We start from the raw sequence: 54777 nt of genomic DNA, 5'->3' as shown, positions 1-54777 counted from the left end.
TGGCGCAAGAGATTGTGCTGACCGAGCCCAAGCTTGTGCGCAAACTCATCCTGGCTGGCACGGGGCCGGCCGGTGGGCAAGGCATCGACAAGGTGACGCCGCTGACGATCGTGGACATGATCAAGGGCGCGCTGACTTTTCGGGATCCGAAGTACTATCTCTTCTTCACAAGAACGCCGAATGGGCGCCGCGCCGCAAACGCATTTCTGGAACGGCTGAAGGAGCGCCGGAACAACCGGGACAAGGCGATATCGCTGAGCGCGTTCGGCGCGCAACTCAAGGCGATCAAGGCCTACGGACTCCAGGCGCCACGAGACCTGAGCACCATCCGCATTCCCACTTTGGTTGCGAATGGCGACCAGGACAGGATGGTGCCGAGCAGCAATACCTACGATCTCGCCGGGCGTATCCCTGGGGCGCATCTGGTCATCTACCCGGATGCCGGGCATGGCGGGGTATTTCAGAACTACGCCGATTTTGTCCCGAAGGCGCTGTCCTTCCTCGAGGCTGAGGCCTTGCCGCAGGGCGGCCATGCAGCTGAAAACGTTCGGCTTGTTTCGTCCCGAACAGCAACAGACATTCTTAGAAAGTAACTGCCATGAAGGCATTCGTTGTCGATAAGTATAATAAAAAGGGCACCCTGCGGCTGGCCGAAATGCCGGAGCCGGAGCTCCAGGACAGCGATGTCTTGGTCGAGGTCCATGCCGCAGGGGTGAACCTGCTCGATTCCAAGGTCAAAACCGGAGAATTCAAGCTCATCCTGCCCTATCGCCGGCCCTTCATCCTGGGCCACGACGTGGCTGGGAAGGTTATCCGCGTGGGATCGAAAGTCAGCAAGTTCAAGGCCGGCGACGAGGTCTATGCGCGGCCGCGCGACGGCCGGATTGGACATTCGCCGAATTCATTGCCGTGAATGAGGCCGACGTAGCCTTGAAGCCCGAGAATCTCAGTATGGAAGAGGCGGCGTCGATTCCCCTGGTCGGTCTCACCGCCTGGCAGACGCTAATCGAACGGGCAAACCTGAAGAAGGGGCAGAAGGTCTTCATTCAGGCTGGTTCCGGCGGCGTCGGGACATTTGCTATTCAGTTGGCCAAGCACCTCGGCGCGACCGTTGCGACAACCGCGAGCGCGGCGAGTGCCGATCTGGTCAAAAGTCTCGGCCCCGATGTCGTCGTCGACTACAGGAAAGACGACTTCGAGAAAGTTCTGTCGGGCTACGATGTCGTCTTGAACAGCCAGGACGCCAAGACACTGGAAGAATCCCTGAGCGTGCTGAAACCGGGTGGCAAGCTCATCTCCATCTCCGGTCCACTGGATGCCGAATTTGCCAGGGAAAAGGGACTGAACTTGATGCTGAGGCTGGTGCTGCGCTTCCTGAGTCGCGGAATTCGGGCCAAAGCCAAGCGCCGTGGTGTGCAGTTTTCGTTCCTTTTCATGTGGGCGCAGGGCGATCAGCTGAGCAAAATCACCGCTCTCATCGAAGCCGGCGCGATCCGCCCGGTTGTGGATCGGGTCTTTCCATTCGAAGCGACCAATGACGCCTTGGCCTATGTCGAAACAGGACGCGCCAAGGGCAAGGTCGTCATCAAGGTCAGATAGCAGTTGCCTCGAACGCAGCCTTGAGCGTCTCGAACGGCGCCAGGGCGCCGCGCACCTGCACGACGGCGGCGGCGACGCGATGGGCGCGCAGCACCGCCTCTGCCGGGGCATGGCCGGCAAGGCGGGCTGCGAGGTAGGCGCCGTTGAAGGAGTCGCCGGCGCCGGTGGTGTCGACCGGCGCGGCGACATGCACCGCCGGAACCGATTGCAAGGTTCCGTTTTGCGCGATCAGCGCCGGTTCCTCACCGTTCTTGACGACGACTTCGCCGGCCAGCTTTCGCAGCCGTTCGGCTGTTTTCTGCGGTGTCGTATCACCAAACAGCATCTGCTCGTCGGGAAAGGTCGGGAGCGCGATGTCGGCGACGGCGAGTGCCTCGAGGATCGCGGCCTGCGCGTCCTCGCGCCGGCGCCACAGCCGCGGCCGGTAATTGGGATCGAAGGCAATCAGCGAGCCGGCCGCGCGCGCCGTGGCCACGGCCGTCAGCAGTACCTTGCGTGGAGCCTCGTCGAGGATTGCCAAAGTGATTCCGGAAAAATAGACAAGCGCCTGATTTTCAAGGCTTTTCTGCAAAGCGGCTGGGTCCGAAGCCAACTGCCTTGCGGCCGCATCGGCCCGCCAATAGGTGAAAGAACGTTCGGCGCCGGTCAGCGTGATCGCATAGAGGCCGGGGCGGGCGCCCGCTATCACCGGGCTGGCGCCGATGCCGATGCCGTTCTCGGCCAGGAACTTGATCTGGTCGCGTGAGAACGGGTCGTCGCCGAAGGCCGACACATAGGTCGCCGGCCGCTCGCCGCTCAAGGCATGCAGCGCCCACAAAGTGTTGAACGTATCGCCGGCAAAGCCCATGCGCCAGTTCGGCCCGGCCTGGCCCGAAAGCTCGAGCATGCACTCGCCGATCGAGGCGATGCCGTTTCCTGCCATGAAGCACTCCTCCGTCCTGCAATTGCGGTGCTGTAGCTTTTTGCAGCCGGCAGCGCCATGCTTGGCGACGGCGGATTCTTGCGCTGGGCGCGATTTCCCACAGGGGCGTGGGACGCGATCTGCCCAGCGAAACGTTATCCGCAGAACAGGAATGGGTTTAGCATCGTTATGGCGTTATCTTCTTGGGGGCCTCGGCCTGGCTGCCTTGCTCGCCGGCGTGCTGGCAATCGTCTATCTGACGGCGCCGCATGCGCCGCAACCAAGCTCGGATGTCGGCCGTTCCAAGACGACGGCGAACAAGCTGTTCGCGGCGACTTTCGAGCCCGAGAAAGGCGTCATCCGGCAGGGCGAACTGGAATCCTGGCTGCTGACGCTCAAAACCGTCGAGGGTGCGCCGGTGGAAGGTGCTGCGATAACGATTTCCGGCGGCATGCCGCAGCACAAGCACGGTCTGCCGACCAGCCCGCAGGCGACCGATTACCTCGGCGCGGGGCGCTATCGCATCGACGGCGTGAAATTCACGATGAGCGGGTGGTGGCAATTGCATTTTGCCATTTCCGCTGCGGCCGGTTCGGACACTGTCGTCTTCAATGTGGTGCTGTGAGCCACTGATGAGCCGGTTTCCCAGTCTTCTCGCGTTGGCGGTGGTGGCCGTACTTGCCGGCTGCGGCAGACCGGAGTTTTCCGATGCCGAAAAGCAGACCATCGCCTCGCTGGCGCTATCCAAGCTGCCGCCGCTGAAGCCCGATACCACCAATCGCTTCGCCGATGTGCCGGCCGCCGCGGCACTCGGCTCGACGCTGTTTTTCGACACCGGGATGAGCGGCGACGGCACGGTATCGTGCTCGACCTGCCACAAGATCGACCGGCAGTTCCAGGACGACCTGCCGCAAGCGGTCGGCGTCGGCCGCACCAACCGTCGTACCATGCCGCTGGCCGGCGTCGTGCATGATCCCTGGTTCTTCTGGGACGGGCGGCGCGACAGCCTGTGGGCGCAAGCGCTGACACCGCTCGAAAATCCGCTGGAGCAGGCCGGCAGCCGCGCCGCCTTCGCGCATTACATCAAGGCCCGCTTCGGCGAGCGCTACGAGCGCATCTTCGGGCCGCTGCCGGACCTTTCGGGCGTGCCGGCCAATGCCGGCCCGCTCGGCACCGATGCCGAGAAGGCGGCCTGGAACGCCATGCCCGCCAGCCAAGCCGAGGAGGTCAACCGCGTCTTTGCCAACATCGGCAAGGCGATCGCCGCCTTCGAGAGCTCGATCGCGCCGCCGCAGACACGCTTCGACCGCTTTGCCATCGACCTGGCTGCGGGCGCCGAGCCGAAAGGCGACGCCGCCTTTTCGCCGGAGGAAATCCTCGGCCTAAAGCTGTTCATCGGCAAGGCCAATTGCGTGACCTGCCACAATGGCCCGCGTTTTACCGACGGCAGCTTCCACAACACCGGCGTGCCGCCGGTCGCGGGCCTGCCGCCGGATCGCGGGCGCGTCGACGCGGTGGCGCAGGTCGAGGCCGATCCGTTCAACTGTTTCGGCGCCTTTCGCGACGGCGATGCCAGCGCCTGCCGCGAACTGCGCTTCATGGTCAAGACCGGGCCGGAACTCGTCCGCGCCTACAAGACGCCGTCGCTGCGCGGTGCCGCCACCCGTCCGCCCTACATGCATGCCGGGCAGTTTTCCTCGCTGGACGAGGTGGTGGCGCATTATTCGAAGGCGCCGGCAAGTGTCGAGGGTGTGTCAGAGGTCCACCCGCTGCAGCTTTCGGACCGCGAGCGCGCGGCGCTGGTGGCGTTTTTGAAGACACTGGCGGAGTGAGGGTGGCTCAGCCCGCTCTGTAGCGATCGGCTTTCTAAGTCCTTCACTCCGCCAACATTACCGCAACAGCGCTCTCCTACCGATCCTTCACTGTCTCCATCGCGACAAACGTCGAGGTCTGGGCAACGTGCGGCAGGGCGGAGATGCGCTCGCCGAGCACGCGGCGGTAGGCGGCGATGTCGGTGGTGCGGACCTTCAGCAGATAGTCGAAGCTCGACGCCATCATGTGGCACTGCTCGATCTCCGGCACCGCCTGCACGGCGCGGTTGAAGGCGTCGAGCGCGGCCGAGCGGGTGTCGGAAAGTTTCACCTGCACGAAGGCGACATGACCTTCGCCCATGCGCTCGCGATCGATGATCGCCTGGTAGCCCCTGATAAAGCCATCCTTTTCCAGCCGCTTGACCCGCGCCTGCACCGGCGTCTTCGACAGGCCGACTTTTGCCGCGAGTTCCGACATGGAAAGCCGGCCGTTGCTGCCCAGCGCCGACAGGATGTTCCTGTCAATGCGGTCCAATTGGTCTTCTGTCATTGAAATTCTGGTCAAAATGGCGGGCATCAGCCGCCATGATAGATCAATCGACCTGCGCTGTCGATTTCTTTGGACCGACTGCGATCGGGCTTTGTGCTAGCTTTGCGCCATTCGGTCCGGCGACCGCCGGCCCGCTCCCTGATGCTTGCTCTACAGGACCGTCATGCCAGCGCTCGATGCCATCCGCCAGCAGATCCGTGCCAATTACCTGCCTGACGAAGACGAGGCTGTGAAGCGGCTGGCCGAGGCGACGGGGCTTTCGGGGAAAGACCGAAAGGCGATCTCGGCCCGCGCCGCCGATCTGGTGCGGGCAGTGCGCGGCTCGTCCGATCCGCGGCTGATGGAAGTCTTCCTGTCCGCCTACGGCCTCTCGACCAAGGAGGGCGTGGCGCTGATGTGCCTGGCCGAGGCGCTGCTGCGGGTGCCCGACACCGAGACGATGGACGATCTCATCGCCGACAAGATCGCGCCGCACGACTGGTCGGCGCATGCGGGCGGCTCGAGCTCGATCTTCATCAACGCGTCTACCTGGGCGCTGATGCTGACCGGCCGCGTGCTCGACGAAGGCGAGGGCGGCATCGAAGGCACGCTGCGCGCCATGGTGCGCCGGTTGGGCGAGCCGGTCATCCGCAAGGCGGTGGCGGCGGCGATGCGCGAGATGGGCGAGCAGTTCGTGCTCGGCCGCACCATTGCCGAGGCGGTCAGGCGCGGCCGGCCGATGACGCAGAAGGGCTATCTCTATTCGTTCGACATGCTGGGCGAGGCGGCCCGCACCGAGGCCGATGCCTTGCGCTATCTCAAGGCCTATGCCGACGCCATCTCGTCGCTCGATGCCGGCGCCAACGGCCCCGACATCCGCCAGAACCACGGCATCTCGGTCAAACTGTCGGCGCTGCATCCGCGCTATGAAGTCACGCAGAAGGAAAAGATGCTGCCCGTCATGGCCGAGCGGCTGTTCTCGCTGGCGCTGGCGGCGCGCCACTCGCGCATGGGCCTCAACATCGACGCCGAGGAAGCCGACCGCCTCGATTTGTCGCTGGACGTCATCGAGCGGGTGCTGGCCGAGCCGGAGCTTGCCGGCTGGAACGGTTTTGGCGTCGTCGTGCAGGCCTATGGCCCACGCGCCGCGTTCGTTATCGACTGGCTCTACGAACTGGCGAGGAAATATGACCGCAGCATCATGGTGCGGCTGGTCAAGGGCGCCTATTGGGACACCGAAATAAAGCGGGCGCAGACGCTCGGGCTCGACGGCTATCCGGTCTTTACCCGCAAGGCTAACACCGACGTCTCCTACCTGGCTTGCGCGAAGAAGCTGTTGGCGATGACCGATCGCATCTATCCGCAATTCGCCACCCACAACGCCCACACCGTCGCCGCCATCCTGTCGATGACGACGGACCGCGATACATTCGAATTCCAGCGGCTGCACGGCATGGGCGAAGCTCTGCACGAGACGGTGCGCAAAGCCGAAGGCACGCGCTGCCGCATCTATGCGCCGGTCGGCGCCCATTCCGACCTGCTTGCCTATCTGGTCCGCCGGCTGCTGGAGAACGGCGCCAATTCCTCCTTTGTCCACCAGCTCACCGACGAGGAGGTCGAGCCCGAGGACATTGCCCGCGACCCACTCGAGACGGTGGAGAAACAAGGCCCCGCCGCCAATCCGGCGATCGTGCCGCCGTCGGCGATCTTCGGTCCCGGCCGGCGCAACTCCAAGGGTTTCGATATCACCGACACGCTGACGCTGGCTGCGATCGACAAGGCGAGGGCCGAGTTCGCCGGGCCGGAGCGCTGGCACGCCAAGCCGGTCAGCCGCGCTGCCGGCTACGGCAAGCAGCGTCCGGTCGTCAATCCGGCAAAACCTTCGGAAGTGGTCGGCACGGTCAGCGAGGCCGGCGCCAAGCAGGTCGAGACCGCCGTGCGCATCGCCGTCGAGGCACAACCGGCGTGGGCAAGACGCCCGGTTGCCGAGCGCGCCGCCATCCTCAACCGGGCGGCCGATCTCTACGAAGCGAACGCCGTCGAGTTCTTTGCACTCGCCGCCCGCGAGGCCGGCAAGTCGCTCGCCGACGGCGTTGCCGAGGTGCGCGAGGCGGTCGATTTCCTGCGCTATTATGCGGCCGAGGCCGGAAATGCCGAGGCGGGAACCGAGGCGCGCGGCGCCATCGCCTGCATCTCGCCGTGGAATTTTCCGCTCGCCATCTTCACCGGACAGATTGCGGCAGCACTCGTCACCGGTAATTCCGTTATCGCCAAGCCTGCCGAACAGACGCCGCTGATCGCTTTTCGCGCCGTCCAGCTGCTGCGCGAGGCCGGCGTGCCGGAAGGCGTCATCCAGCTTCTGCCCGGCGACGGCCCCTCGGTCGGCGGCCCGCTGACCGCTGACCCGCGCATTGCCGGCGTCTGCTTCACCGGCTCGACGGAGGTCGCCAAGCTGATCGAAAAGCAACTCGCCGAGACCGCTGCGCCCGATGCCATGCTGATCGCCGAGACCGGCGGCCTGAACGCCATGATCGTCGATTCCACTGCGCTGCCCGAACAGGCGGTGCGCGACATCCTGGCCTCCGCCTTCCAGAGTGCCGGCCAGCGCTGCTCGGCATTGCGCATTCTCTACGTGCAGAAGGACGTCGAGAAGAAGATGCTGGAGATGCTGAAAGGCGCGATGGAAGCGCTCAGCCTCGGCGACCCCTGGCGGGTATCGACCGATGTCGGCCCGGTCATCGACGACGAGGCGCAAGCGTCGATCCGCGACTACTGCACCAAAATGGGCCTGCAGGGCCGGCTGATCGCCAAACTCGAAGCACCGAAGGATGGCCGCTTCGTTGCGCCGCACGTCTTTCGGGTCAAGGGCATCGAGGAGCTGGAGCGCGAGGTGTTCGGGCCGGTGCTGCATGTCGCCACCTTCGATGCCGACGAGATCGATGCGGTGATCGCGGCGATCAACCGCAAGGGCTATGGCCTGACCTTCGGCCTGCACACCCGCATCGAAGGCCGCGCCCAGCATTTCGTCGACGGCATCAATGCCGGCAACATCTACGTCAACCGCAACCAGATCGGCGCCGTCGTCGGCGCGCAGCCGTTTGGCGGCGAGGGGCTTTCCGGCACCGGGCCGAAGGCTGGCGGCCCGCATTATCTCCGGCGCTTCCGCAAGGGGCCGGAGGCCGGCACCCATCTTGCCGAAGGCCGCAAGGTGACGGCGACCGAGCTCGCCGACAATCTGCCGGACCCGGCGTTTGGCGGCTGGTCGACGCGTCCGGATCGCGTTGCCATCCTGAGGAAACATCTACGCGGTAAGGGTGCCGCGGCCATCGGCGCTGCCGCCGCCATCGATTTCGGCCAGGTCGACCTGCCCGGGCCGACCGGCGAGGCCAACACGCTGTCGCTGTCGCCGCGCGGGCGCGTGCTGTGCCTCGGTCCCGACGCGGATACGCTGCTTGCTCAGACGATCCAGGCGCTGGCCGCCGGCAACGCGGTGCTCGCCGTCGCGCCCGGCGCGCCGGCGGCGCTATCAGCGCTGACCGGCAAGGGCCTGCCGCTGGCGGCGATCGACGGCCGGCCGGACCCGGTCGAAGCGCGCTCGCTGCGGGTCGATGTCGTGGCCTTTTCCGGCACGCCCGAGGCCGCGCGCATCGTGCGCAAGGTCATCGCCGAGCGCGCCGGCCCGATCGTGCCGCTGGTCAGCGAAGTCTATTATCCGGCCGCCTATGCGCACGAGCGCGCCGTCTGCGTCGACACCACGGCAGCGGGCGGCAATGCCAGCCTGCTGGCCGCTGCGTAGGGTTTCGCCAGGGTTCGCGTATCGCGGGCCGTGTAAATCGCTTCAGGTTTCCCCTCACCCTTACTCTCTCCCCTGAAGAACGGGGAGAGGGGTCGCCCAGCGTTGCGTCCACGCCCCTTCTTCCCGTTCTTTACGGGAGAAGGTCCCGGCAGCGGGTTGAGGGGCGGCGCCGGCTTTGGTGGCTGAGAGCGATAGTTACCTGATACCGAGCGGCACCTCGAACTGCCAAGCCGAGCGACCGGCTCCTTCCGGAATGGGAGGAAACGGAGAAGCCCGGCGGACTGCGTCGAGTGCGGCTTTGTCCAGCGCGGCAACACCCGAACTGCCCGTCAGCCTGGCCGACCGGACGCTGCCATTCGATGCGACGGTAAAGGCGACGGTAGCCGTGCCGGTGGCGCGCGTGCGTGTCGAATTGAACGCCCGCACCAGCTTAGACCTGATCTTGCCGGGATAGTTGGTGACGGTCGCATTGCCGACGCCTGATTTGCCGCCCCTGCTGGCGGTCAGGATCTTGCCGTCCTTCTTGCCGTCGGCCGCGCCGCGCGCGACATCCGTTTCGTCGCGGCCGCCGGAACCGGTCTTTCCCTTCTTGGTGTCGGCCTTGGCAAGTGCCTTGCTCGCCTTGTCGCGCGCGATCGGCTTTTCAGGCTCATCTGGTTCGGCTTTCCCGGCCGGCTTTTTCTGCGCGGTTGCCTTCTTCTTCGGCTCGGCCTGCCTGGGCTTCGGCCTGTCCGGCTTCGGTTCTTCCGCCGCGCCGACAGTCTCGGTCGTCTGAACTGTTTCGGCTGGCGCCGGGTCGGCTGGTGCCGGCGCGTTTGTCTCGGCCGGCTCGGCCGTTTCGGCTGCGCTGACTGGCGGCGGCACGGCATTGTCGTCGGCAGGCACCAGCCTGTGGGTCGTAAGAATGTCGGGCGATGGGTCCTGGCGGGCAGGGTGGACGGGTTGGGCAGGTGCGGGATCGGTGCGATCGGCAGGCGCAGCAGCTTCCGTGGCGGCCTCGCTGACCGGCTCGACCACTTCTGTTCCGGAAGCTTCGGCCGCGTCAGTGACCGGCTGGAGCGTCTCCTCCGCCGCGGTCGCCTGTGCCTCGACCGTTTCGACGGGCTTGGCGTCGAGCATGGTCACCATCGTTACGTTGGCCACTTCCGGGTCGTCTGCGGCATCGCCGGCTGCCTGCTGCGGGTCGGCGCCGAGCAGCATTTCGCCTTGCTGGTCGGCACCTTCGATCCTTGGCCGGTCGTCCGGCAGCGTGAGAAAAGCCAGCGCCACGGCTGCGTGGAGTGCGCAAGAGCAGGCGATCGCCACTGTCCAGTTGCGGCGCCGCTGCTTCTGTCGTGCCTGCCGCATTGGCTCCACAGGCACCGTAGGCAAGTTGCCGTCGGCATCGACGATATAACTGTCTTCCGGTCTGTCGCGCAGCGAAACACGCAGCGCCTCGCGCGGGATGGCGAAATCCGGATCGTCCGGCTCCGGCGCCAGGAAACCGGCTAGCGGCCACGCCACGGCGTTTCGTGCGAAGGCGGGTTCCAGTCCCAAAATTCAGACCCCGAAGGCGATGCCGGTCCTGGTCTGCGTGTTCAGCCCGCGCATGCAGGCATTCGGCTCGGCGCCGGCGCATTCCGTGGCGCTGTTGATCAACACGCGGCTGAGCTTGCCGCAATCGGTGCCGGCAAGGTCGAAACGCGTCACCTTGGTCTTGCCTGCCGGCAGCTCCTTGAAATCGAGCACGGTCAGCCGATCGACGACACCGACTTCGTTAAACAGCGCGATCTCGAATGCCGCCTTGGACAGATCGGCACCGAGATTGTTGGTGACCACGAAGGTCAGGCGGCAGCCCTTGTCGGATGGTTGCGCGCCGTTCAGTTCTAGGTTCAGCGCCGGCGCTGGCTGCTGTGTCCATGCCGGAGCCGCCGCAAGCGATATTGCCAGCACCGCGGCGAACAGACGAAGGGATGCCGTCATGCCTGTCATTGTCGTCAGCCTCCAAACCTCATGGTCGCCGCCAGCTTCAGGGTGACGCCGGGCTCGTAGACGACGCTCGTCGTCGATGCGTTCAGCGGGTTTACGTATTTGACGTCGAACAGATTGTCGGCGCGAAAATCGACCTTGAAATTGTCGGTCGCCTGGTAGCTGGCGAAGGCATTGACCAGCGTATAGTCCTTGGCCACCGCGTTGCCCTGCGGCTTGCCGTTGTATTGCACCTCGCCGCCGATGGTCAGCCTGTCCTCGAGGAAGCGAAACCCGAGTTGCCCGGTGACCTGGGAGGAGGGGACCGTGACAAGGTCCGCCCGTTCGCCTTCATAGGAGATGGTGTGGCCGTCGGTGACCGACGCCGACAGCCCGGCAAAACCCCAGGCTGCGTCATAGACGCCCTCCATCTCGAAGCCGTGAATCCTGGCCTTGGCGAAATTCTGGTACCGGAAGCAGATCGGGATGTCCGGACCGAATGGGCAGCCGCTGGTCGGGTCGAACGGCGACAACGTCACGCCGTCGATGTAGTCATCGACGTTGTTGTTGAAATAGGCCGCCTTCAGCCGCAGCGCGTCATCAGCCTCGATGACGCCATTGGTGCTGTAATTGACGCCAAACTCCACCGTCTTGCCGATTTCAGGCTTCAAATTCGGATTGGGGAGAAACGGGAAGCTGACGCCTGACGGATGATTGCCGCTGATCAGCGTCTCCGACAGCGACGGAGAACGGTAGCCTTCCGCATAGGTGCCGTAGAATTGCAGCCCGGAAAGGCCGGCGGTTTCGAAGGGCGAAACGCCCACTGTGATGCGTGGCGACAGCCGGTTGCCAGAGGTTTCGCCGACATCGCTGTCGAGCTTGTAGCTGTCGTAACGCAGCCCGGCGATGACCTCGAGCCAGTGCCAGGTGAGCTTGTCCTGAACGTAAGCGCCGGAGACGTTTCTATCGCCCGAAGGCGTGTAGAAACTGTCGCCGCCCGCCGCGCCGCCTGTCTCGACATCGTCGCCGACCCAGTCGCCGCCATAGGACAGCTCATGCGCGATTCCAACGGTCTCGAATCTCGACGTGTTCCAGATGTCGATGCCGGAAGTTCCGATATCGAATGTCGACATCGAACCCGCTGGCAGGATGATCGGAAGACCGGTGACCGGATCAAACCGGTTTTGCGCGACAAGGGTCGTCAGATCGAGCTTGGTCTTGTTGTAAGACGCGTTGATGTGGAGATCGAGCCAGCTCTTGTCTTCGTCGGTGATGTTGTAGCGGGCCGTGAAGGTATTCGCCTTCAGGTCGGCGTCGTTCACCGGCGCACTGCCGCTGGTTTCGGTCCATCGGTCGTTCGAGCCGATCCAGCCGAGCTTCAGCTCGCTGTTGTCGCTGGGGCGGATGGTCGTCTTGAGCAGCCCGCTCAAGACATCGAAGCCGGTGCCCGCTACAGTGTCGCCGCCGCCATGCCTGTAGTCGTCATAATCGCGGTAGACGATGTTGCCGAGCACGTCCCAATTCTCGTTGATCCGATAGGCACCGCTGGCGCTGGTGGTCCAGCCTTCGCCGTTGGTTTCGTAGCGCCCGGTCGCTGCTGCTGCCCAGGTCTCGTCCGACCTGAGGAAATCCTGCGCATCCTTGGTGTCAAAAAAAACGACGCCGCCGATCGCCCCGGAGCCATAGGTGTTGGCGACCGGGCCGCGGATCACGTCAACGGATTTGATTAATTCGGGATCGATGTAGAAGGTCGATTGCGTGCCATGATCCGAGCGCTGGAAATTCTGACGGGCGCCGTCGACGATGACGGAGACGCGGCCGAAATCCTGCAGGCCGCGGATGTTGATGCTGGAGCTGACACGCCTTGCGTCGGCCTGGACGGCGACACCCGGCACACCGAACAGCATTTCGTTGGGCGTCGTCGCCATGCGGCGCTCGAGCTGTTCCTCGTCGACATGGCTGGCTGACGCAAGCGATTCGATCGCCGTCTCGCCGGTGCGGCTGAGGATCAGGATCTTGTCGAGCAGCGTGGTACCCGTCGGAGCCGGCTTTGCCTGTTCGGGCTGTTGTGACGGGTCAGTCCGTTGCTGGCCGGTTGCCGGTTGGGCGGCCTGCTGGGCGCCGGCCGGTGTGGCGAGCAGCGGGATCGCCGCCGCGCCGGCCAGCAACGCGGCCATTTTGCTTGCCATAGAACCCATTTTTCTTGCCGTCGACCAGTGTGCCAGGCCGCTGCCCGCCGGCCGTCCCCAATTCGCCAACCCCATGCTGCAACTCCAAGAATCCATGTTCGATGCTGGCTGGCTTGGGGCTCGCTGGCATTTTTCATCGCGTCCGGCGCCTTAAATGTTGACTAATTTACTCCGGTATTGCACTGCTAGATAACATGACCATTCAAGTCAAGAATTGAATCGGCATTCACGCAGGCGCCGAGCCAGATGCCCGGCACAGGAAAGGGATCGAACCAATGAACACGCACAATCCCAGCGACTTTCGCTATCGCGTCCGCCGTTCCGACGAAAATTCCATCCGTTTCGACCGGGTCCAATCGGCCGTGAGAACGCTGTCCAGCAACACGCTGTTCCAGGGTGAGCACGAGATCGGCATCGAGCATCATGGTGCGCTGTATCGGCTGAAGATCACCCGGCAGGGCAAGCTCATCCTCAACAAGTAGGTGGTAGAAATGGACCAGCGCGTAAAACCCGCCCCGCACGAGATCCGGCGGGCACGGGCAGACAATCCGAAGATGCGCGAGCGTGAGCTCGCCGCCCAGCTGAGGATTTCGGAGGCCGAACTGGTCGCCGCGCATTGCGGCGACGGGGTCGTGCGCGTCGAGCCGCGTGTCAACGACCTCTTGACTGGCCTCGAAGCTGTCGGTGAGGTGATGGCGCTGACCCGCAACGAAAGCGCGGTGCACGAGAAGATTGGCGTCTACGACAAGGTCGTCACCGGCAATCACAATGCCATGGTGCTCGGCGAAAACATCGACCTGCGCATCTTCCCGAAAGTCTGGGCGCACGGCTTTGCCGTGGAAAAGCGCGATGGCGCCGACATCCGCCGCAGCCTGCAGTTCTTCGACACCGCAGGCGAGGCGGTACACAAGGTGCATCTCAGGCCAGCCTCCAACCTCTACGCCTATCAGAAACTGGTGGCCGGGCTGGAATCGCCGAACCAGGAGCCGACGGTGGCGATTTCAGCGGGCACGGCTGACGAGACCGAGACTGCGGACAATTCGGCGAGCGTCGACGATCTGCGCAACCGCTGGAGCCAGTTGACCGACGTGCACCAGTTCTTCGGCATGCTGAAGACACTGAAGATCAACCGCCGACAGGCGGTGCGCATGGTCGGCCAGGACTACGCCTGGCTGGTGGACAAGGATGTAGTGAACGCCATGTTCAACCACGCCGCTGCCGGCGCCATTCCGATCATGTGCTTTGTCGGCAATCGCGGCTGCATCCAGATCCATTCCGGCCCCGTCGCCTCGATCAAGCCGATGGGACCATGGCTCAACGTGCTCGACGAGACCTTCCATCTGCACCTGCGGACCGACCACATCGATGAGGTCTGGGCCGTGCGCAAGCCGACCAAGGACGGCCATGTCACGTCGCTGGAAGTCTATGGCGCCGACGGCAAGATGATCATCCAGTTCTTCGGGAAGCGGCACGAAGGCGAAAGCGAGCGCGAAGACTGGCGCTTTCTGGCCGAAAACCTGCCGCGTATCCCAAGCCCGACCGCAGCCTGAGGAAAAACGACGATGGTTCTTGTCTCCAGGCTGGCATCGGTCTCCAGGCCGGCGCTTGGTCCTGCGGCCGCCGTTTTCTTGGCATTCGCCACGCTGATGACGGCTCAAGCCGCCGAGGGCATCGCGACTTTCGCCGGTCGCTCGAGGATCGTGGCTATTGGTGGCTCGATCACCGAGATCGTCTACGCGCTCGGCGAGCAGGATCGGCTGGTTGCCCGCGATTCGACCAGCCGTTACCCCGAGGCGGCGCTCAAGCTGCCTGATGTCGGCTACATGCGCCAGCTTTCGCCGGAGGGTGTGCTGTCGGTCAATCCGTCGGGCATATTGGCCCTGCACGGCAGCGGACCGAAGGAAGCCGTCGACGTCTTGAAGAAATCAAGCATACCGTTCATCGAGGTGCCCGAGCGCTATGATAATCAAGGCATTCTCGAAAAGATCCACATCGTCGGCAAGGCGCTCGGCACCGAGGCCAAGGCCGATGCGCTGGCGGCCCAGACAGACGCCAAGCTGAAGGCAGCTGAAAAGCAGACCGCCTCGATCAAGGAGCGCAAGCGCATCCTGTTCGTGCTGTCGATCCAGGGCGGCAGGCTGCTTGCCGCCGGCAGCGACACCGCCGCCGACGGCATCATCAAGCTGTCGGGCGGCATCAACGCCATCGATGGCTTTGCCGGCTACAAGCAATTGTCGGACGAGGCAGTCATCACCGCCAGGCCCGACGTGATCCTGATGATGAACAATGCCGGGCCGGCCACCGCGGATGACGAATTGTTTTCGAACCCTGCCGTGGCTTCGACGCCGGCGGGTGCCGCCCGCAAGCTGATCCGCATGGACGGCGGCTATCTGCTCGGCTTCGGCCCGCGCACGGCCGACGCCATCCATGATCTCGCCGTCTCGCTCTATGGCAGCCAGGTCGCGGATTGAGCGCGATGGCCGATCATTCGATCGCCGGTGCGACGGGCATCATGGCGACGGCAGGTGACCGTTCGCGGCGTGCCTGCCTCGTCATCGTGCTACTCTGCGTCGGGCTGGTTATCGCCGTGCTGTTGTCGCTGACCTCCGGCGCGTCCGATGCCTCGGCCATCGGTGTCATGCACAACTGGCTGTTCGGCGCGTTGCCCGGCGACGCGGCGTTGAGCGCCCGCGACCGCCTGATCATCCATGACATCCGTCTGCCGCGCATCATTCTGGGCGTGCTGATCGGTGCATCGCTTGCCGTCTCCGGTGCCGTCATGCAGGGGTTGTTCCGCAATCCGCTGGCCGACCCCGGCCTGATCGGCGTTTCGGCTGGATCGAGCCTCGGTGCGGTCGCCGTCATCGTGCTTGGTTCGACCATGCTGGCGCCGCTAACTTCGGCGCTCGGCACGCTGGCTCTGCCGCTGGCTGCGTTCTGCGGCGGGCTGGCGACGACATTGCTGCTCTATCGGGTCGCGACACGACAAGGCCGGACCTCGGTCGCCACCATGCTGCTCGCCGGCATCGCGCTGGCGGCGCTTGCCATGGCGCTGACCGGCATCCTGATCTTCATGGCCGACGACCGGCAATTGCGCGACCTGACCTTCTGGCAGCTCGGTTCGCTGGGCGGCGCAACCTGGCAGAAGATCGGCTCGGTCGGGCCGGTCATCGTGCTGGCGCTGGCGGCAATGCCGTTCCTGGCGCGCGGCCTCAACGCGCTGGCGCTTGGCGAGGCCACCGCCGGCCATCTCGGCATCCCGGTGCAGCGGCTGAAATACACCGCCATCATCGGCGTCTCGGCAGCGGTCGGCGCCTCCGTCGCGGTCAGCGGCGGCATCGGCTTCGTCGGTATCGTCGTACCGCATTTGCTGCGTTTGCTGATTGGCCCGGACAACCGCTATCTGCTGCCTGCATCGGCACTGCTTGGTGCGGCGCTGCTGCTTTTGGCCGACGCCGTCGCCCGCACCATCGTCGCCCCGGCCGAATTGCCGATCGGCATCGTCACCGCGGTCGCCGGCGCACCGTTCTTCCTGTGGATACTGCTGCGTAAGCGCGGCGTCATCGACCTGTGAGAGACTGTTTGGAAACTCTACTCTGGCGGCCATCTGATGGCGTTTTTCTGCGCTTCCGGTGCTCACGGACCCAAATGTCCGCTCCGCTCCGGTTCTCGAAACCACCACCATATGACTCGCCAGAGCGAATTTCGAAACAGTCTCTAAGAGGGTTTTTATGATCGAAGCGCGCGATGTCTCGGTGGCGATCGGCGGCAAGCGCATTGTCGCCAATGTCGATTTCGAGGCGCGGCCGGGCGAAATCGCGGCCATTGTCGGCCCCAACGGTGGTTCGGGCAAGACGACCTTCCTCAGAGCAATGTCCGGCGATCTTGGCTATTCGGGAGAGGTCACCGTCAACGGCCGCAATCTATCGGCGATGAAGCCGGTCGAGGCGGCGACGGTCCGTGCAGTGCTGCCGCAGGCGACGACGCTGTCCTTCCCGTTCACCGTGCGCGAGATCGTCAGGCTAGGCCTGGTCGGCGGGCGCTCCGGCGCCTTGCCCGGCGAGGACCAGCGCCTGCCCGAACGGGCGCTGGCTCGCGTCGACCTCGAGGGTTTTGCCGGCCGCTTCTACCAGGAGCTATCCGGCGGCGAACAGCAGCGCGTGCAGCTTGCCCGCGTTCTGTGCCAGGTCTGGGCGCCGGTGCTCGACGGCAAGCCGCGCTATCTGTTCCTCGACGAGCCGGTGTCCAGCCTCGACATCAAGCACCAGCTAATCATCATGGACATCGCTCGCGATTTCGCCAGACGCGGCGGCGGCGTGGTCGCCATCCTGCACGACCTCAATTTGACGGCGATGTATGCCGACCGGATTTTGGTCATGCATCACGGCAGGCTTGCCGCTAAAGGTTCGCCGCAACAGGTGCTCAGCGACGAGCTGATCGAAAAGGTCTTCGATTGCCGGCTGAAGGTCGGCGTGTTGCCGGCGGCAAACATGCCGTTCGTACTGCCGCAATCGGCGGCTTAGGCAATCAGAGAACTCAAGCGGCCGGCGCCCTTTGCACCAGCATGTCGATGCCGAGCAGGTGCCGCACATTGGGGCGCGCCGCCACCAGATCGGCGATCGTGTAGCGCGACAGTACCGCGAAGAAGGCGTTGAGCGCTTCGCGCAATGCCGAATTCAAGGCGCAGCTGTCGACCAGCGGGCATTCGGCGGCATCGTTCTCGAAGCACTCGGCCATGGCAAAGCTTTCCTCAGTCACCCGCACGACATCGAACAGGCTGATTGATTCGGCCGCACGGCCGAGCCTGACGCCGCCATTCCTGCCGCGCACCGTTTCGATCAGCCCGTGCTCGACCAGCGGCTGCAGGATCTTGAACAGGAAAAGTTCCGATACCGAATAGGCGGCGGCGATCTCGGGGATGCGGCTCAACCGTTCGGTGTTGGCGGCGCAATACATCAGAATGCGCATGGCGTAGTTTGTCTGACGGGTAAGCCGCATCGTGTCCTCACATAGCAGTGGTTGGCGTCAATATGGCCTATAGTTTGGAACAATTCCAGACTGGCGCTGCATAATAGATGAATTTCGGCCTCAAGTTTGCGTGCACGATTGCGCGCGCTGAAACCAGCGGCGCGCTTTCCGGGGCAGGCGGCACTAGATAAGTTCGCATACACGATCAGGAGCGGCCCATCATGTCTCGACCAGCCCCGGCATTTGCATCTGTCGCGTCCGCCCGGTTCGATGCCGATGCCAAGCTTTCGGCGCTCAGGCGCACCAAGTTCGTTGCCGCCGCAGCACTTGCGTTTTGCGTGCTGGTCTTTGCGGTGGCGAAATCGCTCGAGAGCCGGCATGCGTGGCTGGGCTTCGTCGCCGCTTTCGCCGAGGCGGCGACGATCGGCGGGCTGGCCGACTGGTATGCGGTGGTGGCGCTGTTTCGGCGGCCGCTTGGCCTGCCAATCCCGCATACGGCCATCATCCCGGAAAACCAGAACCGCATCGCCGACAATCTCGGCCGCTTCATCGAGGTCAATTTCCTGGCGCCGGAACCGGTGCGCGAAAAGCTCGCCGAGGTGGACTTTTCGGCGCTGGTCGCGGACTGGCTGGCCGACCCGAACCGCGCCGCCGATTTGTCGCGTTTCGTTGGCCGGCTGGTGCCGCAGACGCTGGCAGCGGTCGAGCAATCCGGGCTGCGCGGATTCGTCACCAGCCGCATGCTGGAGCAGATCGAGAAGGTACCGCTGGCGCCGCTTGCCGCCGAGCTGCTGTCGGCGCTGACCGACGATCGCCGCCACCAGAAATTATTCGACGAGTTCACCAAGGTGGTCGGCCGCTTCCTGAGCGACGAGCAGGCGCTGGCGACGATGCGCGAGAAGATCCGCGAGGAACTGCCGTCGCTGTTCAACCTGTTTCGCGCCGACGCCTATCTGTTGAAGAAGATCGTTGCGTCGGCCGGCTCGCTGCTCGATGAGGTGCGGGCCGATCCGCACCACCCGATGCGAGCCGAATTCGACCTTTTCGTCGAAACCTTCGTCGAGCGGTTGAGGACATCCAAACAATATGCCAGGCGCGCCGAAAAGCTGAAGCGCGATTTCCTTGCCCGGCCGGAGCTCAGCGCGTTGGCCGGCGATATGTGGGACAGCCTGCGGCTGTTCATCGAACAGGACGCCAAGGCGCCGAATTCGATGATCCGCGACCATCTCGCCACCATGTTCGTCGAGGTCGGCCGCCATCTTGCCGACGACGCGCAGATCAGGGCCGACATGAACCAGGGCTTCATCGTGGCGCTGGCCTCCTTCGTCGAAAGCCAGAAAAGCGGCGTGTCGAAGTTCATCGCCGACCAGGTCAAGCGCTGGGACCTCGCGCAACTGACAAGGCTTATAGAAATGAACATCGGCAAGGACCTGCAATATATCCGCTTCAACGGCATGATCATCGGTGGCCTCGCCGGGCTCGTGCTCTACATCGCCGAACGGCTGTTTCTCGTCGGCTGACTCGTCCGAATGGACCGCTGAGCTTCGCTGCACTATCTTCGGTGCAGTGGCGGCGTTCACGGCAACAGGGGGAGAGAACCAGCATGGCAAAACGACCGGAGTCTGAGTCCTTCATCGACATGTTCGGCAAGTTCGGCCGCGACCTGAAGCTGCCGAATGTCGACGTCGAGGCGATCCTCGCCCACCACGCCAGGAATCTGGAAGCGCTGGAGAAGTCGGCCCGGGCGAGTGCCGCCGGAGCGTCGGCGCTGTTGTCAAGGCAACGCGAGATGCTGCAGGACACACTGCGCGAAATCACCGACATGGCACAAAACTACCGAGCGCCCGGCACTCCGCAGGAAATGATGCAGAAGCAGGCGGCGTTCGCCAGGAAATCCTTCGAGACCGTGCTGAAGAATGCCGGCGAGATGGCCGAACTGGCGAGGGCGTCCGGCACCGAATCGATCGAAATCCTGCGCAGCCGCATCAAGGAGGCGATGGAGGAGATCCGCGCCGGCCATCATAAGGGGTAAGCTGTTCCCCGGCAGCACGCTTGCCGGCAGCGAAGACCGGCGGTTCGCGGCCGAAGATTACGGGCTGGAATCGCACTGGCGAATTGACACGGGGGGCCGGTCGTGGTCCGGAACAGGCAAGCGATCGGGAAAGCAGGAATGACGCAGATACGGCCGAGGACGCCGCCGACCTTCGAGCAACTCAGGGCGATGGCCGGGCAGGAGTTGGGCGTTTCGGACTGGACGTTGGTCGATCAGCACCGCATCGACCAGTTTGCCCAATGCACTGGCGATCATCAATGGATCCATGTCGATCCCGAACGGGCGAAGCGGCAAAGCCCGTTCCGAACGACGATCGCGCATGGCTATCTGACCCTGTCGATCATCGGCGCGCTGGCGCTCGAGATGGGCATCGTGCCCGAAAACACGCAGGCCGCGTTCAATTACGGTTTCGACAAAGTGCGTTTCGTGGCGCCGGTCAGGGTCGGCTCGCGAATCAGGCTGCGCACCACGCTGTTGTCGATGGAAGACAAAGGTCCGGGGCAGTATTTGATGAAGGCCGCCAATACAGTCGAGATCGAAGGCGAGCAAAAGCCGGCGCTGACCGCCGAGACGCTCGTCATGCTTTATGCACGCCGCAAGCGGGCAGGGGCCTGAGGGCACAGCCTCAGGCCAGCAGGCTTCCGGCAGCGCAATCAACGCGACATCGCCTCTTCAAGCGCCCTGAAAATCCGGTCGTCGCCCGATTGGGCGACGTTGAAGCGCATGTAACGGCTGGCCGAAAGGGACAGGCTGAACGCATTGCCGGGCGCAAGCACGACGTTGGCCGACAAAGCGTGACGGGCGACGTCCGCGGCATCTATTTCCTCCGGCAGCCTGCACCATAAAAACATGCCGGCCGGCTGATCTATCCACGGCACGATGCCGATTGCTCTGAGCCGAGTGCCGGTTTCTTCCATGGCGCGCGAGAGCCGCGCGCGCAGCAGATCGACGTGCTTGCGATAGAGGCCGTCCTTCAGCAGCGTCAGCACCAGTTCGGATGCAAGTCGCCCGCTGCCAAAGGATGTGGCAATCTTGAGATCGGTCAAACCTTCCATCCAGTCGCGAGGAGCGGCGATGAAGCCGCAGCGCACCGATGCCGACAGCGTCTTGGAAAAGCTTCCGATATGGATGACCCGGCTGAGGCCGTCGAAGGCCGCCAGCCTGGGGGCGGGCGTGTGTTCGAAATCGGCGAAGATATCGTCCTCGATGATCGTCAGCCCCGACTGATCGGCGAGCTTCAGCACCCGATGGGCAACGACCGGGGACAATATCGCGCCGGTCGGATTATGGAGCGCCGAATTGGTGATGTAGAGGCGCGGCCGGTGCTCGTTCAGCGCCTGCGCGAACAGTTCGATGTCCGGCCCCGAGCGCGTGTAGGGGACGCTGATCACCTTGGCCTGATGGGCGCGCAACAGGGCATGGAAGTTGAAATAGCAGGGATCGTCAACCAACACCGTGTCACCCGGTTCGAGCAGGAACCGGCACAGCAGGTCGATCGCCTGAGTGCCCGATGCCGTCAGCATGATCTGTTCCGGGGACGCTTCGATGCCGTGCTCGGCCATGCGCCGCGCCAGCAGGTGTCGCAACGCCGGCAACCCGAGCGGCGTGCCGTAATCGGTCAGCGCTGCGTCGTCGGCGCGGGCCATCGTCCGCAGCGCGCGACGCAATCCGGCCTCGGGCATCCATGACGCCGGCAACCAGCCGCAACCCGGTTTCAGGACGCCGTCGCCGGCTTCCAGCGATTGGCGCGAGACCCAGAGCGGGTCGACAGCACGGTCAAGCCTGGGGCCGATCTCGGCCAGCGACAGCGGAGCCAGCGGTCCGGCGGCATAGAAGCCCGAGCCTGGCCGCGAGCGGATCATGCCTTCCGCCGCAAGACGTTCATAGGCTTCGACCACGGTGGATTTGGAAACCTGCATGGCCTTGGCGAAAGCCCGGATCGAAGGCAGCCGCATTCCCGGTGTCAGGCCGCGCGAGGCGATCCTGTGCCTGATCGTCGCCATGACGCTTTCGACAAGCGTCCGGCTGCCTTCATCTGTTGTCGTCTGCTCGTCCATCCGTACTGCTCGCCCCACCATGACAGTTTTGTCAAACTGTACCTGATTGTCTCTGGCGGAGCCATACGCACGGCCCGATAGAGGGCGAAATCAGCGGGGCATCTATGGACAAGGCGGCGAGTAGCTGGGCGGCGAGCAGTTGGGCGGCAAGTGGCTGGGTCAACGGGTTCATCGGCGTGCTGATCTTCAGCGGTTCGCTGCCGGCGACGCGCGTGGCGGTGATGGATTTCGATCCGGTGTTCGTAACGGTCGCCCGTGCGGCTTCGGCGGGCATCCTCGGCCTGGGGCTGCTGCTTCTCTTTCGCCAGAAGCGCCCGGAGCGGCGAGATCTGTTCCCGCTGGCGATCGTGGCGCTTGGCGTCGTGGTCGGCTTTCCCCTGCTGACGGCGCTGGCGCTCAAGCACATCACGTCGGCTCACTCCATCATTTTCGTCGGCCTGTTGCCGTTGGCGACCGCGATCTTCGGCGTGGTTCGAGGCGGCGATCGCCCGAAGCCGGCGTTCTGGCTGTTCTCCTGCCTCGGCAGCGCCCTTGTTGCCGGTTTTGCAGTCACGCAAGGCCTGTCGGTCTCGCCGCTCGGCGACATCCTGATGCTGGCCGCCATCATCGTGTGCGGATTGGGCTATGCGGAGGGAGCGGCGCTGTCGCGCAAACTCGGCGGTTGGCAGGTGATTTCGTGGGCGCTGGTGCTGTCGCTGCCGGTCATGCTGGCGCTGACGTTCATCACCATGCCGCCGTCGCTCGAAAGTGCCGGCAGGGGCGCATGGACAGGCTTGGCCTATGTTTCGCTGTTCAGCATGCTGATCGGTTTCGTGTTCTGGTATCGCGGCCTGGCGCAAGGCGGCATCGCCGCGGTCGGGCAGTTGCAACTGCTGCAGCCTTTCTTCGGCCTTGGGCTGGCGGCAGCGCTGCTGCATGAGCAGGTCAGTCCCGCCATGATCGCCGTCACCGCCGCCGTCGTGCTTTGCGTCGTCGGTGCCAAGAGATATGCAAAATAGGTGCGCCAGCACACTCTTGACTCGATACAATCGCGTCCAATTGATACCAAGAGCTGCCGACCTGGCGGAATGACGTCTCGAGGTGCCGAGTCGGCCAGAGTGGCACAAGGCGCGAGGTGGCCTCACGTCGGCGTGGCGGAAAAAGGGATGATTTTGGTGCCTGGGGTCCAGAAGATAGTTTTGTCCTCCGGCGGCGAGGTGGCCGTCCGGACGGCTGGTGACGCTTCCAAGCCCGCGCTCGTGCTGCTGCACGGCTTTCCTAGCTCTTCGCGGACGTTTCGCGACGTGATCGCGCCGCTCTCCGGCAGCGCCTATGTCGTGGCGCCTGACCTGCCGGGCTTCGGCGCGTCCGATCTGCCGCCCGAGCCATCGTTCGACATGCTGGCCGGCGCGATTGAAGAGCTGCTCTCGCGTCTCAACGTTGGCCGCAGGTTTCTTTATCTGCATGATTTCGGAACCCCGGTAGCGCTTCATCTCGCCATGCGCGCGCCGGAACTCGTCGAAGGCCTCGTTATCCAGAATGCCAATGCCCACCGCTCCGGTTTTGGTCCGCAATGGGCAGACACATTGGACTTCTGGGCTGCGCCGAATGCGGCGAATGAGCAGGCCGCCACCGCCCATCTGACCCTCGAGGGAACCCGCGACCAGTATGTCGCCGGCCTGCCCGGCGAGATCGCGGCGCAGATCGATCCAGGTGGTTGGATTGAAGACTGGCGGGTCATGTGCCTGCCGGGACGACTTGATCTGCAGAAGGCGCTCATTGCCGACTACGGCCGATATGTCGACCGGTTCGGGGAGGTGGCTGATTATCTGGCGAAGCATCAGCCCCGAGCGATGCTTCTTTGGGGTCGCCACGATGCCTTCTTCGACATTGCAGAGGTTCAATCCTGGCTTGTGGATCTTCCCCGGATGGAGGCTCACGTCTTCGACGCAGGACATTTCCTCCTGGAGACGCATGCGCTCAAGGCTGCTGAACTGATGCTGGAGTTCGTCGCCGGCGGCTCAGCTAAGCGCGCTGGCCGCGGCGACCAGAAATAGTCGAAAGGATCAGCGCCGCCACTACCAGGGCCGTCGCCACCTGGAAAGTGACCTGCATCCCTCGTGCGGCTGCCGCAGGTGCTAATATGGCCAAGCCAGTTCCTTCGCTTCCGGCAGCCGATGCGAAGGCAAACACCGCGCCCATCACCGACGCACCGGTGATCAGGCCGAGATTGCGCGACAGATTGAGAAGGCCGGAGACGACGCCGCGCTGGTCGGGTGCCACGCCGGTCATCACGGCTGAATTGTTGGAGGTCTGAAACAGGCTGTAGCCGGTGCAGACGATGATGATCGGCACGATATAGCCGGCAATACCGAATTCCGCCCGCGACAGAGCAAAAGTACCAATAGCGAGATCGAACAGGCCGACGATCGTGATCCGGTGCGCCCCCAAACGATCGACCAGGCGTCCGGCCGGCAGCGCCGCCAGTGCGGTAACCAGAGGGCCGGTCGACAGAACCAGCCCGACCATGGCTGCGTCCAGTCCGAGCGCACGCGACAGATAGAACGGCGCGACCACCAGCGTCGCCATCATGACGGTGGCGACGATCAGGTTCATGGCGAGGCTTGCGTTCAACGCCTGATCGCGGAACCTCGCAGGTTGAATCAAAGGGTTCTCGGTCCTTGTCTGCGCAATGACGAACAGCAGGCCAGCCACGGCGGCGGCAATCAGCAAACCGGCATTGAGGAAACCAAAACTGCCGCGCCCAAGCGTCATGGCGAGCGCATAGGCGGCCAGCGTCAGAGCAAGTAAGGCCGTGCCGATCCCGTCGAAACCGCGCCGATCTGGCGTCTTTTTTCCGGCCGGCAGGACGCGCCAGGCGAGCGCGAAGGCCAGCGCCCCCAACGGCAGATTGATGAGGAAGATCGCGCGCCAGCCGAGGCCGGCGATCAGCAATCCGCCAAGCGAGGGGCCAAGCGTGGTGCCGATCGCCGACATGGCGCCGAGCAGGCCCATGGCGCTGCCGGTTTTTCCCCGGGGGACCGTGTCCGCGACAAAGGCCAGCGTCAGAGCCATCATGACAGCCGCGCCGAGCCCCTGTGCCGCCCGTGCGGCGATCAGCAGCCAGAGCGTCGGGGCAAGCCCGCAGAGCACGGATGCGAAGGTGAACAGGGCAATGCCGCCGAGCAATAGCGGGCGGCGGCCGAATATATCGGCGAGCCGCCCGGCGCTGACGATCAAGGTGGTGATGGCGAGCAGATAGGCAAGGACGACCCATTGCACGAGCTGGAACGATGCGCCGAACGCTTGCATCAGCGATGGCAGCCCGACGCTGGCGATGCTGGTGGCGAGCGACGACAGCAGCGTTGAAAGCGACAGGCTTGCCAATGCCCATCGGGTCGAGCGTGCGCTCACCGGGGCAACTTTGTCCCAGGTCTTTTCAGCGGTCGATGCCAAGGTGAACTCCTTTGCCGTCAGCCCCAAATCGGAGCTGTCGGAGACTATTCCCTCGCATGATGTGGCGGAAGGCGCAGTATTTGCATCTTATTCATGCATAAAACGCCACATCACGCCGAGCTGTGCTATGGTCGTTCCATGTCGTCGCCAGATCTCAATCTGCTTGTCGCCCTCGATGTGCTGCTGACCGAGGGCAGTGTGGCGCGCGCGGCCGGGCGGCTGCGCCTCAGTCCCTCGGCGATGAGCCGGACGTTGGCGCGGTTGCGCCAGGCGACAGGCGACCCATTGCTGGTTCGGGCTGGCCGTGGCCTGGTTGCGACACCGCGCGCCCTCGAATTGCAGCAGCAAGTGGGCCGCGTCGTGCAGGATGCGGAAGCGCTGCTGCGTCCGGCCAGGCCCCTCGACCTCTCCGCTCTCGACAAGGTCTTCACGCTGCGCGCCAACGAAAGTTTTGTCGAGGAGTTCGCACCGCGTCTTGTGACCCGTGTCGAAGCGGATGCGCCCGGCGTGCGGCTGCGTTTTGCGCCGAAATCCGACAAGAGCGACATGTCGTTGCGCGACGCGGCGATTGATCTCGAAATCGGGGTTGCCAGTGAGACGAGCCCTGAAATGCGCATTCAGGCGCTGTTTCGCGACCGCTTCATCGGTGTGGTGCGAACGGGACATAAACTGAGCGAGGGCCCGGTGAGCCCGGAACGTTATGCGGCCGGTCGCCACATCAGCGTGTCGCGGCGTGGCCGCGAAAAGGGCCCGATCGACGAGGCCTTGAAACTGCTGGGTCTCCAGCGGACGGTTGCGTGCATGGTTTCCAGCTTCTCGGCCACGCTCGCCATGGCGCGCGCCTCCGATCTGATCGCCAGCGTCCCCGAACGGCACACGCTGGGCGCGCGCGCAGGCATGTACAGCTTCCCGTTGCCGGTCGATATCGAGGAGGTCACCATTTCGATGCTCTGGCATCCGCGGCTCGATGGCGATCCGGCGCAGCGCTGGCTGCGAGCCTGCGTGCGGGAGGTCTGCGCGTCGTTTCGTTGATCCAGAGTCGGGGCGTGATCTAGAATCTGGTCACCACGCCGATGCCGATGCCTTCGAAGCCGCCCATCGCCATCAAAGCGGCCGGCGCTTCCTCGAGGCTGATCTTCTTGCCGACCAGGAGTTCGGGTTTGAGCTTGCCGGTGCGGATCATCTCCATCATCGCCTGGTAGCGAAACGCCTGCATGCCGTGGCTGCCGCGGATTTCGAGCTCGAATGCGATCACCTTGTCCATCGGAATCTGCGGCCTGGCATGGTCGCCGAGCATCAGGCCGACCTGCACGTGGCGCCCGCGGCGGCGCAGGTTCGCGATCGAATTGAACGAAGTACTGGGGTGGCCGAGCGCGTCCATCGACATATGCGCGCCGCCATTGGTGATCTGCTTGACCGCCTTGACCACGTTGGGCGTCTTTGCCGCGTTGATCGTCGCCACCGCGCCGATCTTTTTGGCAAAGTCCAGCTTCTCGTCGGTGAGGTCGATGGCGACGACATTGGCGCCCATGGCGCTGGCGATCATGATCGCCGACAGGCCGACGCCGCCGCAGCCATGTACGGCCACCCATTCGCCGGGAGCCACGCGGCCCTGATCGACGATGGCGCGGAACGAGGTGACGAAGCGGCAGCCGAGGCTGGCGGCGGTGGCGAATTCCATCTCGTCGGGCAAGCGTACGAGATTGGTATCGGCATGGTCGATGGCGACATATTCGGCGAACGACCCCCAGGCGGTGAAGCCGGGCTGGAACTGGTGCTCGCAGACCTGGTGGTTGCCCGACGTGCATTCGAAGCAGCGGCCGCAGCCGACGGCAAACGGCACGGTGACGCGCTCGCCGCCCTTCCAGCGGGTCACCTGGTTGCCTGCGGAGACCACGACGCCGGCCAGTTCGTGGCCCGGCACATGCGGCAGCCGGATGCCGTCGTCGTGGCCCATCCAGCCATGCCAATCGCTGCGGCAGAGGCCAGTCGCCTCCACCTTGATGACGACGCCTTCCGGCGAAGGCGTCGGATCCGGCACGGTCTGAATCGTCGGCGCCTCGCCGAATTTTTCGAAGACGACGGCTTTCATGACAAGGCTTTCATAAGTTTCAATTCACCAAGGGCGCATTCGTCAGGCGGTTGTTCGGAGTTAGCTTGATGCCGGCGGCGTGTCGAGAAGCGGTTGCCGCTTTCGAAACCACTCGCTCGCTTCAGTATCCCACGGCCAGATGCCTTCGGTCGTAGGATAGATAAGCTGCATAACCCTGAAGCCCAGGCCGTCGTAGAACCAGATGTCCCAACCGAAATGTTCAGGGTAGTGCTCAACATGGACCGAGCCGAACTGACAGTCGAAGCCGCCTATGAAACCAGACGATCGCTGCCCGATGCGGAAAATCTCGCCGTTGCACACCCGTCTGCAGTATTGGTTGATGACAGACTGGGAAAGCTCTGGCTTCAGCCCGACAACGACCAGTTCAGGAGCATTGAAATTGTGCTCTATCCCAACCGAGTAGCTGAAAGGCGGATGCTCGCCTTCTTCCAGCACATACAGAATGTGGCAGCCATATTCTTCGATGTCGGCGAGCGTTTTCGCTTCATCTGGATCTTTGGCTTCTCTATTCGGCATCGATCTGGTTCTCCGGCGCGGCCTTCTGGAACCCCGGCAGCGCCATGCAGGCGGCATTGATGCGCGAGATCGTCGGGTAGGGCGTCATGTCGACGCCGAAGCGGGCATTGCTGGTGACCTGTGCGACCAGGCAGATATCGGCCAGCCCCGGCGTGTCGCCATGGCAGAATGTCTTGGTCTCGGGCGAGGAAGCCAGAATCTTTTCAAGCGGCTGGAAGCCTTCGTTGACCCAGTGCCGGAACCAGTTGACGACATCCTGGTCGCCGGCGCCGAACAGCGTGCGCAACGAGGTCAGCACGCGCAGATTGTTCACCGGATGGATGTCGCATGCGATCATCTGCGCCAGCATCCTGACGCGGGCGCGGCCAGACGCATCCTTGGGCAGCAGCGGTGGCTCAGGGGTGGTCTCGTCAAGATATTCGATGATCGCCAGCGATTGCGTCAGCAGCGTGCCATCGCTGAGGACCAGCGCCGGCACCAGCCCTTGCGGATTGACCGCGAGGTAGGCGGGATCCAGATGCTCGCCGTGGCGCAAATGATGCGGCACGTACTCGTAGGCCAAGCCCTTCATCTCCAGCGCGATCCGCACCCGGTAAGAGGTCGAGGAACGGTAGTAGTTGTGAAGGACGATATCGCTCATTGTGTCACGGGCTCGGTTGGCCGATGGTCAGTTCGATTTCGCCGATGCCGTCGACGCCGCCGGTGATCTTTTCGCCCGGCCCAACGGCGCCGACGCCGGCCGGCGTGCCGGTGAAGATCAGGTCGCCGGGCCTAAGTTCTACCGCCTCGCTGCAAATCGAGACGATGTCGGGAACCGGCCAGATCAGTTCGGCAAGGTCGCCGTCCTGCCTGATCTCGCCGTCGACCGCGAGCCAGATGCGGCCCTTCTCGGGATGACCGGATTGTTGCGCCGGGACCAGCGGGCCGCAGGGCGCTGAACGGTCGAAGGCTTTCGACCAGTCCCACGGTCGTGCCGCCTTTTTCGCCTCGTCCTGAAGGTCGCGGCGGGTCAGGTCGACGCCGACGCCGTAACCCCAGACATGGTTCAGCGCCCGCTGGCGCGGGATGCGAAAGCCGGTCTTGCCGATCGCGACGACCAGCTCGATTTCGTGATGCAGGTTTTGGGTCAGCGGCGGGTAGGGGATCGTGGCGCCCGAACGGACTACCGCGTCGACCACTGCGTCGCCCGGTTTGGTGAAGAAGAAGGGCGGGTCGCGCTCGTCATTGCCGAACTCGCGGGCATGGGTGGCATAGTTGCGGCCGACGCAGAATATGCGGCGCACCGCAAAACGCTCCGGCGAGCCGGCGACGGCCACCGACGGGGTTGCGGGCAGGGGAAGGACGAAGCCGGTCATGCACTGTCTCTGTTCAGTGGATCTGTCGCCGGCACATTCGGCCGATTTGGGCAAACGGGCAAGGCATTGGATGGCGGAGGAGCAGGCCTGCCGCACGGTGCCGCGGAAATCGTCGGTCCATTCTGCTTTAGCCAGCCAAGATGGCAATGTACTATTTGGCAATAAGCTGGCCATGGTTGCCGGACTATTCTAGACCAGACCAGACCGAACCGAAGTGAAGCTAATGACCGCAGTCAACGATCGCGCCCGGTTCCTCATCATCGACGACCATCCGCTGTTTCGCGAGGCCCTGCACAGCGCAGTGCAGATGGCCTATCCGGAGGTCGACACGGTGGAAGCGCGCTCGATTGCCGAGGCGCTCGAGCTTCTGACGGATGCCAAGCCGTTCGACCTCGCATTGCTCGATCTCAGTATGCCCGACGTGCATGGCTTTGACGGGCTGCTGCAGCTCAGGACGCGTTATCCGCGCCTGCCGGTCGTCATCGTCTCCGGCTATGAGGAGCCGAAGATCATTTCCGAGGCGCTGTCCTACGGCGCGGCCGGCTTCATCCCGAAATCGGCACGCAAGAGCGATCTTGCCGCGGCCATCCGCTCGGTGATGGAAGGTGCGATCTATGTTCCCCAGACCTATGAGGGCCGGCCGCCCGACGCCGACAGCACCGACCGCGCCGAGATGGTACAGCGCCTGGCCACGCTGACGCCGCAGCAGCTCAAGGTGCTGCAGATGCTGCGCCAGGGCCTGCTCAACAAACAGATCGCCTACGAGCTGCAGGTCGGCGAGACCACGGTCAAGGCGCATGTCTCGGAAATCCTGCGCAAGCTCAACGTCTACAGCCGCACCCAGGCGGTGATCGAGGTCTCGAAGCTGGACAATGCCGAGCTGTTTCGCGATCCGGCGGGGTTTTGATCGCACGGAGGTGGCGCGTCTTCTGGTTGGCCGATCGGACGATGACATTGATGACAAATACGGCTGTAATTATTGTCGATCCTCGCTCGAGAGTGACGGCAGCCAACCAGAGCCTTCTGAGCATTGATTTCGGACGTCGACAAAAACGCCGCCGCCACAATTTTCCAAAGAGGAAACTGCTGGCCGCTGCCTCCAATTAGCGATCGAGCGATGATATTGGACGCTCGCTCAAACGGTTCGTCTAAGAGGATGAAAAAGCGGAAAAAATCTCTCACCTCGCTGAGAGGGTAGGAGCCCTTGCTCGTCTCCAAGAGCCACAGACCATGATCGTATCGCAACTGGAATTCTTGCACTGCCTACAAACCCTCAAAGTGAACAAGGACCAATATGCGAAAATCCAATAACGAGCGTTCGTCGTGTCCATTGTATACATGGAACACCTGATCCCTTGCGCAAAGCTACCGCCTCTGAGACGTCAAGCCAGCACATGCGCCAGCACGCCGCGCAGTCGCGCCGGCTTCAGCGGCTCATGTCGCAGAAAACCGCAGCCCCGTCATTCCATGCGACTCATACATGTACTTGAATTTATCAGAAACAATTATATGGAATCTCGTCCCGAAGTTGTCATTCAGGCGAAAAATATCAAACTCGGTCGAGAAACCATCAACGAGCCTTAGCTGATCAATGCGGTATATGTCTCCGTCTTCAAATGTTTCGAAAATAGACTCGGAAAAGTCGAACCCTTTTATCTCCTCCATGGGTACATATATTTTCAAGTCGCCCCTATCCGTCTTGGACGTATAAAAGAGGTGCTTGCTTCTCGAAACAATCGGACCAAACGCCTCGAATATCTCGCGCTTTGCAAACAAGACGCCTGGATGAGAGCTTGGTACGAAATCCGAGATAGGCAGCGGCCGCTCGTCATCAAAGCGAAAAAGCAACTTACTTTTGTCGACAGGCCCAGCCTCCTCCATCTCGAGGAAAGCCTGGGATCCATTTGTATTTCCGTCGTCGACGAGAATACAGTAGTCTCGGGCGTTTTCTTCTATTCTCCAATGCATCCTTGGCCTTTTCAAAATTTGGTACTGCCTGAAGCAGTTCGCCCATGCCCTCAGATGGGATCAAGCCAGCAGATGCGCCAGCAGCGCCCGGAGCTGCGCGGGCTTCAGCGGCTTGCGCATCAGCTCGATGCCAGCGGCGCGGGCGGCGTTGGCGACGGTCTCCGAACCGTCGGCGGTGACGATCAGCGCCGGCACGGCGCGGCCGAGATAATCACGGACCTCGGCGATTGTGGTGGTGCCGAGGTCGCCGCCGTCGAGATGCTGGTCGGCTATGACAATATCTGGCAACCAGTCGGTATCGCCAAGCAGGTCGAGCGCGTCACCGGTCGAGGTGGCGGGACGTACCAGGCATTGCCAGCGCTCGAGCAGGGAGGTCATCGCCTGCAGCACCTCGATGTCGTTCTCGACCAGCAGCACCCTTGTGCCGAACAGACCGTACCCGCGCGGCCGCTCCATGTCGACGGTGCCGGCGATTGGATCGGCCGTGTCGCCGATCCCGACCGGAACGTCGATATGGAAAATCGTGCCATGTCCGACCTTCGACGAAAACGTGACGGGATGGCCGAGTGCCGCGGCGATGCGGCGCACGATGGCCAGCCCCAACCCCAGCCCGCCGGCGGCAAGCCCGGCATCCGTGGGGATCACGCCCCGATGGAATTCCTCGAACACCGCCTCGCGCTGGTCGTCGGGGATGCCGCAGCCGGTATCGGCGACGTCGATGCGGATCGTGTCGCCGCGATGCCTGGTGCCGACCAACACGCCGCCCGAGCGGGTATAGCGCAGTGCATTGGACAGGATGTTCTGCAGGATGCGGCGCAGCAAGGTTCGGTCTGAACGAACGAGCGCATCGACCGGCCGGAACTTCAGCGTCAGCCCCTTCATCTCCGCGACCGGCTGAAAATCCGAGCGCAGAGACGAAAACAGCGTCTCCAGGCTGACATCGGTGATGTCGGGCTGCACGACGCCGGCATCGAGCTTGGAAATGTCGAGCAAGGTGCGGAGCAGGTCCTCCATCGTCTCCAGCGATCGCTCGACCTGGCGGACCAGGTTTCTGCCTTCCTCGGTGGTCTGTACTTCGGCAAGCGCCGAGACCGACAGATGCGCGGCGTTCAGCGGCTGCAGCACGTCATGGCTGGCGGCCGCAAGGAACCTGGTCTTGGACAGGTTCGCCAGCTCGGCGTTTTCCTTGGCTGCATTCAAGTCGATGTTCGACTGCTCCAGCCGGCGCAAGGTCGAATGCAGCTCTTCGGTGCGGCTGCGCACCCGGCTCTCAAGCGAAATGGCGGTCTGGAACAGCGAAAAGGCATTGCCTTGCTGGTCCATGGAGCGCTCGACGCGGCTGATCAGCGCGGCGTTGATCTTCTTCAGCCTTTCCAGGTCGTCGATGTTCCTGAGCGGCATGCCGGATTTCCTACTCCGCCGCTTCGGCCGCATTGCGTTCACCGAAGGCGATGCCGGTGAAGGTCTGGTTCAGATGCATCGAACGGTACTGTTCGCCATAGGTGCCGAAGCCGAGGACGTTGTTGACCTTGTAGAGTTCCGAAATCTCGCGATAGACCTGCCGATTGCGCGCGTCGAGCCGGCGCAGCACGCAGTCGAAACCGAGGATCAGGTCGATGCCGCCAAGCCTTTCACTGACGTCGCTGAGAGCGGCGCGGGTCGCCTCGACCATGTCCTTAGGCTGGGCGACGGCAAGCACGACACCATCGTCGATGGCGCAGAAGAACGACAGCGAGCCGTCCGCGTGCATCTTCTGGATTGAACGGCAGTAAAATTCGCCGCCGACTTTCACCACCACCGGGTGCGAGGCAAAACTCAGTGGCGTCAGCATCTGCGCGACGACGCCGACCGAGGCGGCATATTCCTCGGCGGCAATGGTGGCGTTGAATTCGCGCACGATGCGGTGGTCGGGATCGGATGCCGTCACCACCAGCTTCTCGTCGGTGGGAACGAAATTGTCGGTCTTGAACACGTGGAAAGGAATTTCCGTGGTGATCAGCACGATGATGGCGCTGTCGGAGGTCACTTTGCCGTTCGAGATCAGCCGCGTTGTCTCGAATTTCAAATCATCGCCAGCCGAACCGCCGATTAATGGAATATCGTCGAGCCCCCAATGGATGGCGGAGGTCACCGCTTCTTCGGCATAAGACAGGCCGTCGATCAAGCAGAGCGCGAAAGTGGTGTCGGCTCGCTCGTGCCCGAAGCGCTCGCGTAATGACCGCCTCAGCGCCTCGACTTCGCCGGTAATCCCGTCCATGCCCGATGAGGACAGATTTTCGACCATGGTGCTGGCTGCCGAAAACGATGCGGAGGGAAGCAGCATAGCCAGGATCTGGCCTTCCTCCAGCCCTTTGGGCGTTATCTCACCGGCCGTCGAGCAACCGGCATAGTGGAGCGCCGGCGCGTGGGTCTTCAGCGCTTCCGACAGGGCGACGGCCTCTATGAGTCTCTGCGAGAAAAACAGGAGGGCAAACCCGGCGTCAATGGCCACTGCTTCCGCTGCCACCGCCCGGGCGAACGCATCCGCGTCGGATTCGTCGGTGGTGAGCACCGAGAGGCCGCATGCATAGCGCGTCCGTGACTTGGCCAGCGGCTTCCTCCTCCATTTCCTCCGACGCTTTTTTTTGTGCGCGTCTGGCGCGCCGGCGTCGAGGTCATTGTTGTCTTGAAGCGGCGCTTTGGCAATGAGCCAACATGATGGATTTGAAGTTTCTACCGTTTGACGGCGTCAGCGCAGCCGCTGACGGACGGAAGGTGTGCGTCCCGTCGGGCGTGTCGTTATCTCGCACTTGCACAAAGTTGTAGTGCACTGCAATATAGCTGAGAATGCGGCCTTGAGCCCGCCTTTTGCAGAGGGGACCGGCATGACGGACATCTCCGCGACGCGTCTTGTCGTGGCCAGGCCTGTCGCCGACACATCGTCAAGGGCGAGGCTTGCCTATCTCGACGGCTGGCGCGGCCTGTCGATCGCGCTGGTGCTGATCGGCCATTTCTTCCCCGTCCCCGGCATCAATCTCGGCGTCCTGGGCGTCGAATTCTTCTTCGTGCTCAGCGGCCGGCTGATGGCCGAGATCCTGTTCGTCGAATACTATCCGCTGAAGAAATTCTTCAAGCGCCGGTTCTCCCGCATCTATCCGGCACTGCTGGTTTTCGTCGTCGTCGCGATGATCGCCTTGTCCGGCACGTTCATCGCCTTCAAGTGGAAGGCGGCGCTGACGGCGCTGACGTTCACCTACAATTACGCCGGAGTTCTCGTTACCCGCGCCGGCGCGCTCGACCATATCTGGTCGCTCTGCGTCGAAGAGCATGCGTATATCATTCTGGCTCTGATCAGCGTCGTCGTCCGGGGACGGTCCCGCGTCATCATGCTGCTCGGCGCTTTGTCGCTGCTGGCCATGGCGAACGGCGCCATCTCCTACTGGGTGCTCGCAATAGGCTACGAGGGCACCTATTGGCGCACTGACGTGCACATCGCCTCGATCCTGCTGTCGACGGTGTTATGCCTGCTCAAGGCCGACGACAGGCTGCCGGCGCTGCTCAAGGGGCCGCATGTTGCCCTGGCGGCCACAGTCGTGGCTGTGCTCCTTTTCATGGCTGCCGTGCCAACCCCCATTCACTATCTGGTCGCGGTGCCGCTGCTGGCGCTCGCCGTCAATTTGCTCGACTTCAGCAGCCGCTACCTGACCAGGTTTCTGTCGTCCCTGCCAATGACGATGCTGGGGCTGTGGTCGTATTCGCTCTATCTGTGGCAGCAGCCCTTTTATCAATTCGTCGACATACAAGGCAGTTCGCCGTGGCTGATGCTGGCGGCGGCGTTCGCTTGCGCGCTGTGCAGCTACTACATCATCGAAAGGCCGGCCCGCTCCTGGCTGAACCGCAATTGGTAGGGCGAACGGCGCCCGCCGTTTTAGCCGGCGATCCGCCTTGCATAATACCGCACGGCTTTCCTGCCACCGTGGATTACCGCGTCGCCCACTTCCGCAAAGCCGAGTGCGGCATGGAAGGCGTCCGAAGCCGGATTGGGCGGCTCGGCATTGACTTCGCAGGTGACGATCGCCTGGCTGGCGCGTGACGCCTGCTCGAACAGATCCTCATACAGCCGGCGGGCATGGCCGCGCCCGCGCGCTGCAGCGGCGACCACGACGCGATCGACATAGACGAACCGCGGGTAACGATCGCGAAACCACAGGAAGTTCGGGCTATCGTAGCTGGCGTCCTGGTCGAAGGTCATGATGAAGGCTTCGAGCGAACCGATACGGCGCGCGTAAAACGCTTCGCCGAGCAGGAAGGAAAGGCGCTCGGGTTCGAGCCACGACAATTCGGCGGCGTGCTCGTTGTTGAGCGCGAGGACGGCCGGCTCATCACGCGGCGAAACCCGCTCGATCGGCAAACGCGTTTCGATCATGTTTTTTCTGTCTTCCGGGATCATGTCCGGACGGCGGCGATGGTCGCCGCCACCATCGCCTCGTCGGTCCCGGTGTTGCGGTATTCGCGGTCGAGATCGGTGCCGCCCATGCCGACCCTTGGGTTGCGGTAACGCATAGCACTCGGCACCTCCTTGAGCGCGGCGAAATGCATTTCGCTCAACCCGGTTTTCCTCCGCACCTTGCCGATGTTCTCTGGGTCAAGCCCGCCGCAGCCGAGGATGATGATGCGGTCGCCGGCCTGCCTGACAAGATCGGCGAGCAGGTCAGCGCCCTCGAGCGCCGTGTCGCGCTGGCCGCTGGTCAGCACGCGGCCGACCTTGCAGCGGATCAGTGTCTCCAGCGCCTCTGTCGGGTCGCGCGTCATGTCGAAGGCGCGGTGGCAGGTGACGTTCAATCGCCCCGCCGCCTGCACCAGTTCGCTCATGCGCTGTTCATCGATCGTGCCGTCGGCATTAAGGCAGCCGATAACGACACCGGCGACGTCGGTGTCGGCAAGCGCGTGGACATCGGCGAGCATCGAACGATATTCGGCTTCGCTATAGAGAAAATCACCGCCGCGCGGCCGCACGATGACGTGGAACGGGATCGTCGCCAGCTCGAGCGCCGTGCGCACCGTGCCGAAGCTCGGTGTGATGCCGCCTTCGATCAGGCTGGCACAGAGCTCGACACGGTCGGCGCCAGCGGCTTGCGCGGCCAGCAGGCCGTCTATGCCTTCGACGCAGATCTCGATCAGCGGCAGGCGAGGGCGTTCGGTCTCGGGCATGGGGGATCCATTCATGATTTCAGCTGGCCAGCGGTAGCATCGGGCCTAGTGCGATGAAAGCCGGAACTGTTGGCTCAATGTGCTTGCGCCTGCCATTCCGCCGCTTGACACATTCATAACTTCAGAGTTATGCGTAAACGATAGCTGCTGGGTTATTGGTTCTCGTGGAGAGCGCGTTGGTGAACAGACCAGCCAAACCCCAAACAACGGGTCCGAAGTTATGACTGGAGCAACTACAGTCGAAACCAAATCCATTGTCGTCGAGCGTCTCATACCGCACGCGGCTGAAAAGATATGGCGCGCACTGACCGTGCCGCATCTGGTTGCCGAATGGCTGATGAAGAACGACTTTGCGCCTGTGCAAGGCCATCGCTTCACCTTTCGCGCGACGCCTGTACCGGGCTGGTCCGGCGTGACGAACTGCGAGGTGCTGAAGATCGAGCCGCCGCGCCTACTCGCCTACAGCTGGGGCGACGGCACCGAATCCGACAGCGGTCTGAAGACCGTCGTGACATGGTCATTGACGCCCGAAGGTACGGCGACCCGGGTGCGCATGGAGCATTCCGGGTTCCGGGCCGAGGACGAGCGCGGGTACGTCGGAATGGGAAGCGGCTGGCCGCGCATTCTCGAGCGGCTTGAGCAGGTGACTGCCTCGCAAAGCTGAAGATCCCTGCGCTCGCCGCAACGCGGCGGCCGGCGAACTGACAGAGCCAAGGATGTCGAGACCCCGGATGTGATGCTCATTCCCCGGGCCCGGCAGGCGCTGCTCGCGCTGGACAAGTCGACGGAAACGGCCGATCTGTCCTATGTGACGCGCAAGCTCGTCCATTTGCGCGCCAGCCAGATCAACGGATGCAGCGTCTGTATCGATATGCATGCGCCAGAATTGAAGAAGGCCGGTGAAAAGGACGAGCGCGTCTTCACCGTGTCCGCCTGGCGGGAAACACCTTACTTCACCGACGCCGAGCGCGCCGCACTGGCGCTGACCGAGGCGGCAACCCGGTTGGCTGACCGGCCGGATCCGGTGCCGAAAAGGCCCTTGCCGCCCTGGTCATCCAGATTGCCCTGATCAACGCATTCAACCGGCTCAACGCAACTACCAGGCAGATGATCGGCGCCTGGGGCTGAACGGGGCCGGGTTCTCGAAAGGTCACATCAGATACGCAGCTTGTGAGCGTTCGCGCGCACGAAGTCGATGAAGGCCCGCAGCTTCGGCGGTACGAGGCGGCGGCTGGGATAATAGAGGTGGAGCGGCTCGTAAGCGGGACAGAAAGGCTCCAGCACCTTGACCAGCGCGCCTGAGGCAAGAAGCGGCGCGGCGAGGCCCTCGACCGCGAAGGCGAGGCCAAGCCCTTGCGCGGCGGCGGTAATGCACAGCGGAAGCGTGTTCGCGACCAGATATGCGTCCGGCGTGAATGCGACTTCGCGTCCCTCCACGATGAACTCCCATGGCGAAATCGCGCGGGTGAGGGCGAATGCGATGCAGCGATGGGCGGCGAGGTCGGCCGGCCGCTTCGGCGTACCATTGCGCGCCAGATAGTCCGGGCTGCCCACCACGACCATCTGCAAGGGCCCGCCCAGACGCGCGCCGATCATGTCTTTGTCGAGAAGCTCGCCGATGCGCAGACCGGCGTCGAAGCCCTCGGCGGCGATGTCTACGAAGCTGTCGTCGAAAATCAGACTAAGCCGCACTTCGGGATAAGCATCCATGAACGGCCGCATCAGTGGCTCGATCAGCAGCGGGGCGGCGATCCAGGGCAGGCTGAGGCGCAGCGTGCCGGCGGGACGGTCGCGAGCTTCGCGCAGTGCCGCACCAGCCGCCTGGATATCTTCGGCTGCCGGGCGCACGTGGTCGAGGTATTGAGCGCCAGCTTCGGTCAAGCCAACGCTGCGAGTCGTCCGATTGAGCAGCCGCACCCCCAGACGCTCCTCGAGCCCCTTGACCGCCTCGCTCAACGAGGCCGGAGCGACGCCGAGCTCGGCGGCGGCGCGGGTGAAGCTTTTGGCCTCCGAAACTTTTACGAAAGCGACGATGCCGCTGAACTGGTCGAGGCGCATTGTAAGGATTTTCCAAATAGCCCTGTCGAATTCTACTGGTTTTTCCGGTGAACAAAAGGCGTCATGTTGAATCCGACGAACGGGCCTCGGTGTTGGGAACGGCTCGAACAGGGAAGGAAACAGGACCGATGACCAGGCTTGCTTCGCTCGCCGCCGCCGCTCTTCTGGCGGTGTCTGCCGCCCCGGCGAATGGCGGCCCGCTGGAAGACAGCAACATCCAACTCGTCAAGGACTACTACGCCGCTTATGCGACCGGGAATCCCGAGGCCGTCCGGCCCTTCCTCGCACCCGACATCGTGTGGCGCATTCCTGGCCATCATCCGCTTGCCGGCGACAAGCGCGGGCCGGACGAGGTGGTCGCCTTCTTCCGCGGCTTGGCCGACGGCAAATTCAAGGCCGAGCCGATCTTCTTCCAGGCGCAAGGCGACCTTGTCGTCGATGTCCATCGCGGCTGGTCGAATGTCGGCTCGGGTCCCGAGATCGACCAGCTCTACGCCCTGATGTTCCGCATCAAGGACGGCAAGATCACCGAGGCACAGAATTTTTTGACCGACATGTACCAGTCGGACGCCTTCTACTGGGCGCATTACCTGCTGAAGCCATTGCCCGGCCGACTTGCTGGCGAGCGCTGAGACGGCGGTCTTTTTCGCAACGCCGCGGTTCTCACTCCAAGCTAAAGGAGACTTGCAATGTTTAAAGCCCTGACATTTGCTGCAGCAACCGCCGTAGCGCTCGCCGCGTCCAATGCCGCCGCCGCACCGCGCGTCGAGCGCGTCACATTCTCCTCGCACGGTGAGCAGATCGTCGGCGAACTCTATCTGCCGGAGGATCTGGACGCGGCAAAACCTCGGCCCGCGCTGGTCGTGACCGGCGCCTGGATGACGGTGAAGGAACAGATGCCGGCCCGCTACGCCCGCGAGATGGCGGATCGCGGGTTCGTCGCCCTGACCTTCGATTTTCGCGGTTGGGGCGAAAGCGGCGGCATACGCCGCCAGTACGAGGATCCTAAGGCCAAGATCGCCGACATAGAAGCGGCGGTCGCCTATCTCGCGACCCGGCCCGAGACCGATCAGGACCGCATCGGCGGCCTCGGCATTTGCGCCAGCTCCGGCTACATGGTCACTGCCGCCGCCGAAGATACCGCGATCAAGTCGGTCGCTCTCGTCGCGCCCTGGTTGCAGGATGCCGAAGTGGTCGAGCAGACCTATGGCGGCAAGGAAGGCGTCGCCAGGCTTGAGGCCGCGAGCGATGCGGCAGAGGCCGCGTATCGCCGCACCGGCAGACAGGCGTTGCTGCCGGCCGCCAGCTTGAGCGACGATCGCGCGATCATGTTCAAGGTGCCTTATTACACCGAACCCGATCGCGGCATGATCCCGGCCTGGCGTAACGAGGCCGATCCGGCCTTCTGGCGCGGCTGGCTGAGGTTCGACGCCATCCAGGCTGCCCCGCGCCTGCACCAGCCCTTTCTGATGGTGCATAGCGAGGCGGCTGCCATTCCGCAGGGTGCGCACAAGTTCTACGCGCGGCTGACCAGTTCCAGGCAGGAGCTGTGGCTCGACAACGTCACCCAATTCGATTTCTACGATCGCGCCGCGCCGGTGAAGGCGGCGAGCGACGCCGTCGCCGCGCACTTCCGCGCGACACTGGGCAGTGCGGGGGAGGCGGGACAATGAGCGTCGTCACCCGCCGGCATATCCTGGCCGCGGCGGTTTCCGCCGCGATGATTTCCGCCGTCTCGGCGTCCGTTTCGAGCGCCTCGGGAGCTGCGCTGATGGTTGAAGACAGGATGGCCATCGCCGAGGCAGTGGCGGGGATCGGGCTGTATGCCGATCTGCGTGATTGGAACCGGGTCAAATCCTATTTCGCGGCCCGCGTCACGACCGACTATACCAGCCTCTTCGGCGGCGCAGCCGCGACCAGCGGCCGAGACGCGCTGATCGCGCAGTGGCAAGGACTGCTTCCAGGCTTCGACGCCACCCAGCACCTCATCACCAACATCATTGTCGAAGGCGCAGGCAATGACGCGGTTGCGCGCAGCCATGTCCGCGCAACCCACTGGATCGGCGGGCGTTTCTGGACGGTCGGCGGCCGCTATCTCCACCGGCTGGTGCGGGGGCCGGAAGGCTGGCGCGTCAAGGCAATCTCCATCCGCCGCTTGTACGAAGAGGGGGATCGCGCCGTTCTGGCCGCTGCGGCCGACCGGGTAAAGGCGGAGGCCAAATGAGTGTTCGGGTTTGCGCATGCCCAGCCACGCGGCGAGGTTGCTCGGAGCATCGGCAACGTGAATATTGATCGAAAATGTCGGGGCAGGCTTGGCGCATGCGGCATTAGTGGCGCCACCGCGGACACGAGACATGACCCTTTCACTGCAAGACGTTTCGGATCGGCTTGAGACTGTAGCGGGTTCTGAAGTTGATCCGCCGACGCGAGCCGTCGGCAGATCACGGTTGTTCCAGACCGCTCAGGCGGTCTTGCTCTTCCTCTGGCTCAAAGCGCCTAGCAGCGCCTCAGCTGCCTCGCTCGATGATGCTGGGTTCTGACCCGTGATAAGCTGGCCATCGACGACTGTGTGGACGCCCCAGTCCTTGACCTTGGAGAAAACCGCGCCGAGGCTGATCAGCTCGTCCTCGACCAAGAACGGCACGACATTCGTGAGACCTACGGTCTCCTCCTCGCTATTGGTGAAGCCGGTGACGTAGCGTCCCTGCACAAACGGCGTGCCGTCGGGACTGGTCACGCGATGCAGAACGCCCGGTGCGTGGCAAACGAGGGCGATCGGCTTGCCGGCCGCGATGAAGGATCCGATCAGCTTGATCGAATTCGGATCTTCGGCCAAATCCCACAACGGGCCGTGGCCGCCGGGGTAGAAGACCGTGTCGAAGTCCTTCTGGTCGACACTGTCCAGGCGCACGGTTTCTGCGAGCTGCGCCTTGGCAACATCGTCAGCACTGAAGCGCCGTGTAAGGTCGGTCTGGAACATAGGCTCGTCGCTTTTCGGATCGAGAGGCGGCTGGCCGCCCTTCGGCGAGGCGAGGGTGATCTCGGCGCCAGCGTCCTTGAAGACGTAGTAGGGGGCTGCCAGTTCCTCGAGCCAGAAGCCGGTCTTCTTGCCGGTGTTACCGAGAGTGTCGTGGGAGGTGAGTACCATCAGGACTTTCATTGTCGGATCCTTTTCTCAGGTGATGCCGCGCCAATGAGGCGTCGTAGTTGGTTGATTTGGAGCTCGATCGGCCGCGTCGGCCTGTCGATGCACGGATAATGGCACCTGCCCATGTATTTCAGAAATTTATTTCATTTATTTTATATATTCATGTCAGATTATATCTCGATGAGATACGATCTGAACCTGCTCCCGGTTTTCCTCGCCCTGATGGAAGAGCGGAGCGTGACACGGGCAGCAGCGCGACTGGGCATCACCCAGCCGGCGCTGTCCAATTCGTTGAACCGCCTGCGCGACACCCTCCGGGATCCGCTATTCATCCGGGAAAGGTATGGCATAAAGCCGACGCAATTGGCTGAGGAGATCGCTCCGACGATCGAAGCAGCGCTGGCGCAACTGGACGATCTCATTTGAACCAGCAGGAATTTCAGCCAGCAAAGGCCGAACGGCTGTTCACGCTTGCCCCCAACAGTTACGTGGAGCTTGTGTTGATGCCGGCCCTCGTCGCGAGGACGCGTGAGCTGGCGCCTGGTATCAAGCTCCGCATGACAGCATTTGGCAACGATCTCGCCGAGACCGGCGTCATTTCCGGTACCACGGCCATGGTGATTGGCCGGATCGTCGATCCGCCGGGCAATCTTGTCGTCCAGCATCTTATGGACGATGGGCTCGCCTGCGCGGTGCGCAAGGATCATCCCGACGTTCGAGACCATATTTCCCGAGAACAGTATGAAAGGCTCAAGCACGTGAACGTGCTCCCGCCGGGCCGGCTGCGGGCGGGCCTCTTCCAGGCATTGGAGCAACAAAACCTCAAGCGAGAGATTGCCCTTTCTGTCACGCACTTCCTGGCCGTGCCAGAGATGCTTGCCGTCACGGATTACTGCGCAACGCTGCCGAGACTGATCTGCCGCAGCCTTGAGAGGGATCCGCGCCTGAAGATACTACCGCCGCCCGTCGACCTCGGCACTTTTCCAGTGCAGATGGCTTGGCACATTCGCTACCGCCACGACCCAGCCCACAGGTGGTTGCGTTCGATGATCGGCGAATTGGCAAAAGAAATGGCGTCGGAGACCTAAGACGGCTTTCTTGTATCCGCGTTGATGTCCGCAAAGGCCAAACCGGGCCATTCATCGTGCCGTATGCCGAGCACCAGATCCGGACTTGCCCGAGCTATCAGCAAGCGGCAGCTAGGGTCGCACCATGCCGCCAACTAAGTGCTGTCCGTCACGACCGACTATACCAGCCTCTTCGGCGGCGAAGCCGCGACCAGCGGCCGCGACGCGCTGATCGCCCAGTGGCAAGGACTGCTGCCGCGTTTCGACGCCACCCAGCACCTCATCACCAACATCATTGTCGAAGGCGCGGGCAATGACGCGGTTGCACGCAGCCATGTCCGCGCAGCCCACTGGATCACGGGCGGTTCTGGACGGTCGGTGGCAGCTATCTCCACTGGCTGGTGCGGACGCCGGAAGGCTGGCGCGTCAAGGCAATCTCCATCCGCCGCTTGTACGAAGAGGGGGATCGCGCCGTTCTGGCCGCTGCGGCCGACCGGGTAAAGGCGGAGGCCAAATGAGTGTTCGGGTTTGCGCATGCCCAGTCGCGCGGCGAGGTTGCTCGGAGCATCGGCAACGTGAATATTGATCGAAATGTCGGGGCAGGCTTGGCGCATGCGGCATTAGTGCCGCCAACCGCGGAGACGGGACATGACCCTTTCATTGCAAGAGGTTTCGGATCGGCTCGAGATCGAACAGCTGCTTGTTCGCTATTGCTACGCTGTGGACGATCGCGACTGGGACGCCTATCGCAAAATATTCACACTCGATGCCGTGCTTGACGACACTGTAACAGGTGGAATCAGGAGCGGTGTGGATGAGCATGTTGCTTACATGAAAGGCGCCCTTTCGAAGATATTGATCTCGCAACACGCCATTTCGACAATCCTTCTGGACCTCCGAGGGGATGAGGCCAGCGCGCGCGTGCATTGTTCATGCCCGATGGTGGTCGACCTCGGCGAAGGCAAAAGGCAGGTCTTCTTCCAGGGGCTTTGGTATCGAGACCGCGTCGTACGCACGTCCGAGGGCTGGCGCATAAGTGAACTTGTCGAGGAAGGCTATTGGAATCACAATTTGCCGGAGGGGTTCGCGTTCTGACGTCTGTTGCGCGCTGTGCTGGATCCGCCCCCGGACGCCATTTTCAGACGTGGCAGCTACTGGCGCAACACGGTGTTCTTGGTGCCTTCTTCGACCTGGTCGATGACCAGCAGCTTGACCGGATCGGCGCCGACATTGGTCGCCTGATGCCATTGCCCGATCATCTCGATGATGAAATCACCTGTTTGATAGGTGTTGCTCTTGCCGGTCTCGACGTTGGTGACCTGAAGCGTGCCAGCCTCGACATAGGCATAGCGCGGAAACGGATGCTTGTGGACCGGCAAGGTCGCGCCCGGCGCGATCTGATAGGCCGAGACCAGGACCTGGACGTTCTTCTGGGGCAGCGTGATCGGCTGGCCGGACGCGGTCTCGGTGCGAGAGGCAAGCGGGGTTACGACAACCGGCGTCCCGCTGGCATCCAGCGCCTGGGCGCTGTTTGCAAACAGTGCAGCCGTGAGCAGCAGCGTCGGTGCCAAGATTTTTCGCATGATTCCCCCCGAACTGCGTCAGCATTGCGCAGCAAGCTTTGAGGCGCAAGGTTGTCTGTTCAGGAGCGCCTTATCCCGCTCTTCTGAACATGCCCGGCGTCATACCATGCATGGCCCGGAATGTACGGGAAAAATGGCTCTGGTCGGCGAAATCCGCCGTAATAGCGGCGTCGGCGAGGCCAAATCCCTGTTCGATCAGCGCGCTCGCCCGGCGCAATCGCCGGTCGCGGATATAGGCCGCCGGCGTCAGGCCAATTGCCTTGTTGAAATCGCGGATGACCTGGAACCGGGTCACGCCAGCCGCGCCGGCAAGCCGCTTGAGGTCGAGCTGCGAGCCAAGCTCGCTTTCGACAAGATCGCGGTACAGCGAAAATCTTCGCTGCGATCCGCAGCTTTCGATCTCTTCGGCCGGTCCGCTCGAGTCGCCATGCCGAACGATCAGTTGTCTAAGCGCCACGAGCAGGGACGTCTCTGCCGTCATTGTGTCCGGGGATGTCGAGCCCTGGTGCGCTGCCGTCAATGCTGCGGCGAGACTGCTGTCTTCGATCGTCGCGCGCGAAAACGCCGGAGCGCCGTCGCGGCCGAGTTCGCGGGTAAGCGCGGTCATCATCGGCACCGAAGGATAAAATGTCCGGTAGGCCCAGCCTTCATCCGCCCCGCGTTCGCCGTCATGCCACTCTTCAGGATTGACGACGGCAATGGCGCCCGCCGGAGCGAGAACGCTTTGACGGCCGATGCGAATGCGCTCGCAGCCGGCGGTGATCAGGGCGATCACATAGGTCGGGTGCGTGTGCAGGTCGTAGCGGTGCTGGGTGAAGCGCGCCTTGAACAGGCCCAGGTCGGGGAAGCACGGATGGCGCCAGTATTTCCCGGTCTCTGCCGCTTCGATTGTCTTTGCCATGGTCAATCCGGTTCAAGACGCTTTTCGTCGGGCCTTCTATGGCTGGCAGGATCAAAGCGCGCCGCCTTGCCGGCGTGAAGGAGGCATCATGCTGCATAATGACCCCATCGCCGCCCTGACACCAGAGGTCGTAGGCTGGCGGCACCATATCCATGCCAATCCGGAGCTCGGATTCAATGAATACGAAACGGCGCGTTTCGTTGCAGAGAAGCTGCGCTCCTTCGGCGTCGACGAGGTGCATGAAGGGATCGGCGGCACCGGCGTCGTCGGTGTCCTGCGCAGCGGTGGCGGCGCACGCGCCATCGGCCTTCGCGCCGAGCTCGACGCGCTTCCGGTGCTGGAGAAAACCGGCTTGGCCTATGCCTCAAGGAAAGAAGGAGTAATGCACGCCTGCGGCCATGACGGCCACACCGCCATGCTGCTCGGCGCCGCCAAACTGCTCAGTCAATCGCGCACCTTCGACGGCACCGTCACTTTCATCTTTCAGCCGGCCGAGGAAAACGAGTGCGGCAGCATGCGCATGATCGAGGACGGCTTGTTCAAGCGCTTTCCGGTCGAGGCGGTCTATGCGGTCCACAACTGGCCGGGCGTCAGGCTGGGAACGGTCGCCGCCCGCGCTGGTGCGCAAATGGCGGCCGTGGATAATTTCGAACTGATCTTCGAGGGTCTTGGCGCGCATGCCGCGATGCCGCAGCTCGGCGACGACCCGATCCTGGCCGCCGGCGCCTTTGTGCAAGCCGTCCAGCGCATCGTCAGCCGCTCGGTCGACCCGCAAAGCGCGCTTGTCGTCAGCCTCACGCAGATCCATGGCGGCAATGTCGGCAACATCGTGCCGGGCAAGGTCTGGCTGCAAGGCACCTGCCGCTTCTTCGAGCCCGGCCTTTCCGATCACTGCGAGATGCTGATCGGGGAGATCGCACAAGGCATTGCCGCCGCGTATTCGCTCAACGCCAGGCTCGACTACAGGAAGGGCCATCCGCCGCTGATCAACACGGCGGACGCGACGACCCGCGCCGTCGAGGCGGCGGCCTCCGTCGTCGGCCGGGAGAATGTCTTGACCGAGTTCAGCCCCAGTCTCGGCTGCGAGGATTTCGCTTTCATGATCCGCGACGCCGGCGGCTGTTATGCGTGGATCGGTGCCGGCGAGGTCGGCCCGGGCGAAGGCCTGCATGGCGACCGCTACGTCTTCAACGACGAGATCGTGCCGACGGTGATGCGCTATTACCTCAACCTCGTCGAGCAGACGCTTGCGCGGGCCGGTCCTTCTACAGCAGTTTTTCCGGCGTGATCGGCAACTCCCGGATCCGCTTGCCTGTGGCGTCGAAGACGGCATTGGCCACCGCAGCGGCAACGCCGGTGGCGCCGAGCTCGCCGATGCCCTTGCCGCCGATCGGGCTGGCATGCTCATCCACCTCGTCGACGAAGTGGATTATGATGTCGCCGGGAATGTCGGCATTGACCGGAATGGCGACCCCGGAAAGGTTCTTCGACAGGAACCGCCCAAGCACTGGTTCGTGCCTGCTCTGCTCCATCGCCGCCATGCCCCAGCCCCAGATGATGCCGCCCGTCATCTGGCTGCGGGCGGTGCGGGGATTGACGATGCGGCCGGCGCTGTAGCTGCCGACGGCGCGACGAAGCCTGAGCAGGCCGAGCCCCGGATCGACGCCGACCTCCATGAAAATCGCGCCGAAAGTGCGCATGGCGAGGCCTTTGCCATGCTGCGCCGGATCGAACGAGCCGGAGCCGATGATCTCGCCGATGTCGGTATGCCTCATAACGTCGGCGATCGTCTGACCGCCGGCAGCGCCTTTGCGCCGAATCTTGCCGTCCTGCATCTCCACCTCGTCCGGCAGCAGATTGGCAAGACGGGCAAGCTGCGAACGCGCATCTTCGGCGGCGGCAAGCACCGCCGCGCCCACCCCCATGGTCGATGACGAGCCATAGGTCGGTCCCGCCTCCGGCAGCTCTGTATCGCCCATTTCCAACTCGATCTTCTCCATCGGCAGGCCCAGCACATCGGCCGCGATCTGCGGAAAGATGGTGAGTGTTCCGGTCCCTATGTCCTGGGTGCCGGTGCGGATGAGCACTCTGCCGTCCCTGTGCAGCCTGACCTCGGCTGCAGGCGTCGGGTGGCGGAAACAGCCCATGGTACAGGTCGCCATGCCGTAGCCGATCAGCCAATCGCCATCGCGTTGCGGCTTGCGCGGGCGCTCGCGCCAGCCGAACAGGCGGGCGCCTTCCTCATAAGCCTCGCGCAGCTTCTTCGATGACCAGGGCTGGCCGGTGGCCGGATCCGTGTCCGCATGGTTGATCAGACGCAGGTCGAGCGGATCGATGCCGAGGCGGTGGGCGAGCTCGTCCATCGCGCTTTCGAGGGCCCAGGTACCCGGACCCTCGACCGGCGCGCGCAGCGCCGTCGGCATGGCGACGTTCGCGCGCTCGACACGCTGGCTGAGACGCATGGCCGGCGTGGCGTAGAGACCCTTCGAGGCTTCGGTGGCGAACTCGACGAAATCGTCGCTCACGGTGGTCAGGTTGACCACGTCCTGTTGCACGGCGGTCAGCTTGCCCGACCTGTCCGCAGCCAGCACGATCTTCTGTGCCATGCGCGGCTGGTAGCCGAGGCAGGAATAGGCATTGGCGCGGCTCAGCGCCAGCCTGACCGGGCGCTGCATGATGCGCGCCGCGGCGGCGGCCAGCACCTGATGCGGCCAGATCCAACCCTTGCCGCCGAAGCCGCCGCCGGTATGGCGGGAAATCACGCGGACCTTCCCGGCGGGGACATTCAAACGGGCGGCAAGCACCTGGCGGACACCATAGACGTGCTGCGTGGCGTCGTGCAGCGTCAGCTCTCCGTCGTTCCACTCAGCGAGCGTCGCCGAGGGCTCCATGGCGTTGTGGTGGCGCGACGGCTGCAGGTAGACGGCTTCGACCATGGCGGCTGCGTCGCTAAGCCCGCGGTCGACGTCGCCCTTGGTAAATGTCGGCTCCAGGAACAGGAAGCCGCTCTCCCTCGGCACGACCGCAGCCTTGTCGATGGCGGTCCACTTCGGCGGTGCCGGCAATTCCGGCTCGGCGAACTCGAAGCGCAATGCGACGTGGCGGGCACCGGCCTCCGCCGCCTCCAGCGTCTCGCCCAGCACAATGGCAAGCGGCTGACCCTCGTGACGTATCTCGTCGCCCTGCATGGGCATGAAGCTCTGCGCTGCCGGTGGGCCTTCGGCCTGCTGCATCTGCGTATCGGGCTCGGCCCTCGGCGATGCGAACCGGCCGAATTTGGGCATGTCCTCATGCGTGAGCACACGCACGACGCCCTTCTCGGCGAGCGCGTCGTCGACCATGATCGACGTCATGCGGCCGGCCGGAACGGGCGCGGTCACGAGTACCGCATAGAGCAGGTCGGGGGCGAAATAGTCGGCCGCATAGCGGGCGCGGCCGGTGACCTTGACGCCGCCGTCAGGGCGGGCAACAGGCTGGCTGATCATCATGACGACATCCTCGCTGCTCTTTCGATCGCCCGCAAAGCGGCGGTCTTGGCCAGTTCGATCTTGTAGGCGTTCTGCGACAAGGGACGCGCTTGGGCGAAGGATTGCTCGATAGCGGTGTTCAACGCCTCGCGATCGCCGATTTCGGCACCGGCGAGCTGCTCCTCGGCGGCGCTCAGCCGCCACGGCCGCAGCGCCACGGACCCCAGCGCCAGGGCGGCCCGACGGATAGTTCGGCCGTCCATCTCCAGCACAGCGGCGGCAGAGACGATGGCGTATTCGTAGGATTCGCGCTCGCGCACCTTGAGGTAAGCCGATCGCGGCGCCGGCGCCGGCAGCTCGATTGCCGTGATCAGTTCGCCTTGCTGCAACACATTGTCTGCCTCGGGCCGCGTGTCGGGAAGCAGGTGGAATTCCGCTGCCGGAATGCGCCGGCCGCCGCTGCGGTGCGCGGTGACGATGACCGCATCAAGTGCTGCCAGCGCCACGGCCGGGTCGGATGGCTGGGTGGCGACGCAATCCTCGGTCCAGCCGAATATCGCGTGATTGTCGTTGATGCCATGCAATGCCGAGCAGCCGGAGCCGAGCTGACGCTTGTTGCATGGCAACTGCTCTTCGGCACGGAAATAGGCACAGCGCGTCTTCTGCAGAAGATTGCCGCCTATCGTTGCCAGGTTTCTCAGCTGCGGCGATGCGGCGTTGAGGATCGCCTGGCTCAACACCGGATAGTCGCGCACGACCAACGCATGCTGCGCGACATCGTTGAGATGCGTCAGCGCGCCGATCGTCAAGCCGCCGCCGGGCAGTGTTTCGACCTGATCCAGCCCGTCGAGGCGGGAGATGTCGATGATCCGGGTCGGCTCGGCAATGCCAAGGCGCAGCCAGTTGAGCAATTCGGTGCCGCCGGCGAGAAAGGCGCTGTCCGGCGCGGCACCGGCTGCGATCGTGTCACCCAGGCTGTCGGCGCGTGCATAGACGAATGGGGTCATTGGCTCGCCCTCCCGGCCGCTGCGCGCACCGCCTCGACGATTTGCGGATAGGCCGAGCAGCGGCACAGATTCCCGCTCATCCATTCGCGGATCTCGGCATCGGAGCCGGTATGTCCCTCCTCGATCAGCGCCGCCGCTGACATCACCTGGCCGGGCGTGCAGAATCCGCACTGAAAACCATCATGATCGATGAACGCCTGCTGCACGGGATGAAGCGCATCGCCGTCTGCCAGCCCTTCGATCGTGGTAACCTCGCGTCCCTCGCAGGACACGGCAAGTATCATGCAGGCATTCACACGCCGCCCGTCGAGATGCACGGTGCAGGCGCCGCACTCGCCGAAATTGCATCCCTTTTTCGTTCCGGTCAGATGAAGCCGCTCGCGCAGCAGGTCGAGCAGCGTGACGCGGGTATCGAGATCGGAAAGGCTGTGATCCTCTCCGTTCACCCGCAACTTCAATAGGTGCCGATCGTGGAAGTTCATGTGGGGTACCTCGAAGCACATGCCGTACTCGCCGCAAGGACTCGTCCAGCAAGCAGCCACCCACCTGTCGAGGCGAAATAGGGCGGTCGATTCCGGGGAAAAGGCGCTGCCGGTCAGGGGAAGGCTAAAAAACGCGCATTCGAGATTTGCGGCGGAAAGGCCCTGAATGCCGCCGCAAAAAGTGCACTGTCACCGTAATTCGGGTGTGAAGTAACGCTGAAAGATTTATGGAGTAACGCATCAGCTTGGTTAGCCAGTTTTCGTGGGAGTCATTTGCCGATATAGGCGGCCAGCTCGTCAGGTGTCCCCATGGGAAAGGCGCGTTTCAGATGGTCGAGGAATGCGGAGACGCGCGCGCTCAGCAGCCGCCGAGAGGGATAGAGTGTCCACAGGGCGATGTCGGGTCCCTCGACATCCCCCCAAAGTACCAGCGTTCCGTCCGCCAGATCATGGCTCACTAGCGACACGGGAAGGCGTCCCGCGCCGACGCCCGCTCGCACTGCATCCCGGACCATGATGAGCGACGACAACGCAAGGACGGGCTCGATCGCGATTGTTAACCGGCCAGTGGGCGTCTTCACCTCCCAAGCCCCGCGATCTGTCGAACGCATGACGGCCGGGGTCGCCAGGCCTTCGGCCGGCAGGGCGAGGTCAGGACTTGCCACGACCACCAGCCGATCACGCAGAAAGGCTCGCCCAACGAGGCTCTCATCCGGATCCGGATTGACCCGGATCACCAGGTCAAATCCCTCTTCGATCATGTCGACGACGCGGTCTTCGGTCGTGACCTCGAGCCTGACCTCCGGGTATTTCAGGGCGAAGCCGGCGGCGATCTTCCCCATGGCGGTCTGTGCGAACAGCAATGGGGCGCTGATCCGCAACCGGCCGCGCGGCCTTTCGCCGCCTGAGGCGATCGCCGCCGTCGTCTCTTCGAGCTCGGAAAGCAACCGGCCCGCGCGCTCGAAAAGCGCGCGTCCTTCTTCCGTCAGCTTTAACGCGCGCGCGCCACGCTCGAACAGCCGTAGATCCAGACTCGCCTCCAGCTCCGCCACGCGTCGGGACAAGGTGGCTTTCGGGCGCCCGGCAGCGCGGGCGGCCTTACCGAAGCCCCCGTGGCGGGCGACCAGATTGAAATCAGCAAGGGCAAGTAGATCCATGTGTTCCACCTGTGGGACGGCGTGTTCAGATATAATGCCTACCGACACAAACGTGGATCACTAATTTTCTGGGACGCCATCCGGCTCAACTCAGGAGTAATCCCATGACCATTCTCGTTACCGGCGCGACCGGCAATGTCGGCCGCAACGTAGTCGAACAGCTCGTGAAGCGTGGCGCCGATGTGCGCGCTTTGGTTCGCGATCCCTCGAAGGCCAATTTCCCCACTGGCGTAGATGTCGTGCAGGGCGACCTGCTCGATGTCGATTCCCTGCGCAAGGCGTTCTCCGGCGTCTCCACCCTTTTCCTGCTGAACGCGGTGGTGGCCGACGAATACACCCAGGCGCTGGTAGCGCTGGCCGTTGCCCGTGAGGCCGGCATCGAGCGGATCGTCTACCTGTCGGTGATCCACAGCGACATCTACGTCAATGTGCCGCATTTCGCGGGCAAGTTCGGCGTCGAGCGGATGATCGAGCAGATGGAGCTCAACGCCACCATCCTGCGGCCCGCCTACTTCATGGACAACGACATCACGATCAACGACGTGGTGATCGGCTACGGCATCTATCCGATGCCGATCGGAGCCAAGGGCATCGCCATGATCGACGCGCGGGACATCGGCGAGATCGCCGCGATCGAACTCATCCGCCGCGAGCAGGCCGCGGCGCCGCTGCCGTTCGACCGCATCAACCTGGTCGGCCCCGACACGCTGACCGGCGCGGATGTCGCGGCCATCTGGGCGGATGTCCTGGGACGCCATGTCGCGTATCCCGGCGACGACACCACCGGCTTCGAACAGAACCTGCGGCAGTTCATGCCGAGCTGGATGGCGCTCGACATGCGCCTGATGGCGGAGCGCTTCCTCACGGACGGCATGGTCCCCGACGCCGGCGATGTCGATCGGCTGACCGCGCTGCTGGGCCGACCGTTGCGCTCTTATCGCGACTATGCGGCCGCAATTGCCGGCTGAGCCCCATCACCGACGTTCTGTCCAGGAGACATATCATGATTTACTCGACCGCTACCGTTCCGGTGAATCCCCGAGGCGAGACCAAGCTGACCCGTGCGCAGATATGGCAGGGCCTGGAACTCAAGGCGCGCGACGCCCGCCTGTTCCTGCCCGCAGGCCTCTGCACCCGTTGCGACGTCGTGGAGGAGAGCGCGACCCACTTCGTGCGCGAAGCTACGATCGCCGGTGCTGATCTGCGCGAAATCATCACGATCGAGCCGGAAAGCAAGGTCACCTTCTTCCAGGCGGCCGGTCCGCGCGAAGGCGCGGAAATCGCCTTCATAGCTAGTGGTCGGGTCATTCACATCAGAAAGTTGCGCCAACGGCAATTGCAACCAGCTGGTGAGCGAGCTGCTTCATAAGCACGGACGAAACGCAAAGCCAGTCCGTCAAAACGCGGGTGTAGATGACGTACTGCTTCACGGCTTTGTCCAGTTCAAGCGTTGTGCCTGACAAGGTAGTGGCCGAAGCATTGTCTAACGTCAACGTTCGTTGTGCCTGACCAAACGCTGAATAGCGGCGAACCCAAAGGCTCCCCAACGCAACGTACCCCGACTGTGCGCGTTCTAGTGAAATGGGAGAGCGCCATAGCCGATCTGACGGGGGTGGCCTGATGACAAATCGGAGCAACAGGGATGGCAAAGTTTAAAGAAGCCCTTGAGCGCGGGAAGAAAGCTCGCCGTCAGCAGGAGGAGCCCGTCGGCGGCGCGGAGATGGGGAAGCGAGATGGCCCCATGGCGGACTTCAGCGATCAAGCAAAGGCTTGGCTAAACGACGTCGTGATTGCATCGCTGGAGGCGGCCAAGGCGGACGTGGCAGGCGAGGTGACTGTCGACATAGACACCGCGCCACGCCGGCAGGTCAAAGCTTTAACCCCGTCGATTCGTTTCCAGATCTACAGGAAGCGAGAATTGGAGAAGACGCCTAGAAGAACCTATACGGTCAACGTTAAGGTGAGCGGGGCGGTGTCCGTATCTTCGCCGGGGATGGTGACCAAAGATGTGGGAAACATGGGGGATAGGTCCGACCTACGGGTCCGCACCGAACGTGGTCGAAATTGACGCAGCCAAACGGAAGGTTATTGCCGAAGTTGTGCGGCGGTGGATCACTTCAGAGGTAATCCGCAATTACCTTCGCAACCTGCTAAATCTGCCCGTAGAACGGGAGCTGCCGGCTGAGCAAAAGCATTTGCTGCAGGAACGTGATCGGGCCGACAAAGAGTGACTGCATGGCGCTCCATTGGTTCTCCCCGCCGGTCCCTGTCAGCACCGAGGGTAGCGGTTCGACGCGGAAGGTTAGCAACGCTGAAGCAGCCGCTGAGGAACTCCTGAAGTGGACCAACCATGGCCTTCAGTGGAACCTCGCGGTGCACGTATGCCTCGCTGTGATTGCCGACGAGATGGAGCCTGAGGAGTGCCGCAAGGCATTCTTGGCGGCTGCCAAGGAAGAGGGGTTGGTGCTACGCTCGTCTGATAGGGCCGAATGTGCCAGTTACCCGAGCCCAGTTCCCAAACATTCCTGATCCCTAATGCAACCATTCCCTCATCTCCGAGTTGCGCGACAGGCGGGGAAGCTCGGCCGACATGACAAAGCGCGACAAAGCCGGACACAAGTCCCTTCCAGAAGCCGTTCGGCACCGCCGTTCGGCACCAAGGAAGGGGATGTGATGCGTGCATATTGGTTGATGTGCATTGCCGCGCTTGCTCTCAATGCCGCGCCGGCGGCAGGGGAACCTTCGGTCGAGCGAGGACTCTACATCTCCATCATCGGCGGCTGCCACGATTGCCACACCGAAGGATATAGCGAAAGTGGCGGCAAGATCGATCCGGCCAAGGCTTTCAAGGGAAATGCACTCGGCTTTCAGGGACCGTGGGGAACCAGCTATGCGGCAAACCTACGGCTGACGGCCGCCGACCTCACAGCCGACGGCTTCGTTTCATATCTTCGAGGCCTTGAGACTTATCCACCGATGCCGCGGTATAATGTACGGGCTATGAGCGATGAGGACAAGAAGTCGCTCTATCTCTATATCCGCACGCTCGGTGACCCAGGCGAGCGAGCGCCGGCTTTCGTGCCGCCTGGCGAGAAGGTCCATACGCCTTATATCGTCCTCGCCCCGCCCTTGTCGCCGCCCGCCTGCACACGCGATTTCGATTGCGGTGTAGGAGAAGTCTGCGATCCCAGTGGCTCCGGGCAGTGCGTGAAGAGATAACGCTCAGACCAACTGGCCGCCATCGCGCACTGGCCGCTGAGGCCGGACCTCGGGGTCGACGATAGGCCGGGAATAACATCGTTGCATTGCCGGCGGCTTTGACCCCGAGCTGAGCATTTCGACGATTGTTAAATCCAAAGAATCACCACAGGAGGGTGGCCGTCGAGCGAGTTTTTAGCAGCCCATTTCCGCAGCCCCTTAGTGTGCAACTTCGGAAGCTGCCGACATCAATTCCTCGGGATTCGGCGCTCTGAAGGTGTT

At 63.3% G+C, this 54777-nt stretch carries 54 protein-coding genes and 4 pseudogenes (2 of these 58 cut by a window edge); 32 read left to right on the top strand and 26 right to left on the bottom strand.

Annotated features, from left to right (window positions below):
* Together NKH42_RS17055 and NKH42_RS17050 are read left to right on the top strand one after the other, a co-directional pair.
* Nucleotides 1-593 carry the 3' portion of an alpha/beta fold hydrolase gene (locus NKH42_RS17055; protein WP_352505787.1) on the top strand. It extends 355 nt beyond the left edge of the window, so 593 of the gene's 948 nt are visible here — the last part of the coding sequence; the start codon falls outside the window, past its left edge; it ends in the stop codon at nucleotides 591-593.
* A 5-nt stretch (nucleotides 594-598) separates the two neighbouring features.
* Nucleotides 599-1599 (top strand): annotated as a pseudogene (locus tag NKH42_RS17050) (NADP-dependent oxidoreductase).
* Here the strand turns inward: NKH42_RS17050 and NKH42_RS17045 are convergent.
* Entirely contained in the window at nucleotides 1592-2521 is a 930-nt protein-coding gene (locus NKH42_RS17045; RefSeq protein ID WP_352505788.1) for a sugar kinase, read from the bottom strand. The pseudogene NKH42_RS17050 and the gene NKH42_RS17045 overlap by 8 nt on opposite strands.
* Nucleotides 2522-2672: 151 nt before the next feature.
* On the opposite strand from NKH42_RS17045, the gene NKH42_RS17040 reads away from it, so the two are divergent.
* Entirely contained in the window at nucleotides 2673-3125 is a 453-nt protein-coding gene (locus tag NKH42_RS17040) for a FixH family protein (protein WP_352974323.1), read from the top strand.
* A gap of 7 nt (nucleotides 3126-3132) precedes the next feature.
* Entirely contained in the window at nucleotides 3133-4332 is a 1200-nt protein-coding gene (locus NKH42_RS17035) for a cytochrome-c peroxidase (protein ID WP_352505789.1), read from the top strand.
* A 76-nt stretch (nucleotides 4333-4408) separates the two neighbouring features.
* Here the strand turns inward: NKH42_RS17035 and NKH42_RS17030 are convergent, their stop codons facing one another.
* A complete protein-coding gene (locus tag NKH42_RS17030) occupies nucleotides 4409-4861 on the bottom strand; it encodes an Lrp/AsnC family transcriptional regulator (protein WP_023676441.1) in 453 nt (150 codons plus the stop codon).
* Nucleotides 4862-5024: 163 nt separating this feature from the next.
* Between NKH42_RS17030 and putA the strand changes: the two genes are divergently transcribed.
* Nucleotides 5025-8636, top strand: coding sequence for a bifunctional proline dehydrogenase/L-glutamate gamma-semialdehyde dehydrogenase PutA (putA, locus tag NKH42_RS17025; RefSeq protein WP_352505790.1), 3612 nt, complete (start codon nucleotides 5025-5027; stop codon nucleotides 8634-8636).
* Nucleotides 8637-8831: 195 nt separating this feature from the next.
* Here the strand turns inward: putA and NKH42_RS17020 are convergent, their stop codons facing one another.
* From NKH42_RS17020 to NKH42_RS17010, 3 genes are read right to left on the bottom strand one after another with little or no spacing between them, the layout of a single operon-like run.
* Nucleotides 8832-10172, bottom strand: coding sequence for an energy transducer TonB family protein (locus tag NKH42_RS17020; protein WP_352505791.1), 1341 nt, complete (start codon nucleotides 10170-10172; stop codon nucleotides 8832-8834).
* Nucleotides 10173-10175: 3 nt separating this feature from the next.
* On the bottom strand, nucleotides 10176-10607 hold the full coding sequence (locus tag NKH42_RS17015) for a hypothetical protein (protein ID WP_352505792.1): 432 nt from the start codon (nucleotides 10605-10607) through the stop codon (nucleotides 10176-10178).
* A gap of 5 nt (nucleotides 10608-10612) precedes the next feature.
* On the bottom strand, nucleotides 10613-12760 hold the full coding sequence (locus NKH42_RS17010) for a TonB-dependent hemoglobin/transferrin/lactoferrin family receptor (RefSeq protein ID WP_352751330.1): 2148 nt from the start codon (nucleotides 12758-12760) through the stop codon (nucleotides 10613-10615).
* 287 nt (nucleotides 12761-13047) lie between these two features.
* Here NKH42_RS17010 and hemP point away from each other — a divergent pair, with 287 nt between their 5' ends.
* The 5 genes from hemP to NKH42_RS16985 all read left to right on the top strand — a co-directional run bounded on the left by hemP (nucleotide 13048) and on the right by NKH42_RS16985 (nucleotide 17295).
* Nucleotides 13048-13254: a hemin uptake protein HemP gene (gene hemP / locus NKH42_RS17005; protein WP_352477658.1), complete on the top strand. Its 207-nt coding sequence runs from the start codon at nucleotides 13048-13050 to the stop codon at nucleotides 13252-13254.
* A gap of 9 nt (nucleotides 13255-13263) precedes the next feature.
* Nucleotides 13264-14322 carry a hemin-degrading factor gene (locus tag NKH42_RS17000; RefSeq protein WP_352688203.1) on the top strand — a complete coding sequence of 353 codons (1059 nt, stop codon included), beginning with the start codon at nucleotides 13264-13266 and terminating at the stop codon, nucleotides 14320-14322.
* Nucleotides 14323-14334: 12 nt separating this feature from the next.
* Complete coding sequence (locus NKH42_RS16995; RefSeq protein ID WP_352505794.1) at nucleotides 14335-15243, top strand: heme/hemin ABC transporter substrate-binding protein; 909 nt, start codon at nucleotides 14335-14337, stop codon at nucleotides 15241-15243.
* 5 nt (nucleotides 15244-15248) lie between these two features.
* Nucleotides 15249-16346 (top strand): FecCD family ABC transporter permease, encoded by a 1098-nt coding sequence (locus NKH42_RS16990; RefSeq protein WP_352505795.1) that lies wholly within the window; start codon nucleotides 15249-15251, stop codon nucleotides 16344-16346.
* Nucleotides 16347-16503: 157 nt separating this feature from the next.
* Entirely contained in the window at nucleotides 16504-17295 is a 792-nt protein-coding gene (locus NKH42_RS16985) for a heme ABC transporter ATP-binding protein (RefSeq protein WP_352974321.1), read from the top strand.
* A 13-nt stretch (nucleotides 17296-17308) separates the two neighbouring features.
* Here NKH42_RS16985 and rirA read toward each other — a convergent pair whose 3' ends face one another.
* On the bottom strand, nucleotides 17309-17770 hold the full coding sequence (rirA, locus tag NKH42_RS16980) for an iron-responsive transcriptional regulator RirA (protein ID WP_352477664.1): 462 nt from the start codon (nucleotides 17768-17770) through the stop codon (nucleotides 17309-17311).
* Nucleotides 17771-17961: 191 nt separating this feature from the next.
* On the opposite strand from rirA, the gene NKH42_RS16975 reads away from it, so the two are divergent.
* The 3 genes from NKH42_RS16975 to NKH42_RS16965 all read left to right on the top strand — a co-directional run bounded on the left by NKH42_RS16975 (nucleotide 17962) and on the right by NKH42_RS16965 (nucleotide 20408).
* Nucleotides 17962-19260, top strand: a complete 1299-nt coding sequence (locus NKH42_RS16975) for a DUF445 domain-containing protein (protein WP_352477666.1) — start codon at nucleotides 17962-17964, stop codon at nucleotides 19258-19260.
* An 83-nt stretch (nucleotides 19261-19343) separates the two neighbouring features.
* On the top strand, nucleotides 19344-19772 hold the full coding sequence (locus NKH42_RS16970; protein WP_352505797.1) for a phasin family protein: 429 nt from the start codon (nucleotides 19344-19346) through the stop codon (nucleotides 19770-19772).
* Between the two features lie 138 nt (nucleotides 19773-19910).
* Nucleotides 19911-20408 carry a MaoC family dehydratase gene (locus NKH42_RS16965; RefSeq protein WP_352505798.1) on the top strand — a complete coding sequence of 166 codons (498 nt, stop codon included), beginning with the start codon at nucleotides 19911-19913 and terminating at the stop codon, nucleotides 20406-20408.
* 38 nt (nucleotides 20409-20446) lie between these two features.
* Here the strand turns inward: NKH42_RS16965 and NKH42_RS16960 are convergent, their stop codons facing one another.
* Nucleotides 20447-21850: an aminotransferase-like domain-containing protein gene (locus tag NKH42_RS16960; protein WP_352505799.1), complete on the bottom strand. Its 1404-nt coding sequence runs from the start codon at nucleotides 21848-21850 to the stop codon at nucleotides 20447-20449.
* A gap of 104 nt (nucleotides 21851-21954) precedes the next feature.
* Between NKH42_RS16960 and NKH42_RS16955 the strand changes: the two genes are divergently transcribed.
* Both NKH42_RS16955 and NKH42_RS16950 read left to right on the top strand, forming a co-directional pair.
* Nucleotides 21955-22848 (top strand): DMT family transporter, encoded by an 894-nt coding sequence (locus tag NKH42_RS16955; protein ID WP_352751327.1) that lies wholly within the window; start codon nucleotides 21955-21957, stop codon nucleotides 22846-22848.
* Nucleotides 22849-23886, top strand: coding sequence for an alpha/beta fold hydrolase (locus NKH42_RS16950; protein WP_352821365.1), 1038 nt, complete (start codon nucleotides 22849-22851; stop codon nucleotides 23884-23886).
* On the opposite strand, the gene NKH42_RS16945 is transcribed toward NKH42_RS16950, so the two are convergent.
* The gene (locus NKH42_RS16945) at nucleotides 23855-25285 is read right to left on the bottom strand and encodes an MFS transporter (protein ID WP_502906427.1); all 1431 of its coding nucleotides are present in this window, start codon (nucleotides 25283-25285) and stop codon (nucleotides 23855-23857) included. The genes NKH42_RS16950 and NKH42_RS16945 overlap by 32 nt on opposite strands.
* Nucleotides 25286-25423: 138 nt before the next feature.
* Between NKH42_RS16945 and NKH42_RS16940 the strand changes: the two genes are divergently transcribed.
* Nucleotides 25424-26317 (top strand): LysR family transcriptional regulator, encoded by an 894-nt coding sequence (locus NKH42_RS16940; RefSeq protein ID WP_352505868.1) that lies wholly within the window; start codon nucleotides 25424-25426, stop codon nucleotides 26315-26317.
* A 19-nt stretch (nucleotides 26318-26336) separates the two neighbouring features.
* Here the strand turns inward: NKH42_RS16940 and NKH42_RS16935 are convergent, their stop codons facing one another.
* Genes NKH42_RS16935 through NKH42_RS16920 form a run of 4 tightly spaced genes read right to left on the bottom strand, consistent with a single transcriptional unit; the run spans nucleotide 26337 to nucleotide 29269 of the window.
* A complete protein-coding gene (locus tag NKH42_RS16935) occupies nucleotides 26337-27377 on the bottom strand; it encodes a zinc-dependent alcohol dehydrogenase family protein (RefSeq protein WP_352505802.1) in 1041 nt (346 codons plus the stop codon).
* 60 nt (nucleotides 27378-27437) lie between these two features.
* A complete protein-coding gene (locus NKH42_RS16930) occupies nucleotides 27438-27914 on the bottom strand; it encodes a DUF4262 domain-containing protein (RefSeq protein ID WP_352505803.1) in 477 nt (158 codons plus the stop codon).
* Nucleotides 27904-28554 carry a maleylacetoacetate isomerase gene (gene maiA, locus NKH42_RS16925; protein WP_352505804.1) on the bottom strand — a complete coding sequence of 217 codons (651 nt, stop codon included), beginning with the start codon at nucleotides 28552-28554 and terminating at the stop codon, nucleotides 27904-27906. The genes NKH42_RS16930 and maiA overlap by 11 nt, the downstream gene beginning before the upstream one ends.
* Before the next feature lie 4 nt (nucleotides 28555-28558).
* Nucleotides 28559-29269, bottom strand: a complete 711-nt coding sequence (locus NKH42_RS16920; RefSeq protein WP_352505805.1) for a fumarylacetoacetate hydrolase family protein — start codon at nucleotides 29267-29269, stop codon at nucleotides 28559-28561.
* A gap of 223 nt (nucleotides 29270-29492) precedes the next feature.
* On the opposite strand from NKH42_RS16920, the gene NKH42_RS16915 reads away from it, so the two are divergent.
* Complete coding sequence (locus NKH42_RS16915; RefSeq protein ID WP_254818245.1) at nucleotides 29493-30176, top strand: response regulator; 684 nt, start codon at nucleotides 29493-29495, stop codon at nucleotides 30174-30176.
* Nucleotides 30177-30703: 527 nt separating this feature from the next.
* Here NKH42_RS16915 and NKH42_RS16910 read toward each other — a convergent pair.
* The 3 genes from NKH42_RS16910 to NKH42_RS16900 are packed head-to-tail and all read right to left on the bottom strand — an operon-like array spanning nucleotide 30704 to nucleotide 33788.
* Nucleotides 30704-31237, bottom strand: coding sequence for a hypothetical protein (locus NKH42_RS16910; RefSeq protein WP_352505806.1), 534 nt, complete (start codon nucleotides 31235-31237; stop codon nucleotides 30704-30706).
* Nucleotides 31238-31297: 60 nt separating this feature from the next.
* Nucleotides 31298-32638, bottom strand: a complete 1341-nt coding sequence (locus NKH42_RS16905) for an ATP-binding response regulator (protein ID WP_352974320.1) — start codon at nucleotides 32636-32638, stop codon at nucleotides 31298-31300.
* A gap of 10 nt (nucleotides 32639-32648) precedes the next feature.
* The gene (locus NKH42_RS16900) at nucleotides 32649-33788 is read right to left on the bottom strand and encodes an FIST N-terminal domain-containing protein (RefSeq protein ID WP_352505808.1); all 1140 of its coding nucleotides are present in this window, start codon (nucleotides 33786-33788) and stop codon (nucleotides 32649-32651) included.
* 313 nt (nucleotides 33789-34101) lie between these two features.
* On the opposite strand from NKH42_RS16900, the gene NKH42_RS16895 reads away from it, so the two are divergent.
* Nucleotides 34102-35124, top strand: coding sequence for an acyltransferase family protein (locus NKH42_RS16895; protein WP_352505809.1), 1023 nt, complete (start codon nucleotides 34102-34104; stop codon nucleotides 35122-35124).
* A 20-nt stretch (nucleotides 35125-35144) separates the two neighbouring features.
* Here NKH42_RS16895 and NKH42_RS16890 read toward each other — a convergent pair whose 3' ends face one another.
* Together NKH42_RS16890 and NKH42_RS16885 are read right to left on the bottom strand one after the other, a co-directional pair.
* A complete protein-coding gene (locus tag NKH42_RS16890; protein WP_352505810.1) occupies nucleotides 35145-35642 on the bottom strand; it encodes a GNAT family N-acetyltransferase in 498 nt (165 codons plus the stop codon).
* A gap of 20 nt (nucleotides 35643-35662) precedes the next feature.
* A complete protein-coding gene (locus NKH42_RS16885) occupies nucleotides 35663-36427 on the bottom strand; it encodes a copper homeostasis protein CutC (RefSeq protein WP_352505811.1) in 765 nt (254 codons plus the stop codon).
* Nucleotides 36428-36647: 220 nt separating this feature from the next.
* Between NKH42_RS16885 and NKH42_RS16880 the strand changes: the two genes are divergently transcribed.
* Together NKH42_RS16880 and NKH42_RS16875 are read left to right on the top strand one after the other, a co-directional pair.
* Nucleotides 36648-37091, top strand: a complete 444-nt coding sequence (locus tag NKH42_RS16880; protein ID WP_254818252.1) for an SRPBCC family protein — start codon at nucleotides 36648-36650, stop codon at nucleotides 37089-37091.
* A gap of 72 nt (nucleotides 37092-37163) precedes the next feature.
* A pseudogene (locus tag NKH42_RS16875) lies at nucleotides 37164-37555 on the top strand (carboxymuconolactone decarboxylase family protein).
* Nucleotides 37556-37582: 27 nt separating this feature from the next.
* Here the strand turns inward: NKH42_RS16875 and NKH42_RS16870 are convergent.
* Nucleotides 37583-38485 (bottom strand): LysR family transcriptional regulator, encoded by a 903-nt coding sequence (locus tag NKH42_RS16870; protein ID WP_352505812.1) that lies wholly within the window; start codon nucleotides 38483-38485, stop codon nucleotides 37583-37585.
* Nucleotides 38486-38613: 128 nt separating this feature from the next.
* Here NKH42_RS16870 and NKH42_RS16865 point away from each other — a divergent pair, with 128 nt between their 5' ends.
* Genes NKH42_RS16865 through NKH42_RS16855 form a run of 3 tightly spaced genes read left to right on the top strand, consistent with a single transcriptional unit; the run spans nucleotide 38614 to nucleotide 40709 of the window.
* Nucleotides 38614-39117: a nuclear transport factor 2 family protein gene (locus tag NKH42_RS16865; protein ID WP_352505813.1), complete on the top strand. Its 504-nt coding sequence runs from the start codon at nucleotides 38614-38616 to the stop codon at nucleotides 39115-39117.
* 57 nt (nucleotides 39118-39174) lie between these two features.
* The gene (locus NKH42_RS16860) at nucleotides 39175-40158 is read left to right on the top strand and encodes an alpha/beta hydrolase (protein WP_352505814.1); all 984 of its coding nucleotides are present in this window, start codon (nucleotides 39175-39177) and stop codon (nucleotides 40156-40158) included.
* Entirely contained in the window at nucleotides 40155-40709 is a 555-nt protein-coding gene (locus NKH42_RS16855; RefSeq protein ID WP_352505815.1) for a nuclear transport factor 2 family protein, read from the top strand. The genes NKH42_RS16860 and NKH42_RS16855 overlap by 4 nt, the downstream gene beginning before the upstream one ends.
* 237 nt (nucleotides 40710-40946) lie before the next feature.
* Here NKH42_RS16855 and NKH42_RS16850 read toward each other — a convergent pair whose 3' ends face one another.
* Nucleotides 40947-41645, bottom strand: coding sequence for a type 1 glutamine amidotransferase domain-containing protein (locus NKH42_RS16850; protein WP_254818257.1), 699 nt, complete (start codon nucleotides 41643-41645; stop codon nucleotides 40947-40949).
* 168 nt (nucleotides 41646-41813) lie between these two features.
* Here NKH42_RS16850 and NKH42_RS16845 point away from each other — a divergent pair.
* The 3 genes and pseudogenes from NKH42_RS16845 (at nucleotide 41814) to NKH42_RS16835 (ending at nucleotide 43795) form a co-directional block, all read left to right on the top strand.
* Nucleotides 41814-42721: pseudogene (locus NKH42_RS16845) on the top strand (LysR family transcriptional regulator).
* 138 nt (nucleotides 42722-42859) lie between these two features.
* Complete coding sequence (locus NKH42_RS16840; RefSeq protein WP_352505816.1) at nucleotides 42860-43201, top strand: nuclear transport factor 2 family protein; 342 nt, start codon at nucleotides 42860-42862, stop codon at nucleotides 43199-43201.
* Nucleotides 43202-43348: 147 nt separating this feature from the next.
* Entirely contained in the window at nucleotides 43349-43795 is a 447-nt protein-coding gene (locus NKH42_RS16835) for a nuclear transport factor 2 family protein (RefSeq protein WP_352505818.1), read from the top strand.
* A 56-nt stretch (nucleotides 43796-43851) separates the two neighbouring features.
* On the opposite strand, the gene NKH42_RS16830 is transcribed toward NKH42_RS16835, so the two are convergent.
* Both NKH42_RS16830 and NKH42_RS16825 read right to left on the bottom strand, forming a co-directional pair.
* Nucleotides 43852-44283, bottom strand: a complete 432-nt coding sequence (locus tag NKH42_RS16830; RefSeq protein ID WP_352477692.1) for a cupin domain-containing protein — start codon at nucleotides 44281-44283, stop codon at nucleotides 43852-43854.
* A 70-nt stretch (nucleotides 44284-44353) separates the two neighbouring features.
* A complete protein-coding gene (locus NKH42_RS16825; RefSeq protein ID WP_352505819.1) occupies nucleotides 44354-45184 on the bottom strand; it encodes a helix-turn-helix transcriptional regulator in 831 nt (276 codons plus the stop codon).
* An 88-nt stretch (nucleotides 45185-45272) separates the two neighbouring features.
* On the opposite strand from NKH42_RS16825, the gene NKH42_RS16820 reads away from it, so the two are divergent.
* Nucleotides 45273-46472: an amidohydrolase gene (locus tag NKH42_RS16820; RefSeq protein ID WP_352505820.1), complete on the top strand. Its 1200-nt coding sequence runs from the start codon at nucleotides 45273-45275 to the stop codon at nucleotides 46470-46472.
* Here the strand turns inward: NKH42_RS16820 and NKH42_RS16815 are convergent.
* The 4 genes from NKH42_RS16815 to NKH42_RS16800 all read right to left on the bottom strand — a co-directional run bounded on the left by NKH42_RS16815 (nucleotide 46450) and on the right by NKH42_RS16800 (nucleotide 51297).
* Complete coding sequence (locus tag NKH42_RS16815; RefSeq protein ID WP_352704567.1) at nucleotides 46450-48672, bottom strand: xanthine dehydrogenase family protein molybdopterin-binding subunit; 2223 nt, start codon at nucleotides 48670-48672, stop codon at nucleotides 46450-46452. The genes NKH42_RS16820 and NKH42_RS16815 overlap by 23 nt on opposite strands.
* Nucleotides 48669-49658, bottom strand: coding sequence for an FAD binding domain-containing protein (locus NKH42_RS16810; protein ID WP_352751322.1), 990 nt, complete (start codon nucleotides 49656-49658; stop codon nucleotides 48669-48671). Before NKH42_RS16810 ends, NKH42_RS16815 begins: the two co-directional genes overlap by 4 nt.
* Nucleotides 49655-50140: a (2Fe-2S)-binding protein gene (locus NKH42_RS16805; protein ID WP_352737162.1), complete on the bottom strand. Its 486-nt coding sequence runs from the start codon at nucleotides 50138-50140 to the stop codon at nucleotides 49655-49657. Before NKH42_RS16805 ends, NKH42_RS16810 begins: the two co-directional genes overlap by 4 nt.
* A gap of 269 nt (nucleotides 50141-50409) precedes the next feature.
* Nucleotides 50410-51297, bottom strand: a complete 888-nt coding sequence (locus tag NKH42_RS16800; protein ID WP_352646766.1) for a LysR family transcriptional regulator — start codon at nucleotides 51295-51297, stop codon at nucleotides 50410-50412.
* Nucleotides 51298-51401: 104 nt separating this feature from the next.
* On the opposite strand from NKH42_RS16800, the gene NKH42_RS16795 reads away from it, so the two are divergent.
* The 5 genes and pseudogenes from NKH42_RS16795 (at nucleotide 51402) to NKH42_RS16775 (ending at nucleotide 54516) form a co-directional block, all read left to right on the top strand.
* Nucleotides 51402-52265, top strand: coding sequence for an SDR family oxidoreductase (locus tag NKH42_RS16795; RefSeq protein WP_352737161.1), 864 nt, complete (start codon nucleotides 51402-51404; stop codon nucleotides 52263-52265).
* Nucleotides 52266-52300: 35 nt separating this feature from the next.
* Nucleotides 52301-52579, top strand: a pseudogene (locus NKH42_RS16790) (AtaL-like protein); the annotation flags it as partial.
* Between the two features lie 360 nt (nucleotides 52580-52939).
* The gene (locus NKH42_RS16785; RefSeq protein WP_352688231.1) at nucleotides 52940-53365 is read left to right on the top strand and encodes a hypothetical protein; all 426 of its coding nucleotides are present in this window, start codon (nucleotides 52940-52942) and stop codon (nucleotides 53363-53365) included.
* 167 nt (nucleotides 53366-53532) lie between these two features.
* Nucleotides 53533-53826, top strand: coding sequence for a DUF982 domain-containing protein (locus NKH42_RS16780; protein WP_352704558.1), 294 nt, complete (start codon nucleotides 53533-53535; stop codon nucleotides 53824-53826).
* A 144-nt stretch (nucleotides 53827-53970) separates the two neighbouring features.
* The gene (locus tag NKH42_RS16775) at nucleotides 53971-54516 is read left to right on the top strand and encodes a hypothetical protein (RefSeq protein ID WP_352688235.1); all 546 of its coding nucleotides are present in this window, start codon (nucleotides 53971-53973) and stop codon (nucleotides 54514-54516) included.
* A 198-nt stretch (nucleotides 54517-54714) separates the two neighbouring features.
* Here the strand turns inward: NKH42_RS16775 and NKH42_RS16770 are convergent, their stop codons facing one another.
* A protein-coding gene (locus tag NKH42_RS16770) for a peroxiredoxin-like family protein (protein ID WP_352704556.1) crosses the window boundary here: on the bottom strand, nucleotides 54715-54777 show its final stretch. 582 nt of this gene lie beyond the right edge of the window; only the last 63 of its 645 coding nucleotides appear in the window; the start codon falls outside the window, past its right edge; it ends in the stop codon at nucleotides 54715-54717.

It is taken from the genome of Mesorhizobium sp. M1142 (assembly GCF_040318565.1).
In the GTDB taxonomy this organism is placed as follows: Bacteria; Pseudomonadota; Alphaproteobacteria; order Rhizobiales; family Rhizobiaceae; genus Mesorhizobium.
The sequence above is the reverse complement of the archived record's forward strand: the minus strand, read 5'-3'. Positions and strand labels throughout refer to the sequence as shown.

Coding starts and splice junctions, on each gene's coding strand:
- NKH42_RS17045 (WP_352505788.1), bottom strand. CDS start 2,521: ATGGCAGGAAACGGCATCGCCTCGATCGGCGAGTGCATGCTCGAGCTT.
- NKH42_RS17040 (WP_352974323.1), top strand. CDS start 2,673: ATGGGTTTAGCATCGTTATGGCGTTATCTTCTTGGGGGCCTCGGCCTG.
- NKH42_RS17035 (WP_352505789.1), top strand. CDS start 3,133: ATGAGCCGGTTTCCCAGTCTTCTCGCGTTGGCGGTGGTGGCCGTACTT.
- NKH42_RS17030 (WP_023676441.1), bottom strand. CDS start 4,861: ATGACAGAAGACCAATTGGACCGCATTGACAGGAACATCCTGTCGGCG.
- putA (WP_352505790.1), top strand. CDS start 5,025: ATGCCAGCGCTCGATGCCATCCGCCAGCAGATCCGTGCCAATTACCTG.
- NKH42_RS17015 (WP_352505792.1), bottom strand. CDS start 10,607: ATGACAGGCATGACGGCATCCCTTCGTCTGTTCGCCGCGGTGCTGGCA.
- NKH42_RS17010 (WP_352751330.1), bottom strand. CDS start 12,760: ATGGCCGCGTTGCTGGCCGGCGCGGCGGCGATCCCGCTGCTCGCCACA.
- hemP (WP_352477658.1), top strand. CDS start 13,048: ATGAACACGCACAATCCCAGCGACTTTCGCTATCGCGTCCGCCGTTCC.
- NKH42_RS17000 (WP_352688203.1), top strand. CDS start 13,264: ATGGACCAGCGCGTAAAACCCGCCCCGCACGAGATCCGGCGGGCACGG.
- NKH42_RS16995 (WP_352505794.1), top strand. CDS start 14,335: ATGGTTCTTGTCTCCAGGCTGGCATCGGTCTCCAGGCCGGCGCTTGGT.
- NKH42_RS16990 (WP_352505795.1), top strand. CDS start 15,249: ATGGCCGATCATTCGATCGCCGGTGCGACGGGCATCATGGCGACGGCA.
- NKH42_RS16985 (WP_352974321.1), top strand. CDS start 16,504: ATGATCGAAGCGCGCGATGTCTCGGTGGCGATCGGCGGCAAGCGCATT.
- rirA (WP_352477664.1), bottom strand. CDS start 17,770: ATGCGGCTTACCCGTCAGACAAACTACGCCATGCGCATTCTGATGTAT.
- NKH42_RS16975 (WP_352477666.1), top strand. CDS start 17,962: ATGTCTCGACCAGCCCCGGCATTTGCATCTGTCGCGTCCGCCCGGTTC.
- NKH42_RS16970 (WP_352505797.1), top strand. CDS start 19,344: ATGGCAAAACGACCGGAGTCTGAGTCCTTCATCGACATGTTCGGCAAG.
- NKH42_RS16965 (WP_352505798.1), top strand. CDS start 19,911: ATGACGCAGATACGGCCGAGGACGCCGCCGACCTTCGAGCAACTCAGG.
- NKH42_RS16960 (WP_352505799.1), bottom strand. CDS start 21,850: ATGGACGAGCAGACGACAACAGATGAAGGCAGCCGGACGCTTGTCGAA.
- NKH42_RS16955 (WP_352751327.1), top strand. CDS start 21,955: ATGGACAAGGCGGCGAGTAGCTGGGCGGCGAGCAGTTGGGCGGCAAGT.
- NKH42_RS16940 (WP_352505868.1), top strand. CDS start 25,424: ATGTCGTCGCCAGATCTCAATCTGCTTGTCGCCCTCGATGTGCTGCTG.
- NKH42_RS16935 (WP_352505802.1), bottom strand. CDS start 27,377: ATGAAAGCCGTCGTCTTCGAAAAATTCGGCGAGGCGCCGACGATTCAG.
- NKH42_RS16930 (WP_352505803.1), bottom strand. CDS start 27,914: ATGCCGAATAGAGAAGCCAAAGATCCAGATGAAGCGAAAACGCTCGCC.
- maiA (WP_352505804.1), bottom strand. CDS start 28,554: ATGAGCGATATCGTCCTTCACAACTACTACCGTTCCTCGACCTCTTAC.
- NKH42_RS16920 (WP_352505805.1), bottom strand. CDS start 29,269: ATGACCGGCTTCGTCCTTCCCCTGCCCGCAACCCCGTCGGTGGCCGTC.
- NKH42_RS16915 (WP_254818245.1), top strand. CDS start 29,493: ATGACCGCAGTCAACGATCGCGCCCGGTTCCTCATCATCGACGACCAT.
- NKH42_RS16910 (WP_352505806.1), bottom strand. CDS start 31,237: ATGCATTGGAGAATAGAAGAAAACGCCCGAGACTACTGTATTCTCGTC.
- NKH42_RS16905 (WP_352974320.1), bottom strand. CDS start 32,638: ATGCCGCTCAGGAACATCGACGACCTGGAAAGGCTGAAGAAGATCAAC.
- NKH42_RS16895 (WP_352505809.1), top strand. CDS start 34,102: ATGACGGACATCTCCGCGACGCGTCTTGTCGTGGCCAGGCCTGTCGCC.
- NKH42_RS16890 (WP_352505810.1), bottom strand. CDS start 35,642: ATGATCGAAACGCGTTTGCCGATCGAGCGGGTTTCGCCGCGTGATGAG.
- NKH42_RS16885 (WP_352505811.1), bottom strand. CDS start 36,427: ATGCCCGAGACCGAACGCCCTCGCCTGCCGCTGATCGAGATCTGCGTC.
- NKH42_RS16880 (WP_254818252.1), top strand. CDS start 36,648: ATGACTGGAGCAACTACAGTCGAAACCAAATCCATTGTCGTCGAGCGT.
- NKH42_RS16870 (WP_352505812.1), bottom strand. CDS start 38,485: ATGCGCCTCGACCAGTTCAGCGGCATCGTCGCTTTCGTAAAAGTTTCG.
- NKH42_RS16865 (WP_352505813.1), top strand. CDS start 38,614: ATGACCAGGCTTGCTTCGCTCGCCGCCGCCGCTCTTCTGGCGGTGTCT.
- NKH42_RS16860 (WP_352505814.1), top strand. CDS start 39,175: ATGTTTAAAGCCCTGACATTTGCTGCAGCAACCGCCGTAGCGCTCGCC.
- NKH42_RS16855 (WP_352505815.1), top strand. CDS start 40,155: ATGAGCGTCGTCACCCGCCGGCATATCCTGGCCGCGGCGGTTTCCGCC.
- NKH42_RS16850 (WP_254818257.1), bottom strand. CDS start 41,645: ATGAAAGTCCTGATGGTACTCACCTCCCACGACACTCTCGGTAACACC.
- NKH42_RS16835 (WP_352505818.1), top strand. CDS start 43,349: ATGACCCTTTCATTGCAAGAGGTTTCGGATCGGCTCGAGATCGAACAG.
- NKH42_RS16830 (WP_352477692.1), bottom strand. CDS start 44,283: ATGCGAAAAATCTTGGCACCGACGCTGCTGCTCACGGCTGCACTGTTT.
- NKH42_RS16825 (WP_352505819.1), bottom strand. CDS start 45,184: ATGGCAAAGACAATCGAAGCGGCAGAGACCGGGAAATACTGGCGCCAT.
- NKH42_RS16820 (WP_352505820.1), top strand. CDS start 45,273: ATGCTGCATAATGACCCCATCGCCGCCCTGACACCAGAGGTCGTAGGC.
- NKH42_RS16815 (WP_352704567.1), bottom strand. CDS start 48,672: ATGATGATCAGCCAGCCTGTTGCCCGCCCTGACGGCGGCGTCAAGGTC.
- NKH42_RS16810 (WP_352751322.1), bottom strand. CDS start 49,658: ATGACCCCATTCGTCTATGCACGCGCCGACAGCCTGGGTGACACGATC.
- NKH42_RS16805 (WP_352737162.1), bottom strand. CDS start 50,140: ATGAACTTCCACGATCGGCACCTATTGAAGTTGCGGGTGAACGGAGAG.
- NKH42_RS16800 (WP_352646766.1), bottom strand. CDS start 51,297: ATGGATCTACTTGCCCTTGCTGATTTCAATCTGGTCGCCCGCCACGGG.
- NKH42_RS16795 (WP_352737161.1), top strand. CDS start 51,402: ATGACCATTCTCGTTACCGGCGCGACCGGCAATGTCGGCCGCAACGTA.
- NKH42_RS16785 (WP_352688231.1), top strand. CDS start 52,940: ATGGCAAAGTTTAAAGAAGCCCTTGAGCGCGGGAAGAAAGCTCGCCGT.
- NKH42_RS16780 (WP_352704558.1), top strand. CDS start 53,533: ATGGCGCTCCATTGGTTCTCCCCGCCGGTCCCTGTCAGCACCGAGGGT.
- NKH42_RS16775 (WP_352688235.1), top strand. CDS start 53,971: ATGCGTGCATATTGGTTGATGTGCATTGCCGCGCTTGCTCTCAATGCC.